52 protein-coding genes and 5 pseudogenes (1 of these 57 cut by a window edge) are annotated in these 57671 nt (G+C 48.8%); 27 read left to right on the top strand and 30 right to left on the bottom strand.

Annotated elements, in window-relative coordinates; genetic code table 11:
* Positions 1 to 635: 635 nt before the first annotated feature.
* From ACIDITHRIX25_RS90180 to ACIDITHRIX25_RS90170, 3 genes are all read right to left on the bottom strand, one after another.
* A complete protein-coding gene (locus tag ACIDITHRIX25_RS90180) occupies positions 636 to 1214 on the bottom strand; it encodes a beta-class carbonic anhydrase (protein WP_201732550.1) in 579 nt (192 codons plus the stop codon).
* 405 nt (positions 1215 to 1619) lie between these two features.
* On the bottom strand, positions 1620 to 2954 hold the full coding sequence (locus tag ACIDITHRIX25_RS90175) for a hypothetical protein (protein ID WP_201732549.1): 1335 nt from the start codon (positions 2952 to 2954) through the stop codon (positions 1620 to 1622).
* Positions 2942 to 3613, bottom strand: a complete 672-nt coding sequence (locus ACIDITHRIX25_RS90170) for an RNA polymerase sigma factor (protein ID WP_201732548.1) — start codon at positions 3611 to 3613, stop codon at positions 2942 to 2944. The genes ACIDITHRIX25_RS90175 and ACIDITHRIX25_RS90170 overlap by 13 nt, the downstream gene beginning before the upstream one ends.
* Positions 3614 to 4671: 1058 nt before the next feature.
* Here ACIDITHRIX25_RS90170 and ACIDITHRIX25_RS90165 point away from each other — a divergent pair.
* Positions 4672 to 5592 carry an HNH endonuclease gene (locus tag ACIDITHRIX25_RS90165; RefSeq protein ID WP_201732547.1) on the top strand — a complete coding sequence of 307 codons (921 nt, stop codon included), beginning with the start codon at positions 4672 to 4674 and terminating at the stop codon, positions 5590 to 5592.
* A gap of 171 nt (positions 5593 to 5763) precedes the next feature.
* Here ACIDITHRIX25_RS90165 and vapC (ACIDITHRIX25_RS90160) read toward each other — a convergent pair whose 3' ends face one another.
* The 5 genes from vapC (ACIDITHRIX25_RS90160) to ACIDITHRIX25_RS90140 form a co-directional block, all read right to left on the bottom strand.
* A complete protein-coding gene (gene vapC, locus ACIDITHRIX25_RS90160; protein ID WP_201732546.1) occupies positions 5764 to 6159 on the bottom strand; it encodes a type II toxin-antitoxin system tRNA(fMet)-specific endonuclease VapC in 396 nt (131 codons plus the stop codon).
* Positions 6156 to 6392: an antitoxin gene (locus ACIDITHRIX25_RS90155; protein WP_201732545.1), complete on the bottom strand. Its 237-nt coding sequence runs from the start codon at positions 6390 to 6392 to the stop codon at positions 6156 to 6158. The genes vapC (ACIDITHRIX25_RS90160) and ACIDITHRIX25_RS90155 overlap by 4 nt, the downstream gene beginning before the upstream one ends.
* Before the next feature lie 646 nt (positions 6393 to 7038).
* Positions 7039 to 7509, bottom strand: a complete 471-nt coding sequence (locus ACIDITHRIX25_RS90150; RefSeq protein WP_201732544.1) for a glutaredoxin domain-containing protein — start codon at positions 7507 to 7509, stop codon at positions 7039 to 7041.
* Positions 7510 to 8209: 700 nt separating this feature from the next.
* Positions 8210 to 8848, bottom strand: coding sequence for a CocE/NonD family hydrolase C-terminal non-catalytic domain-containing protein (locus ACIDITHRIX25_RS90145; protein ID WP_249685641.1), 639 nt, complete (start codon positions 8846 to 8848; stop codon positions 8210 to 8212).
* Positions 8849 to 8874: 26 nt separating this feature from the next.
* A complete protein-coding gene (locus ACIDITHRIX25_RS90140) occupies positions 8875 to 9420 on the bottom strand; it encodes a CocE/NonD family hydrolase (RefSeq protein WP_249685694.1) in 546 nt (181 codons plus the stop codon).
* A 927-nt stretch (positions 9421 to 10347) separates the two neighbouring features.
* Here ACIDITHRIX25_RS90140 and ACIDITHRIX25_RS90135 point away from each other — a divergent pair.
* From ACIDITHRIX25_RS90135 to ACIDITHRIX25_RS90110, 6 genes and pseudogenes are all read left to right on the top strand, one after another.
* Positions 10348 to 11435, top strand: a pseudogene (locus tag ACIDITHRIX25_RS90135) (IS3 family transposase); the annotation flags it as partial.
* Between the two features lie 712 nt (positions 11436 to 12147).
* Positions 12148 to 15288 (top strand): DUF499 family protein, encoded by a 3141-nt coding sequence (locus tag ACIDITHRIX25_RS90130; RefSeq protein ID WP_201732542.1) that lies wholly within the window; start codon positions 12148 to 12150, stop codon positions 15286 to 15288.
* Positions 15285 to 15860 (top strand): anti-phage-associated DUF3780 domain-containing protein, encoded by a 576-nt coding sequence (locus tag ACIDITHRIX25_RS90125; protein WP_201732541.1) that lies wholly within the window; start codon positions 15285 to 15287, stop codon positions 15858 to 15860. The genes ACIDITHRIX25_RS90130 and ACIDITHRIX25_RS90125 overlap by 4 nt, the downstream gene beginning before the upstream one ends.
* Positions 15861 to 15875: 15 nt before the next feature.
* Positions 15876 to 18773: an anti-phage-associated DUF1156 domain-containing protein gene (locus ACIDITHRIX25_RS90120; RefSeq protein WP_201732540.1), complete on the top strand. Its 2898-nt coding sequence runs from the start codon at positions 15876 to 15878 to the stop codon at positions 18771 to 18773.
* A 28-nt stretch (positions 18774 to 18801) separates the two neighbouring features.
* Complete coding sequence (locus ACIDITHRIX25_RS90115) at positions 18802 to 19704, top strand: restriction system modified-DNA reader domain-containing protein (RefSeq protein ID WP_201732539.1); 903 nt, start codon at positions 18802 to 18804, stop codon at positions 19702 to 19704.
* Between the two features lie 11 nt (positions 19705 to 19715).
* Positions 19716 to 22508 (top strand): phospholipase D-like domain-containing anti-phage protein, encoded by a 2793-nt coding sequence (locus ACIDITHRIX25_RS90110; RefSeq protein ID WP_201732538.1) that lies wholly within the window; start codon positions 19716 to 19718, stop codon positions 22506 to 22508.
* Between the two features lie 1434 nt (positions 22509 to 23942).
* Here ACIDITHRIX25_RS90110 and ACIDITHRIX25_RS90105 read toward each other — a convergent pair.
* From ACIDITHRIX25_RS90105 to ACIDITHRIX25_RS90090, 4 genes are all read right to left on the bottom strand, one after another.
* Positions 23943 to 24608 carry a helical backbone metal receptor gene (locus ACIDITHRIX25_RS90105; protein WP_201732537.1) on the bottom strand — a complete coding sequence of 222 codons (666 nt, stop codon included), beginning with the start codon at positions 24606 to 24608 and terminating at the stop codon, positions 23943 to 23945.
* 915 nt (positions 24609 to 25523) lie between these two features.
* Positions 25524 to 25829 (bottom strand): type II toxin-antitoxin system VapC family toxin, encoded by a 306-nt coding sequence (gene vapC / locus ACIDITHRIX25_RS90100; RefSeq protein ID WP_201732536.1) that lies wholly within the window; start codon positions 25827 to 25829, stop codon positions 25524 to 25526.
* A complete protein-coding gene (locus ACIDITHRIX25_RS90095; protein WP_052605258.1) occupies positions 25826 to 26035 on the bottom strand; it encodes a type II toxin-antitoxin system VapB family antitoxin in 210 nt (69 codons plus the stop codon). The genes vapC (ACIDITHRIX25_RS90100) and ACIDITHRIX25_RS90095 overlap by 4 nt, the downstream gene beginning before the upstream one ends.
* A 1270-nt stretch (positions 26036 to 27305) precedes the next feature.
* Positions 27306 to 27620: a PIN domain-containing protein gene (locus ACIDITHRIX25_RS90090; RefSeq protein ID WP_268749148.1), complete on the bottom strand. Its 315-nt coding sequence runs from the start codon at positions 27618 to 27620 to the stop codon at positions 27306 to 27308.
* A gap of 272 nt (positions 27621 to 27892) precedes the next feature.
* Here ACIDITHRIX25_RS90090 and ACIDITHRIX25_RS90085 point away from each other — a divergent pair.
* From ACIDITHRIX25_RS90085 to ACIDITHRIX25_RS90070, 4 genes and pseudogenes are all read left to right on the top strand, one after another.
* Positions 27893 to 28840, top strand: a pseudogene (locus tag ACIDITHRIX25_RS90085) (IS1595 family transposase).
* A 61-nt stretch (positions 28841 to 28901) separates the two neighbouring features.
* The gene (locus tag ACIDITHRIX25_RS90080; RefSeq protein WP_201732949.1) at positions 28902 to 29126 is read left to right on the top strand and encodes a helix-turn-helix domain-containing protein; all 225 of its coding nucleotides are present in this window, start codon (positions 28902 to 28904) and stop codon (positions 29124 to 29126) included.
* Positions 29127 to 29142: 16 nt separating this feature from the next.
* The gene (locus tag ACIDITHRIX25_RS90075; RefSeq protein ID WP_201732534.1) at positions 29143 to 29700 is read left to right on the top strand and encodes a Clp protease N-terminal domain-containing protein; all 558 of its coding nucleotides are present in this window, start codon (positions 29143 to 29145) and stop codon (positions 29698 to 29700) included.
* A 666-nt stretch (positions 29701 to 30366) separates the two neighbouring features.
* Positions 30367 to 31785, top strand: a complete 1419-nt coding sequence (locus ACIDITHRIX25_RS90070; protein ID WP_201732533.1) for an aldehyde dehydrogenase family protein — start codon at positions 30367 to 30369, stop codon at positions 31783 to 31785.
* A gap of 109 nt (positions 31786 to 31894) precedes the next feature.
* On the opposite strand, the gene ACIDITHRIX25_RS90065 is transcribed toward ACIDITHRIX25_RS90070, so the two are convergent.
* From ACIDITHRIX25_RS90065 to ACIDITHRIX25_RS90040, 6 genes are all read right to left on the bottom strand, one after another.
* Entirely contained in the window at positions 31895 to 32089 is a 195-nt protein-coding gene (locus ACIDITHRIX25_RS90065; RefSeq protein ID WP_052605264.1) for a HipA N-terminal domain-containing protein, read from the bottom strand.
* Positions 32090 to 32093: 4 nt separating this feature from the next.
* Positions 32094 to 32225 carry a hypothetical protein gene (locus ACIDITHRIX25_RS90060; protein WP_268749147.1) on the bottom strand — a complete coding sequence of 44 codons (132 nt, stop codon included), beginning with the start codon at positions 32223 to 32225 and terminating at the stop codon, positions 32094 to 32096.
* A 174-nt stretch (positions 32226 to 32399) separates the two neighbouring features.
* Positions 32400 to 32702 (bottom strand): hypothetical protein, encoded by a 303-nt coding sequence (locus ACIDITHRIX25_RS90055; RefSeq protein WP_201732532.1) that lies wholly within the window; start codon positions 32700 to 32702, stop codon positions 32400 to 32402.
* A gap of 242 nt (positions 32703 to 32944) precedes the next feature.
* Positions 32945 to 34219 (bottom strand): BREX system ATP-binding domain-containing protein, encoded by a 1275-nt coding sequence (locus ACIDITHRIX25_RS90050; RefSeq protein ID WP_249685692.1) that lies wholly within the window; start codon positions 34217 to 34219, stop codon positions 32945 to 32947.
* A 2-nt stretch (positions 34220 to 34221) separates the two neighbouring features.
* A complete protein-coding gene (locus ACIDITHRIX25_RS90045) occupies positions 34222 to 35241 on the bottom strand; it encodes a BREX system ATP-binding domain-containing protein (RefSeq protein WP_052605267.1) in 1020 nt (339 codons plus the stop codon).
* Positions 35238 to 36029 carry a hypothetical protein gene (locus ACIDITHRIX25_RS90040; RefSeq protein WP_201732530.1) on the bottom strand — a complete coding sequence of 264 codons (792 nt, stop codon included), beginning with the start codon at positions 36027 to 36029 and terminating at the stop codon, positions 35238 to 35240. Before ACIDITHRIX25_RS90040 ends, ACIDITHRIX25_RS90045 begins: the two co-directional genes overlap by 4 nt.
* Positions 36030 to 37664: 1635 nt before the next feature.
* Between ACIDITHRIX25_RS90040 and ACIDITHRIX25_RS90035 the strand changes: the two genes are divergently transcribed.
* The 4 genes and pseudogenes from ACIDITHRIX25_RS90035 (at position 37665) to ACIDITHRIX25_RS90020 (ending at position 38756) form a co-directional block, all read left to right on the top strand.
* Positions 37665 to 37901, top strand: coding sequence for an IS3 family transposase (locus ACIDITHRIX25_RS90035; protein ID WP_052604395.1), 237 nt, complete (start codon positions 37665 to 37667; stop codon positions 37899 to 37901).
* Positions 37902 to 38185: 284 nt separating this feature from the next.
* Positions 38186 to 38326 (top strand): annotated as a pseudogene (locus ACIDITHRIX25_RS90030) (hypothetical protein); the annotation flags it as partial.
* Positions 38320 to 38451 (top strand): annotated as a pseudogene (locus tag ACIDITHRIX25_RS90025) (hypothetical protein); the annotation flags it as partial. The pseudogenes ACIDITHRIX25_RS90030 and ACIDITHRIX25_RS90025, both read left to right, overlap by 7 nt.
* A 146-nt stretch (positions 38452 to 38597) precedes the next feature.
* Positions 38598 to 38756, top strand: a complete 159-nt coding sequence (locus tag ACIDITHRIX25_RS90020; protein ID WP_082058439.1) for a HepT-like ribonuclease domain-containing protein — start codon at positions 38598 to 38600, stop codon at positions 38754 to 38756.
* 155 nt (positions 38757 to 38911) lie between these two features.
* Here ACIDITHRIX25_RS90020 and ACIDITHRIX25_RS90015 read toward each other — a convergent pair whose 3' ends face one another.
* Positions 38912 to 39220 (bottom strand): hypothetical protein, encoded by a 309-nt coding sequence (locus ACIDITHRIX25_RS90015; RefSeq protein ID WP_152625827.1) that lies wholly within the window; start codon positions 39218 to 39220, stop codon positions 38912 to 38914.
* On the opposite strand from ACIDITHRIX25_RS90015, the gene ACIDITHRIX25_RS90010 reads away from it, so the two are divergent.
* Positions 39219 to 39569, top strand: coding sequence for a hypothetical protein (locus ACIDITHRIX25_RS90010; RefSeq protein ID WP_152625828.1), 351 nt, complete (start codon positions 39219 to 39221; stop codon positions 39567 to 39569). The two genes, ACIDITHRIX25_RS90015 and ACIDITHRIX25_RS90010, sit on opposite strands and share 2 nt — an antisense overlap.
* Positions 39570 to 40187: 618 nt before the next feature.
* Here ACIDITHRIX25_RS90010 and ACIDITHRIX25_RS90005 read toward each other — a convergent pair.
* Entirely contained in the window at positions 40188 to 40406 is a 219-nt protein-coding gene (locus ACIDITHRIX25_RS90005) for a hypothetical protein (protein WP_052604398.1), read from the bottom strand.
* A gap of 103 nt (positions 40407 to 40509) precedes the next feature.
* Here ACIDITHRIX25_RS90005 and ACIDITHRIX25_RS90000 point away from each other — a divergent pair, with 103 nt between their 5' ends.
* The 3 genes from ACIDITHRIX25_RS90000 to ACIDITHRIX25_RS89990 all read left to right on the top strand — a co-directional run bounded on the left by ACIDITHRIX25_RS90000 (position 40510) and on the right by ACIDITHRIX25_RS89990 (position 42557).
* Positions 40510 to 40743 (top strand): hypothetical protein, encoded by a 234-nt coding sequence (locus tag ACIDITHRIX25_RS90000; RefSeq protein ID WP_052604399.1) that lies wholly within the window; start codon positions 40510 to 40512, stop codon positions 40741 to 40743.
* Between the two features lie 290 nt (positions 40744 to 41033).
* Positions 41034 to 41249, top strand: coding sequence for a hypothetical protein (locus tag ACIDITHRIX25_RS89995; RefSeq protein ID WP_052604401.1), 216 nt, complete (start codon positions 41034 to 41036; stop codon positions 41247 to 41249).
* A gap of 429 nt (positions 41250 to 41678) precedes the next feature.
* Complete coding sequence (locus tag ACIDITHRIX25_RS89990) at positions 41679 to 42557, top strand: formate/nitrite transporter family protein (RefSeq protein ID WP_201732529.1); 879 nt, start codon at positions 41679 to 41681, stop codon at positions 42555 to 42557.
* 838 nt (positions 42558 to 43395) lie between these two features.
* On the opposite strand, the gene ACIDITHRIX25_RS89985 is transcribed toward ACIDITHRIX25_RS89990, so the two are convergent.
* Positions 43396 to 44121, bottom strand: a complete 726-nt coding sequence (locus tag ACIDITHRIX25_RS89985) for a CBS domain-containing protein (protein WP_407071669.1) — start codon at positions 44119 to 44121, stop codon at positions 43396 to 43398.
* Positions 44101 to 45441: pseudogene (locus tag ACIDITHRIX25_RS89980) on the bottom strand (chloride channel protein); the annotation flags it as partial. The gene ACIDITHRIX25_RS89985 and the pseudogene ACIDITHRIX25_RS89980, both read right to left, overlap by 21 nt.
* A gap of 315 nt (positions 45442 to 45756) precedes the next feature.
* Here ACIDITHRIX25_RS89980 and ACIDITHRIX25_RS89975 point away from each other — a divergent pair.
* From ACIDITHRIX25_RS89975 to ACIDITHRIX25_RS89965, 3 genes are all read left to right on the top strand, one after another.
* Positions 45757 to 46284 carry a MarR family winged helix-turn-helix transcriptional regulator gene (locus ACIDITHRIX25_RS89975; protein ID WP_200891175.1) on the top strand — a complete coding sequence of 176 codons (528 nt, stop codon included), beginning with the start codon at positions 45757 to 45759 and terminating at the stop codon, positions 46282 to 46284.
* Positions 46285 to 46623: 339 nt separating this feature from the next.
* Positions 46624 to 47082 carry a MaoC/PaaZ C-terminal domain-containing protein gene (locus ACIDITHRIX25_RS89970; protein WP_052604405.1) on the top strand — a complete coding sequence of 153 codons (459 nt, stop codon included), beginning with the start codon at positions 46624 to 46626 and terminating at the stop codon, positions 47080 to 47082.
* Between the two features lie 84 nt (positions 47083 to 47166).
* A complete protein-coding gene (locus ACIDITHRIX25_RS89965) occupies positions 47167 to 47466 on the top strand; it encodes a hypothetical protein (protein WP_052604406.1) in 300 nt (99 codons plus the stop codon).
* A gap of 590 nt (positions 47467 to 48056) precedes the next feature.
* Here the strand turns inward: ACIDITHRIX25_RS89965 and ACIDITHRIX25_RS89960 are convergent.
* Together ACIDITHRIX25_RS89960 and ACIDITHRIX25_RS89955 are read right to left on the bottom strand one after the other, a co-directional pair.
* Positions 48057 to 48254: a hypothetical protein gene (locus ACIDITHRIX25_RS89960; RefSeq protein WP_052604407.1), complete on the bottom strand. Its 198-nt coding sequence runs from the start codon at positions 48252 to 48254 to the stop codon at positions 48057 to 48059.
* Positions 48251 to 48769 carry a hypothetical protein gene (locus ACIDITHRIX25_RS89955; RefSeq protein ID WP_052604408.1) on the bottom strand — a complete coding sequence of 173 codons (519 nt, stop codon included), beginning with the start codon at positions 48767 to 48769 and terminating at the stop codon, positions 48251 to 48253. The genes ACIDITHRIX25_RS89960 and ACIDITHRIX25_RS89955 overlap by 4 nt, the downstream gene beginning before the upstream one ends.
* Positions 48770 to 49500: 731 nt before the next feature.
* Between ACIDITHRIX25_RS89955 and ACIDITHRIX25_RS89950 the strand changes: the two genes are divergently transcribed.
* Positions 49501 to 50607 (top strand): IS1380 family transposase, encoded by a 1107-nt coding sequence (locus ACIDITHRIX25_RS89950; RefSeq protein ID WP_052604409.1) that lies wholly within the window; start codon positions 49501 to 49503, stop codon positions 50605 to 50607.
* Positions 50608 to 50667: 60 nt separating this feature from the next.
* Positions 50668 to 50904, top strand: a complete 237-nt coding sequence (locus ACIDITHRIX25_RS89945) for a hypothetical protein (RefSeq protein WP_052604410.1) — start codon at positions 50668 to 50670, stop codon at positions 50902 to 50904.
* 643 nt (positions 50905 to 51547) lie between these two features.
* Here the strand turns inward: ACIDITHRIX25_RS89945 and ACIDITHRIX25_RS89940 are convergent.
* Together ACIDITHRIX25_RS89940 and ACIDITHRIX25_RS89935 are read right to left on the bottom strand one after the other, a co-directional pair.
* Positions 51548 to 51892 (bottom strand): type II toxin-antitoxin system PemK/MazF family toxin, encoded by a 345-nt coding sequence (locus ACIDITHRIX25_RS89940; protein WP_052604411.1) that lies wholly within the window; start codon positions 51890 to 51892, stop codon positions 51548 to 51550.
* Positions 51886 to 52191, bottom strand: a complete 306-nt coding sequence (locus tag ACIDITHRIX25_RS89935) for a hypothetical protein (RefSeq protein ID WP_152625830.1) — start codon at positions 52189 to 52191, stop codon at positions 51886 to 51888. Before ACIDITHRIX25_RS89935 ends, ACIDITHRIX25_RS89940 begins: the two co-directional genes overlap by 7 nt.
* Positions 52192 to 52339: 148 nt before the next feature.
* On the opposite strand from ACIDITHRIX25_RS89935, the gene ACIDITHRIX25_RS89930 reads away from it, so the two are divergent.
* Positions 52340 to 52537 carry a transposase gene (locus ACIDITHRIX25_RS89930; RefSeq protein WP_082058441.1) on the top strand — a complete coding sequence of 66 codons (198 nt, stop codon included), beginning with the start codon at positions 52340 to 52342 and terminating at the stop codon, positions 52535 to 52537.
* A gap of 162 nt (positions 52538 to 52699) precedes the next feature.
* Here ACIDITHRIX25_RS89930 and ACIDITHRIX25_RS89925 read toward each other — a convergent pair whose 3' ends face one another.
* The 3 genes from ACIDITHRIX25_RS89925 to ACIDITHRIX25_RS89915 all read right to left on the bottom strand — a co-directional run bounded on the left by ACIDITHRIX25_RS89925 (position 52700) and on the right by ACIDITHRIX25_RS89915 (position 55131).
* The gene (locus tag ACIDITHRIX25_RS89925; protein ID WP_052604413.1) at positions 52700 to 53032 is read right to left on the bottom strand and encodes a type II toxin-antitoxin system PemK/MazF family toxin; all 333 of its coding nucleotides are present in this window, start codon (positions 53030 to 53032) and stop codon (positions 52700 to 52702) included.
* Positions 53032 to 53289: an AbrB/MazE/SpoVT family DNA-binding domain-containing protein gene (locus ACIDITHRIX25_RS89920; RefSeq protein WP_052604414.1), complete on the bottom strand. Its 258-nt coding sequence runs from the start codon at positions 53287 to 53289 to the stop codon at positions 53032 to 53034. The genes ACIDITHRIX25_RS89925 and ACIDITHRIX25_RS89920 overlap by 1 nt, the downstream gene beginning before the upstream one ends.
* 378 nt (positions 53290 to 53667) lie before the next feature.
* Positions 53668 to 55131: an AAA family ATPase gene (locus ACIDITHRIX25_RS89915; RefSeq protein WP_052604415.1), complete on the bottom strand. Its 1464-nt coding sequence runs from the start codon at positions 55129 to 55131 to the stop codon at positions 53668 to 53670.
* 135 nt (positions 55132 to 55266) lie between these two features.
* Between ACIDITHRIX25_RS89915 and ACIDITHRIX25_RS89910 the strand changes: the two genes are divergently transcribed.
* Together ACIDITHRIX25_RS89910 and ACIDITHRIX25_RS89905 are read left to right on the top strand one after the other, a co-directional pair.
* Positions 55267 to 55533: a hypothetical protein gene (locus ACIDITHRIX25_RS89910; RefSeq protein ID WP_213333399.1), complete on the top strand. Its 267-nt coding sequence runs from the start codon at positions 55267 to 55269 to the stop codon at positions 55531 to 55533.
* A gap of 33 nt (positions 55534 to 55566) precedes the next feature.
* A complete protein-coding gene (locus ACIDITHRIX25_RS89905; RefSeq protein WP_052604416.1) occupies positions 55567 to 55794 on the top strand; it encodes a type II toxin-antitoxin system RelE family toxin in 228 nt (75 codons plus the stop codon).
* A gap of 492 nt (positions 55795 to 56286) precedes the next feature.
* On the opposite strand, the gene ACIDITHRIX25_RS89900 is transcribed toward ACIDITHRIX25_RS89905, so the two are convergent.
* A protein-coding gene (locus ACIDITHRIX25_RS89900) for an NAD-dependent succinate-semialdehyde dehydrogenase (protein ID WP_201732527.1) crosses the window boundary here: on the bottom strand, positions 56287 to 57671 show its 3' portion. The gene runs 7 nt beyond the window's last position; the window shows 1385 of its 1392 coding nt (coding positions 8-1392); the start codon falls outside the window, past its right edge — the gene reads right to left on this strand; it ends in the stop codon at positions 56287 to 56289.

Here is a 57671-nt window from a genome sequence, read left to right as displayed (position 1 = left end):
TCATCAAAGGTTATTCGTTCGCGGCGGTTGTTTATTGAAACCTGAAGTTCGCTGGCGATTCAAACTGAATTCACGATGTCACAGAGTATAGAGAGGACTCCAGCACTCTATCGTCTCCCGCATAGCTCTATGGAAACGTCTTTGTCGCAACGCCCCTTCCCTCCGAAATGTGCTGCGCAGCACCGTGCATAGACCATCATGGATACACAAAGATCAAGATGCGCGATAATGGACCGATTCATCGTCGGAGTTACCAGTTTGTTAGAACTGTGGTCGTAACACAGTCAGAAGGAACGTAGGCACGGGCACTGGGTATTCTTGGCATTTCCGCGCCGTTGCCATTGGACTAAAGTATCGAAGATTAAATACCAATCCCAGTAGCCATCATTTTACCCCTGCAACGAAGGACGCGAAATGATGGGGCATGGTAGCCATTGAAGGTACCAGTTATCTGCATCGCCAACGAAAATCGCCGATGTATCGCAAATACGGTTGATTTGATCAACACAGGGGACCAACAGCGATCTCCAAATGGAAAATCTCCGAACAAACACAAAAGAGCCCACTACCTTCGAAGACAAATCAGCAGGGTAGTGGGCTCTTTGACAAGATATCTACTCTTGCGAGACGAATCGCTATCGAGATTGACCGACCTTGGTGGCCTCAGGAACTTCAATGAGGCTTCCGGTTGCAACATCGTAGATATATCCATAGACCGGGATCGACGATGGTACCAGCGAATGCGACTTGATTCGAGTGACATCCTCAAGTACTGACGAAGCCTGATCAGGAATCGTCAACCAGTTGATGTACTTTCCTTCACTTGAGCCAGGTCCTTGACCAACATCTTTGAATCCCGCAGCACCAAGTTCAGCGGTCTCAAGGCTCGAAGCCAAAAGGTTACTCATGAGGTCGTTGTTAAAGAACTCCATACCACAATTGGTGTGATGGATGACAAACCACTCTTTGGTTCCCAATAACTTGTATGAGATAACCAATGAACGAATCGCATCGTCGCTAGCTCTTCCTCCGGCGTTTCTAATTACGTGAGCGTCGCCTTCACTTAATCCCGCATACTTTGCTGGATCAAGACGTGCGTCCATACAGGTAAGGATTGCGAAGTGGCGTGCTGGAGGCATCGCAAGGTTGGCCTTGTCTCCAAACTCCTTTGCATAGCCCTTATTTGCCTCTAGTACTTCATTTAGGACTGACATTTTCTAACTCCCTTGGCTTGATTTCACCTTCATTGAAGATTATAAAGCTAAACCTGAGTAAGATTATCAACTTTATTGACTTCAGCACTAGCAAGCTATAGGAGTCGACGAGCAGAGTTACCCAAATGGCGCCCCGAGGAGCTTCATGGTTATGAAGGGAGGACGAAACGACTTGCATTTCGAAATGAATTGACTTACACACGTCAAACCTGTTCAACTAATTGAATTACCGGGGCAGACTCCGCCACTTTCCCTGCTTCGTGGTTTTGTTTACAATTAACCTTTTCAGTGACCAGATTCCCATTGCTCTGCCCCTCGGTAAATCAGTCCTCGCACCTTCAATTCAATTGAGATCCTTGATAGTCGGACCAAAGGTAGTAATTCTCCAGCAGGTACTAATAAAGATCAAGCTGGTTGCGTTAATTTGAATCCACCGTAGCTCGTTTCAGTGGTTGCCATAGTGGCGTGGCCAACCACAGTTGATCCGTCGTAGAAGGTAGCGGTTATTGGCTCGGAGCAGACACCATTGCAAGGGGCTGTTGCTACTCCCATGGGCAAGATAAAGAAGCTCCAGCCGTCGAGCGTGGTGGGAAGTAGGGCAGTTGTTTGATTGCTCGGACCAGAAACACTGACGCTAGTTACCCAACTCGGCACAGTTCCAGAGAGAAAGGTCTCTCCGTTGCTAGCATTGTCCCAATTTACAGTTGCCATTGGTTTTGTGCTTCCGCTAGAGGTCACCACCGCATTGCCATATACAACTTCCATCCATGAGTTACTAGCACTCACTGAAGCTGAAAATACCCATGGCTGGTTCTTGACGGTTCCATATGCCAATTCTGTTCCACCAATTGGAACTTTTGGAGTATTGATGGGAGGCGATGCAATTATCCCTGGAGCACATAGGCCACTATGAATCGGGTTCCCGCCTGGCATGCAATTGTCGAGGGAAGGATTGATTACCAAGGCTGAAGCGATGTCCTGAATCTCTGCTGGGCTTAGGTTGAAGCCAACTATCTGCACCCCAAGTATCGGTGATAGTTGCCACTGCAAAATGGTATTCGGACCTTTATGGTTCGGTTGGGTTGTGCCTTGGCATGGATTCATTAACGGAGAACCAACGGAGTTAGTCGGTATCGCATCGGTACAAGCACCGCTAATAGTCATTGATTGGGTACCGTTTGGTCCCTTTACTGATGTGTATGAAATTTGATTAGAAACTTGCAACAAGAGAGCCTTTTGCCCCTTTACCGTTACTTGATCCATGGTTGCGTTTGCGATACCTCCTGCCGGAGGTGTTACGAAATCAGGATTCACCGTTCCCTGATTGATAGTGATGGTAAATGATTTTCCATTCGTCGTCGAATCATTTTCATAGGTGATCGCCGATGAGTAGTTGGCTGGAGTCGTCGATATGTTTGTTTGCCGATCGGAGATTAGTCTCCAACCGCTAAGTTGAGGGCCAAGGCTAACCTCGCCATTCAGGAGGTGCGGTGGACCAGGGTTGACAAAGGCTGTCACTTGAGCACTCAATAGTGGCGCATTCGAACTAGAGCCCTTATTTAGCTCAAATGTAGTTCCAGAAATTGCGACTCCTAAAACCGCGATGGCCCCAAAGATAAAACTACGGCGACGGCGATCAATTCGCCGGCGGTTAGCTCGCTGGCTAAGTGTAGAAATTGAAGGTGCTTCGGCTAGCGGCACCTCTAGTAGGGACTTCGTAAGTTCGGTCAATCGTGACATTGTGCTCCTTTGGTAATCTGCGCCTTACTTGCTTGTCGCGTTTCATCGGGCGATTGTGTTGACGGGTTCTTTTGCTCGTTTTCGATTTGGAAATCGTCGCGATTTCCTCTGTCTTTATTGCTTTTCGCAATGTCACCCGACTCGGTAAGTGGTTCTGCCAAGTCGGCTGCGAGTCTTTGTCGAGCCGCACCCAAGGTTCGCGAGACTGTACCTCTTGTAATTCCTAGTGAGTCTGCAACTTCAACTTCGGTAAGATCCCCAACATATCGAAGCATTACGACCTCTCTTTGCCGACGCGGAAGTTCGTTGACCAAGAGCCAAATCTCTCCAGCTGGAGCCGAAAGGTCGAAAGGTTTTGTTTGGCGGTTCAAGAAGCGCCTTTCAAAAGTTCGCCTCCTTGCTCGCCGACGAAAGACGTTGTAGGCAACTCGATAGGTCCATCCCTCGGGCCGTTCGCTTTTAGAGATTTTGGGCCAATGCATAAGTGCGCGTACGCAAGCTTCATCGACAACCTCCTTTGCCTCTTCGAGGTCACCAATCACAAGGACCATTGTCGCTAGGAGTTTCGGATAGAACAACTCATACCATCTTGCGAAGCCGTCGTTATCGTTACCGCTTCTATTGCTGGCTGTCGACCCGTCTTCATTGTCTGATGACACAGGATGCAATTTTCGTACGGGCCTTTCATTCAAGGTGCTGCTTCGACTTTCGCCAAATCATTAATTAGTTAAGTCACGACCAAGGTCTTTTGCTGAGTGTGTCGACGATTTTTATTGAGTTACAGCAAAGTCATGGTTGCTACGGGCGTCAATGTGGGTAGGTTCGCAAAATGTCAACCTCCGGTGTGAGCGCTATCTTCGACGTGTTTTGATTGTCGACGTTACTACAGAACCGCGCTTCCTTCGAAACTAATATCACCGGGCTTGCAGGGCAAACCGCGGAGATACTTGGGCTCAATAACGCGCATCTAGTGCTGCGTAATGGTGCCCTTTGAGCCGATCACGACCGGATATCTAACTCTTCGCAAAAGTTCGTCTTCTCGCCCCAGCTATCAAAGAAATGAAGCATTACGCGACAGAATTGATATCTGCATCACACGTCAACTCCACGATCGCACGTATTTGGACTCGACGAGAGGAACCCGCTACCTCCTGCCAGTCTCATGCATGTCGAAGGCACGAAAACTAACGATACGCCATCGGTCTTCACCTACGAGCTGTTGAAAATCCTTGCGTAGACGATAGTGTTTCTCAAGAACATCTAGGTGGCTCCTAGCAACGGCCAGATCTACCATACGAACTGCGCGTTCTTTGGTGGGTAGGTTCCATCCCAGATGTACGTATCTCTGATCTATTCATCCTTGTTGGATCGGTTTTGAGACCTCCAAAAGCTTGGCAGCGTCACCTATGAATAGTGTCATATTTGACTAAGTGTCAAAACTTCAACCTGGCTTGTCCGCAATTTGATTCGATGCCAATGCTTTGGCATTTCCCTTAGAATTAGGGAGAATTGCTTTCGCGTAAAGTGAGTTGTTGCACCTACCGCTCTCATCACTATAAAGTCAAACCAGGCTTATCTCGATTCTCTATTAAGCCATCCAACCGAGTGTCATCACGGATAATGATGGTCGTAATAGTGAGCGTGGCCTGTCTTCCACAGAGAGACAAAATTCGTCAGGAAGTTTAAATGCATCTCAGTTGGGATAACATAATCATCTGTGGTGATAGCAAATAGAACAGAGGATGAACGCGCCTTTAGAGAAGAGGTCTTCCGTCATCTCGACGCACTCGCTAAGTTTTACCCTAGCGGGGTATTGACATCTGTTGAGATCAATTCCTTTGAGTATCGCGGCAGACAAATACGCCTAATTGTCCAATCTGGGATCCGTAAGCTTCAAGGAAGCGAAGCGGCGCTAACGATTCGAACAACATTCACTCCACTTTCGAAGCCACCTCCGTATGTTGATCTCACTGATAATGACGGCATGATCCACTACAAGTATCGTGGTACTGATCCAGGGCACTCCGATAATCGAGCTCTTCGTATGGCGATGGACGAACGGCTACCCCTCGCATACTTCATCGGAATCGGCCGCGGACTTTACCTACCCATGTACCCAATGTATATTTTGCAAGAGATTGCTGTACAACACGAATTTATTATTGGCTTTTCTGAAGCACTTTCACTCTTCAATGCAGATTCAACTTACAAGGAAGAACTTCAACGTAGTTATATAAATCGGATCACTCAAGCACGCCTCCATCAGCCAGTTTTTCGGGCACGCGTTCTTCATGCCTACGAAACTTCGTGTGCAATCTGTCGACTTCGCCATCCCGAGCTACTCGACGCAGCACACATTATCCCCGACGGAAACGTCCGCGGCGACCCGGTAGTTCCCAATGGCTTATCACTCTGCAAAATACACCACGCAGCTTACGACAATAACTTTGTAGGGATAACTCCAGATGGAATCGTCGACGTACAGGAACGATTCATGAAAGAGACTGACGGGCAGATGCTGCTACACGGGATTCAAAAGGTAGCTGGAACTAAAATTCTTCTCCCTAGAGAGCGCGCTGCTAAACCGGATAAAGACCGTCTCGCTGAGCGCTACGAAGAGTTCAAAAGAGCGTCCTAACTAAGTTCATGACTTCGAGGAGGGATCGCGCTTAGTCGGCACTCTCCATTTGGTACAATGACAGACTACTTAGCTACGGGCAACAAACATCTGTAAACAATCTTCAGCGGCTGCGAAAAACTTGTCCCTTTTGCGCGATCTAAGCAATCTCCGATCTCCATCATCGTCGATTCAACTCCAATTTTCGAGCCTTAGCCCTCGAACTCGAGCAAATTCCCTGGTGTTGTTCGTTACTAATGTGGCTTCAAGTGAAATAGCGTGTGCCGCAATCATGGTATCAAGACCGCCAATTGGCTGACCAATTCGTTCAAGTTCGAATCGAATACGTCCATACTCCCATATGGCTTGCTCATCAAAGGGCAGTATGGTTAGGGCGGTCAGGAACATCTCCAACGCCCGTTGATTTTTAGTCGATCCGCTCTTAGCTACACCGTAAGCCAGTCCAGCAGCACTTACGCTCGACAATCCGATGCTGTCCGGATCCTCGAGCTGGAATCTCTCCAAAACATGATGAGGTTTATTGTTGATGATATAAATGCAAATATTTGTATCGAGTAAGTATCTCATCCACCCACGATTTCTGGACGACTTTGTATTTCTGGTTGGTCTCTCGTAATTTTGAATTCCGGCTCAAATTCACCTAACGCAACACTCAAGAGTTCCCATGAATGATTGATAGGTAGCAGTAAGACGCCATTTCCAAAATGTCGAATCGATACCTCGCTTTCAGCGAATCGGTACTCCTTTGGTAATCGAACTGCTTGGCTTCGCCCGGTTTGAAAGACTTTTGCAATGTCCATATTTCAACCCTCCACTGATATATATCAATAATATATATCAATGATGAATCTATCGATCCTTCCCACTTGTCATCCAACACAGTGAGACCGCTTTCAATTGGAGTGGTGCGAAGACACTTTGAATTTCTCCACACAACAGAATTTCAAACAGGACAGTGGGAGAGTGGCGGGATCGATGTTGCCAACGCCATTGCGATTACAACTCCTTAGACGGCACGACCATCCACGGTCGATTGTGCATCCGAATCGCAGGGATTTACGGATTCACAGATGCTCTGTGCTTACTAAATCCCATAATGAACTAGAGGGCTCTAGTCGCCTTGATTAATAGAGATCCAGATGGGGACTTCGAGGTCTTTTATTAGAGACGCGCTGAGAGGTCGATGAATTTTGATGGGTAGCCACATTTCGCGGGCAGATGTTGAACCTTGATTCCAAGATATTTTCCATCGGCTCCCGCAGATGGTGACCGAATCACTTGATCAACGAAGACGATCGACAATGATACGTTATCCGGCAAAGTGCTCTTCAATTTCCGAACAACGAGATCGCTAATCACTTGCCCTGAGGTCGACTTTGACGCAAGGAAGAGCCTATCGAATTCATGATTTTAATTCATCAGGCCCGGTGGGAAAGTGGAGAGCCTTCAGCTACTTGCGTCGCACTTATCTCCCTTGCGCGATCGAAAGGTTCTAAAACTTACCCAAAAGAGAATGTTGACAACGTCAACTCCCCAGCTGTAGGCGGTAAATCCCAACTTCTCAACGTAAAAACTCAATGACACCAGGATCACTATCACTGTCCACTGGAAAATCGCACGGCGACCGTCATTGTCCGGGGTACTATCGCTACCGTTTGTAAGCAGGTCAGGGTATGACCGTCGAATGACCTCAATAACATCTTCAACCGTTGGATTTATAAGGTTCGTATCTCCGATAGCTACGGTAGGGACGGTTTCGTTACCGCTAGCGACCTTGCGAACATATTCGCGGGCTGAAGGGTCGGCCCAGATGTTGTGTTCAAGAGTTTCAATTCCCAACTTGCTAAGACCACGCCGAAGGTACATACAATCAGGGCAACCAGGACGCCAATAAACCTCTATATTTGCATCATTCACATCGTGATCAACCTCACTTCGATATCCAAGATTTCAGCACTTTGCGATTTTAGATATATCGAAACGCGTACATTGAACCACCTAACCACCAAACCGTGAGACAGCCCAATCGCAGCAGTTAGAGACTATTTCGATTATCCAAACGTTGAGAGCGTGCTTCTGTAACCAAATCAAGATCTCGGTGGTAGCCATTCCAAAGTGGATTAAGGACCGTTCCGCCATCGTCACCACAAGGAATCGCACGGTCACAAAGGATCTGAGAATTTCGGTAGCAATGCCATATCCAAGGTTCCTAACTGAAAGTTTCAAACCGGGATCGACGCTATTGAATCATCCAATAAAGGACTTAAATTGACAGGCGGGTGCCGCTATAAATTGCACAACGATGGGCTGCTGAAAGCCTTGCGATCACCAATCGAAGATATCCTCGAGATGCCCCACAAAAGTACGCCAAGGAATCCAACTTCATCAAAAACGAATTAAGCCTCGCATGATCATTCGCTTTTGGGAAATAGCTATTCCGCCAACGTCAAATCACCCGAGCACTGCGAATACATTCAATCAAGGAAAAGCCTTTATCGATCCCACTAACTGGGGATGACAATAGATGGAAAAGTTACCCAGGGCATTGGCAGCTTGCTGAAGCGGCACTTTGCTGTGGCGAGAATCGTTCACGAACGCGCCTTGACGAAGACCGAAATCATCTCGTCGGAATCACTGGAATGACGATATTCGACGGCGAATCGCGAGACCAGGTGACTTTGGCGGTTCCGCTAGTGGTTCTGGCGTAAAGGGCGGGGAAGTGGCCAAAGAATGGATTCCTAGGCTGCTGATATCGTCCAGAGATGTTCAACCGTAGTTGCTCACCTTTATAAATGAAGGTTGAAGAGTTACTAAGCTTGATCGATACTTTGACAATCGCACCATCTTTGATAGGGTGTATTTCAACTAGAGAACTCTCCGCATACCCAAATTCATCACCTGTGTTTGATTCTGAGCGCAGTTGGACACGAAGCATTCCTTGCGACACGCAGTCTCGCGCGTATCCATACGAACACTCAAATAGAACAGGCTTGCCATTTGAAAACTTTTCGACTTCAACAAACACGTAGAGATCGTCCACTTCGTAGAAGGTTAGATAGAGGTTTGCATATATTGGCCCTGATATTTCGGTGTCCTCTTCGAAGCGATACTCGAAGAAGCGGCTTTGATTTCGTAGTCTGAACTGAGTAGACCCAACCCCTACTGAAGATTGCCGCAATGAATCGCTATTTGCAAGATTTAAGGTCGTCCACTTGGTCTCTTTGAGCGGCCAAGCGTCCTCATTTCTAACCTCCATTATGTGATCACGTCGATCACGAACCTCTAACCGTACCTTAGGAAGGGGAGTGGCCTACATCTGGCGGAGATGACGATTGAAAAATGCCACTGATAAGTACGTGCCTCTTCACCGTAGAAGGTAGACCATTTTGGACTCCGATGGGTATAAACGTGGCGCTCAACGGATGATACATCCGTGAAGGCACGCATCGAACCTGTGCTGTGAAGGTTGCTGTCCGAGAAACTTGCGCAAACAAGGATAGGAATCGTTATGTTCGCAAGATCGGGTGTAATCGTATTCCACCAAGAGTCACGAAGCGGGTGCTCGCGACGCTTCTTCGCGATATCGATACCAATTCTCGCAAACCGCTTAGTAAGCGCAACCCAGAGTCGAGATAAGCCCCTCTCGGTTATACCACCGGGTGACAGAAAGTCCCTGAATCCATCGGTAAATCCTTCCCAGGGACAGATCGCTTTGAGTGCCACAGGTCTAGGTCCTGCAGCCACCTTGTATTGAGACATCGCTAGATAAGAGACTCCAAGCATGCCAACGGAACCGTTGGACCAAGGCTGCTTAGAAATCCACTCGATGACGTTAGCGATATCGGAGGCTTCCTGATCAGAAAAGAGATCCCCTACTCCCTCCGACTTTCAACCCCCACGGGTATCTAAATTCACTACCGCATATCCTTGATCCATCCACCAAACAGGATCCGGAGCCTCCCAACTCGTTTAGTCTGAGATCCGAATGGGACTTGGCTGATTCATAATCCGAAATTGAGAACTGAGAGACCACCGATCGCCCTTCCGTTTAGGGAGCGCGTCCTTCCCGTATGGTGACGCCGACAAAATCGTTGGTAGCTTTCCCGCGCCTAATGGGCGAAAGAGGTTCAAGTAGAGGTTGACGCCATCTGGCATAGCGACTGCAACCTCTTCTTTCGTAACATCATTACCCGATTGACATACCTCTATTGGAGGAATGATAAAATTTGAGATTCGAGAGATCGAATACCTGAACCAGTCGGGTCGATGCCACGGATTTTGGAAACAACCATTACTCATTGACAAACTTTATATCGGACCTATCTAACAAGGTCCAAATTCTGGGTGACTTTACTCGTTTGATGAGCCCAGGACTCCTGACATAGTTTCCCGCAAGTTTCTGCAAATTAGCGTATGATCTGGAAGAATAGCTCTCTCTGCCAATAATGTTTCCAAACTCCACCTTCCTAAGACCGAACAGTCGGTTGATACAATTATTTGAAGCATTCAAGAGACTTAAAACTTCAATCAAACGAGAACAATGTTTGCTCCGAGTGAGGGGAAACTACGTAGGGAGCTTTTAGCTTGTGGATTTCGAAATGAATGGGCGGGTGCTTCGATTTGTTTGGATCTCAAATACCGTTGGGATATGTGGTCGAGCTACATTAAATTCGACAATCGAGTGCCATGGAGAATCCTGGATGATCCACCCTTAATGTGAGAATACTGACCAAAATATAAATGGGAGGATTTTTCATGAAGGGTAAGAAGCACACACCTGAACAAGTCATTCAAAAGCTTGCCGAGGGTGACAGATTGTTAAACGCCGGCAGTTCGGTGGCTGAGGTTGCAAGAAGCCTCGGAATAACCGAAACTACATGGCATCGCTGGAAGAACACCTACGGAGGTATGAAAGCCACCGATGCCAAGAGATTGAAAGAACTAGAAGCTGAGAATCGACGACTTAAGACCATTGTTGCCGATCTGACGTTAGATGTATCGATGCTCAAGGAACTATCGGAGGGAAACTTCTAACCCCGAATCGCAGACGTAGCGCTGTAAAGCTGCTGCAGAAGCGATTCGGGGTTTCCGAAAGAAGAGCCTGCAAATTGACTACCCAACCAAGGTCTACCCAAAGAAAGGCCAGCCAGCCGAAGGAAGATTTGGATGAAAAGCTTACAGAAGTGCTCCGTAGCTTTGCACTTTCGAATCCCCGTCAGGGATATCGGAAGGCATATAGGTACGTGCTTGAAATGGGATACAAGGTCAATCTGAAAAAGATTCATCGCCTTTGGCGCGATGCTGGACTGAAAGTTCCCTTCAGGAAGAGGAAGAGTAAAAGGTCCAATCGCGGAGTTGCAATGGGGGCTCATCAGCCAATAGCGCCAAATGTAACCTGGGCAATGGACTTTCAATTCGATGCAACAAGTGATGGAAGAGTATTGAAGTTTCTAAACGTGATCGACGAGTATTCTCGCGAATACCTAGCTACCCTCGTAGATCGTTCAATTGATGCCAAAGCTGTCGTTGCTGTTTTAGACGGGATAGTCGCAAGCAGAGGAACTCCGACCTACATCAGGATGGATAACGGACCAGAGTTCATCTCAAAGGTCATAGAAGAATTCTCATCTGAAATGGGAATTACGCTTTACTTCATCGACCCAGGCTCACCCTGGCAGAACGGAAAGTGTGAGTCGTTCAATGGAAGACTCCGAGACGAGCTTCTGAATGGAGAACTGTTTCTAAGCGTTGACGAAGCTCAAGTCCTAGCCGACAAATATCTCAAGAGATACAACGAAAGCAGGGCCCATAGTTCACTTGGTTATCTAAGTCCACATGAATTTACAGCTCTTGGACTAACCGATCAGCGGGATATCTTACGAGGATCTTCGAAGTGCAGAGAATTTTACGCAACTAGCCACTTTCGGAAGAAGGCCGCAATGGCGACAAGCATATAAGATCGACGATGTCGACTCACATAGGGAGTGGATCACCAATAGGGGGCCGTGCACGAGAATACTTCAACTCGCCGAAAACTACTTGCTAACATAAAACTTGAATGGAAAGTCAAATTGATAGATAGAGCCCAATTCGTGCCTCTCATTCGCCATTTCATAGATGCAAATTGCAAGAGTGACGTAGTTGAGTACACGTCTAGAATCCGACCGGCTACTTTTTTCACTGGAAAATCTCCATGGGCCTTTTAAATCGGCACCTTCAGGGAATGTCTAACGTCGCAATCGATCGGTATCAGACGCGAAAATGCTATCTACCTTCCCTCCGCCAAACAATCGAGATGAAGCATTATGAGATGGCAACTTTGAGTGGGCTCAAATGAAATTTAGGCTACTTCCTTTTGACTTGAAGTCCGAGTGGAAAAATCCACTTACATTGGCTGTAAGGAAAAAGCTACAAATCAATGAGGTTTGGTTTTGATGGACCCAAAAACTGGTAGCTGGTTCAAAAAGGTTTTAGGAAAATTTATCAGTTATAACGTATTTGTTTCAATGCAGATTGGTGCCTGCTTGATAGCCGATCAGGCACCCAGGAGGCCACATGTTACCCACAGTTAGAGACTACTGCGTTTTGAACGAAGGAGCAGAGAACATCCGTATCTCTGACTCAATTGAACGAGTTGACGAAGAGACACTCTCTTTAGAAGACGGCGAACGCTTTTTGTCGCAATCCTACCTCACTGCAGGTATGACCGAACTCGTCCGAGAAGGCTTCAAGCGACTCTCTGGAGCAAGCGGTGGTCGCTCAGTCTTCCGCCTCAAACAAGCGATGGGTGGCGGAAAGACACACCTCATTCGCACAATGGCATTTCTTGCTCGACACCCAAGCCTCCGGACAGAGTTCTTTCCCGAAGCAGCAAATCGCTACCCCTTCGATACCGCCCGAGTGTGCTTCTTCAACGGTCGCGAACAACCCGATGATTTCTTCTGGGGGCGTATCGCTGCCCAGCTTGGGAAGCCTGGCTTCTTTGAAGGCGGAGCTCACGCTCCCGGCGAAGAGAAGTGGCGAGAGCTCTTCGCATCCGTTGGTGGGCCAGTCCTCATCCTTCTCGACGAAATGCCCACGTACTTTGGGTACTACCGAACCCAGTCAGCCGGACAAGGGACGATGGCAGATGTCGCGGGTCGAGCATTTGCCAACCTGCTGTCGTGCACCCAAGGACTCAAGAATATTTGTGTAGTCGTCTCCGAACTTGAAGCCTCCCATGCCGAGGGCACCCACATCATCAACGCCGCACTCGACGATGCTAGAAAGGAGCTCAGCCGAGTCGAGTTCAATATCACTCCCGTTGACCTCTCCGGAGATGAAACCTACGCAATCCTCAAAAAGCGCCTCTTCGCGAAGCTCCCCGACGAGGCACAGATAGGACACATCGCCGAAAGTTTCGCAAAAGCTATCGAAGCTGCCCAACGTTCAAAGACCATTGAGCAGCAAAAGACACCCGAGCAACTTGCCTCTGAGATCATCCAGACTTATCCATTCCACCCTCAAATGAAGCACATCTTTGCTCTTTTCAAGGAGAACAAGGATTTTCAACAAACCCGTGGGCTCATGGAGCTTGCGTCACGCCTTATTCGCTCTGTTTGGAATAGCGCCGCAAACGATGTGCTCCTCATTGGACCCCAGCACTTTGATCTTGCAATTGACGAAGTCCGAGAGAAGATCATCTCAATCTCAAAGCTAGATGAGGCTGTCGCAAAGGATATCTATGCAACCGACGGAAGTGCTCATGCTCAGGTGCTCGATGCGAATAACGGAAACGATGCGGCCTCCCAGCTTGCGAGCCTTCTATTGGTCTCTAGCCTCTCAACTGCTGTTAATCCCGTCAAAGGGCTCACAAAATCAGAAGCGCTGGAGTGCTTAGCAACCCCGAATGCGGATCTCTCGTTTTACCAAGATGCACTCGAAGCAATGCTCGGGAGTTGTTGGTACCTCCATCGCTCTGAAGGTGGGCGGGTATACTTTGACAAATTGGAGAATCTGACGAAGATGCTCAAAGGCCTAGCCGATGATGCACCAGATGTGAAAGTGAAAGACCTAGTTGCTCACCGGCTCCAGGAAATGTTTGCACCCAAGCGCAAAGCTGCGTACCAAAAGGTGCTTGCGTTACCACATATCGATGAAATAGCTGAAGAGGTGAAGGGCTCTCGGGTACTCGCAATTGTCGCCCCAGACTCCTCGTTGCCACCTCAAGAGATCTCTCGCCTTTTTGACTCGATCGTGCGAAAGAATAACCTTTTAGTGCTGACAGGTCAACCCTCTTTTGAAATGCGAAAGCTCTGGGAGGCTGCTCGTAGTGTCTATGCGTCATCACTAGCATTAGCGCAGAACCGAGTCGCCCAGGGCACCACGCAGTTCGAAGAGTTCGAAGAGTTGAAGAATCGATTTGAACACGACCTCACCGGCGTACTTAAGAGCCTCTTTGACAAACTGTTCTACCCAATTCGTGCAATCAGCTCCGGGGGAGAAGCTCAGCTTAGAGAGGCAAAAGGACTAGCCGCGGTTGGCGATACCAATAACGGTGAAGCCCAGATCGAAGAGACACTCAGGAGGGACCCTGTCAAGCTGTACTTGGACTGGGATGAGGGGACCGCGTTTAGCGGTATCTGCACCCGATTAGAACAGCTCATTGGAGGGACCGATGAAATCCCCTGGTCTGCCGTGAAAGAGCGAGTGCAAGAAGATGCTGCGATGTACTTTTTGCCCCCTGGAGATCTTGAGCGTATAAAGGCCAAAGCTATCAACGAAGGGCGCTGGGAGGATCTTAGTAATGGGTGGATCACCAAGAAGCCAAAGCCCAAAGAAGCAACGGTATCCGTCATACAACTTGGAGACATGCGAGACGATGGATCGATCACATTAGAGGTCCAAGTCATAAACGCCAATCCCGAAACGACAACCGTTCACTACGCCGAGGACGGAGAGGTCTCCGTAGCGTCTCCCAAGCTCACCGATACCCAGTTGCTAACGACCGCAATGCGCGTGGCATTTCTTGCGGTTGATCGTTCTGGGAGGCTAGAGTCAGCAGCACCGTACATCTGGTCGAATCAGATCAAGATTCAGCACCGCTTAGATCCGCAGTTCGGAGATAAGCGGGAAGTAACCCTTTTTGCGCTCCCATCAGCTGAAGCGATCCGCTATACCCTCAACGGCGCAGAGCCTCGAGACGGCATCGCTTATACGGGGCCATTCATAGTTGATGGAGATAACTACCGACTCCTCGTCTTTGCAGAAGACAAGGGCATCTCCGCAAAGGAAGACTTTCAGATTCCCAAAGGTGTCTCTGAGACTGGTCCGGGTGGCAGTCCAGGCAAGCCACCTGTAGCGGATCCACCGCCCACGAAACCGGTCATCTTCCCTACCGCTCAGAAAGCCACTATCAACGCCCGAGACAAGGTCTTCGCTGCACTCGATATGGCGATTGCTCGCCAGATGACGTTCTCTTGGGTGGAGGTAAGCGTTGCTGAAGGTCAAGCGAGTGCCCGGATGCAGTTTGATATTGCGGGCTTTAGAGCAGAGCAACTCCGAGCACTCACCGAGAGTCTCTCTGGCACACTCCCGCCAACGGCGTCACTGACGTTCAAATTTGGAGCGATGCACTTCCCAAGCGGGCAGGACCTTTTGGACTTTGCCGCAGCCACGGGTGTGAGTATCGCCAACGCATGGAAGGAGCAGGCATGAGTAACGCCCCCACACCAACCACGAAGCTCATAGGCTTTGGTGCCCCCGCTGAGTACGGCGCACACGTCTTCAAGGTGCAGATTCCCCCCGGTCGCTCTGGGCTTGTCGTCCTCTCTGAAGAGTTCGGGCTTCGAGCTGGGGTTGACGGAACACCGGAACGGATTATTCGGGCACAACTTGATCGATCGCTCTGGACCCCGCTTGCAGATATTTCACGACGTGACTTCAATGCTCGCCTACGAGCAACGAAGTCCTCCCCTGGGACGTGGAAGCCACAAGAGAACGTGTTGGACCGGATGCTTGGCAAAGAACTAGCGATACTCATGTGGGCTGCGGAACCGGCGTCCTCGAAGGAGATCGACACGATCTGTGAGAAGTGGAGCGCACTTCGTCCCGAGGAGCGCTGGTGGCTCTATTCAATGACCAGTGCGGAAGCTGGAGGGGTTGGAGATCGGAACCGTGGCTGGAGGAAGGCGTTGTTCTATGCGCTCTCAGACGGTGAAGGTATGTCAACGACTTCGGTGAAGATACCCGAGGCAGAAACATCAGAGAGGATGAGTCTCTTCCTGTAGGGGCTCAGTGAGATTATGACACAGAACGATACTGAGGCTACGGGGAACAAGATCGTCCCGCTTTCGCTGAAAGATGCTCCAGCGCTGATTGAGAAGCTGTTGCCGGTACAGAAGCTGTCGGTTGAGGCGTACAAGGAGAGCATGGCGGGTGCGAGTAAGACGCTTACTGGACTGGGGTCATACTGGAAAGGCCGAAAGGCTCTCGTCTTGAATAAAGCAGTCATTTTGGGAACATTGCTTCCAGCGACTGCCGATCTTCACAAAGATCTTGCGATATTCGAGATGTTGATGGCAATGGATACAGATTCACTGTGGCGAAGGTTCCCTCGTTCAGAAGCCCTCAATAAAGCGACGAAGAACTTCAAAGCTGAGGGTTGGGATACTAGTTCGCCAGAAGCGAGGGCGGCCAATGCTCGACGGACGCTTGCGCAAACGTCGTTTCGAGACTCCGTTAGTCAAGTAGAACGAGCCGAGTCAGTTGATCAGGAATACCTTTATGGGCCTATCTGGGGCTCGGTCAATGCACATCTCGGGACCAACGCGTTTTCATTTCCAGAGTTGACGGAACAGCTCGGCATCATGCGCTTTGGGCATCGACCAAAGGTTGCAGATACATTCTCCGGGTCCGGTCAGATCCCCTTTGAAGCAGCTCGGCTTGGGTGTGATGTGTACGCCTCGGACTTGAACCCCATCGCAACCATGTTGACCTGGGGTGCGCTCAATATCGTTGGTGCGGATACAAGCGAACGGGCGGAACTTGAAGAATCACAAGAGCGACTCGTCAAGGTTGTCCGAGATCAAATTGATGCCCTTCAGATCGAATCTGACGGCGCGGGTTGGAGGGGGAAGGTTTATCTCTATTGCGTAGAGGTTACTGATCCGGCGACAGGTTGGCGAGTGCCCGTGCTACCGAGCCTGGTAGTCGTGAGACAGACCAGAATCATTGCTCAATTAGTTCCAAATAAGGGATCCAAGAGCTTCGATATTGTGTTGGTCCACGATGCAGCCGACGAGGAGATGGAGGTTGCTTCTAAGGGTACATACGTCCAGGGCGATGTTGTTTATTTTCTTGATGACGCAGAGCATCGCGTAAAACTCTCGACGCTGAGGGGTGACCACAAGCTCCCAGACGGGTCGAACGCCAATCGACTCCGGATGTGGGAGAAGTCGGACTTCATGCCCCGTCCGGGCGACTTTTATCAAGAGCGTCTTTATGCAGTGCTCTGGGTGAAGAACGATACTGTCAGGAAGACCGAATTTCGTTCCGTCACCGAAGACGACCTCAAGCGAGAGCAGATCGTCAACGATTACGTCGGGGCGCATCTAGCGGGGTGGCAAGAGGCCGGTTGGGTGCCGGATATGCGCATTGAGCCGGGCGACAAGACCGACGAGCCAATTCGGACTCGAGGTTGGGCCTACTGGCACCACCTCTTCAATCCGAGACAGTTGCTCACGGCGGCGCTCGTCAACCAACACTCGGATGCGAGATTGAAGTTCGGTTTGGCTCAAGTTCTAAACTTTGGGAGCCGCCTCTCGCGTTGGCAGTCGACTACCGGCTCCGGCAAAATTAACGATGCTTTTTACAATCAAGCACTAAACACTCTCTATGACTATGGAACCCGAGGATTTGACTACGCCTCTCCCTTTCTAGAGATGAACTACAAGTCATACCCCTTAAACCAAGACGTTCGCACAGAAATCAAAGCACTCCCAGCCTCTTCAATCACAACCCCCTTTGACCTGGCTCTTACCGATCCCCCCTACGGGAGTGCGGTACGCTATGAAGAAATCTACGAATTCTTCATCGCCTGGTTGCGGAAGAACCCCCCACCGGAGTTCGCCAATTGGACCTGGGACTCACGGCGAGCACTTGCAATCAAAGGCGAAGATCACAACTTCAAAGCCGAGATGGTCGCCGCATACAAGGCAATGACCAACTGCATGCCTGACAATGGGATGCAAGTCATCATGTTCACCCACCAGAGCGGCTCGATATGGGCGGATATGTCCAACATCGTGTGGGCCTCGGGGCTCCAAGTTTCGGCAGCGTGGTACGTCGTAACCGAGACCGACTCAGCGCTCCGCCAAGGCCAATACATCAAAGGCACCATCCTCCTAGTGCTTCGAAAGCGTCTGGGCAACAAAGCCACCTCAAGAGACGAGCTCGCCTATGAAATTGAAGACGAGGTGAAGGCTCAAGTCGAACTGCTCACCGGGCTGAACCAAGACACGAAGGATCTCTACCGAGACGAGAACCTCTTTGAAGACGCCGATCTGCAGATGGCTGGGTACGCTGCAGCGCTTCGGGTGCTGACGAAGTACACCACCATCGACGGTGTGGATATGACCCAAGAGGCACTGCGTCCGAGGGTCAAGAAGCAGAAGACGCTCGTCGATGAGTTGATCGATTATGCGGTTGCTAAGGCGAATGAGTACTTGGTGCCCACTGGACTTAGCCAAGACGTCTGGGACAAGCTCACCGGCATTGAGCGGTTCTACCTCAAGATGGTGGATATGGAGTCCAAAGACGTCTTCGTGCTGTCGAACTATCAGAACTTTGCGAAGGCGTTCAAAGTGCAAGACTTTAGCCCCCTCATGGCGGACACCAAGGCAAATAACGCCCGGCTCAAAGACGCTGTGGCTCTCAATAAGCGTTACATGGGTGCGGGTGACGAATTCGGCTCCACGCTAGTGCGAACAGTGCTCTATGGGATCTACCAGCTCGCATCGACCTCTGTGGGTGGAGACAGAGTGATTGCAGAAGTGAAGTCCTTGGTAGCGAACTACTACCAGAACCGAGAGCTCCTTATTGCAATTGCGGACTACCTCGCAAAGAAACGAGCGACACTCAACCCAGAAGAATCATATGCGGCGGGTATCCTACGAGATCTTGTCCGGAATGAGCGGATGTAGTGCGTAGAAACTCTGAAAGGACTGTGTTGTGGACATAAACCCACCAGCTGATTCACTACCGTTACGGGTGCTCGTTCCGGAAAATGGCTTGGAGCCAACGATCATTTATGACGAGTCTGCTGCACTTGTCATGGCGGTGATTGATCGTGAAGGAGTAAAGGGGTTGGAAGATACTTGGGACGTGCCAGGCATCTATGTGTTGCTTCACGTTCTTGACGGAGACGGATTTTTCGAAGCATACGTTGGCAAGGCTCCGAACGGACTCAAAACGAGAGTCTCCCAACACGTTACCGGTAAAAACTCCAAAGAGTTCTGGAGTCAGGCCTTACTGGTCTGTCGAGACACAACCCATGGATTCAACTCTACGCAGACGGGGTGGCTTGAGGGCAGAATCTACCAGCTCCTCAAGGAGTCGGTTAACGCACAGGTTTCCAACCAACAGACTCCAACTGACAACACGCTGGCTCCATACGAAAAAACCATGCTCGAAAACTGTGTCGTTCCTATCTCCAGAGTGCTCCGTCTTCTCGGTTTCGATCCCGCGACGGCTGACGGTAACCAAATCCTATCTCCCTCGCCGCAAGCGAAAGCTAAGACAGCAAAATATTACGGCATCGACCTGAAGGTGCTCATGCAGGCTGGCATGCTCCAGGTGGGAGAGCGGCTCATCTCTCTTGTGTCTGCATGGCCCGGAGAGGGTGAGATTGTTGTGCCTATCGGTATCCGTCTTAGGTCTAATGGAATTACCTACGACACACCGTCGGCAGCAGGTGCTGCGATCAAAGGTGGACTCGCAACGAACGGTTGGAGCTTTTGGGGAGTGAAACGTGACGACTCCTGGATTCCGCTGTCAACAATTCGTGAACAGTATCTCGAAAAGCAGATGGCTTCTAAGTCTCTTTTAGATCAAAGTCAACCTAGGCAACAGTGAAGCAGCCAGATATGGATGAGCAAAGAGTAGAGATATCGTCCTCAACTAAGGAAGTATCCCCCAGTTGGCCCTCGTCACCAATCATGCGCTACTCCTCGCTTGAGGGGAGACTCGACCATAGTTTCTTAGCTCAAAAGCTCCAAGGAGCAAAGAGCTATAAGCGCATTGCGGGTTACTTTCGCTCTTCCATCTTTGAGCTCGTTGGAGAAGAGATCGAAAGCATCGAAGAGGTGAAGATTGTCTGCAACTCCGAACTCGATGCATCTGATATCGCAGTCTCTAAAGCCGCTCGTGAGGTCGCACTTAAAGGAGTGTGGAATGGTATTGCTCCTGAAACAGAGGCACTACTACATCGAGAGCGCTACCAGCGACTCTATAAGCTTCTTTGTTCGGGGCGGGTACAGATTAGGGTCGTGCCTAAAGACAAGGTCTTCGTGCATGGTAAAGCCGGCGTCATTGCACAACCAGACGGTTCCAAGATTGCGTTCTTAGGCTCCGTCAACGAGAGCAAAGCGGCATTTGCGCATAACTACGAGATCCTCTGGGAAGATAGCTCCCCTGAAGCAGCGCTCTGGGTAGAAGCAGAGTTCAACAAGCTCTGGGACGAGGCCCATGAGCTTCCAGATGCAATTATCACGGAGATCAAACGGATCTCTCAGCGCATAGAAGTACACTTTGCCGACCTAAGTCCAGCAGAACTACCCGCAGCTGCAATGGTGGAGTCGCCCATCTACCGGGGCGGCGAAGGGCTACAACCCTGGCAACGCTCCTTTGTGTCTACCTTTTTAGAGCATCGCGAGATCTTTGGGAAAGCTCGACTCCTATTAGCTGATGAAGTTGGGTTGGGAAAGACGTTATCAATGGCGACAGCTGCACTGGTTGGGAGTCTGCTCGGCGACGGACCGGTGCTTATTTTGTGTCCCGCAACATTGACCCAACAGTGGCAGACAGAGCTGAAAGACCACTTGGGAATTCCAAGTGCGGTATGGCTTTCCAACAAGAAACAGTGGGTGGACAACCAACAAAGAGTCATCCGAGGAGGAAGCGCTGGCGAAGTTGGGCGTTGTCCGTTGCAGATAGGGATCGTCTCTACAGGTCTCATCACGCACAACTCCGCGGAAGCACAGGTCCTTCGCGAGATACGCTTTGGCACCGTGATCTTAGATGAGGCTCATAAGGCTCGAAAGAAACTTCGCTTTGACAAAGAGGATGGCGAGAGTAACTTGCGTTCCTTTATGGTTGACATCTCCCGCACCTCTCGCCATGTCCTACTTGGAACCGCCACGCCAATTCAAACCGCTGTACGAGAGCTTTGGGATCTCCTAGATGTGATCTCGGTAGATGCGGATTTTGTCTTTGGACAAGGAGGGGCAACTGGATGGCGGGTGGTGGAGCGAACGCTTCCTGTTATCACGGGTGAATCCTCCGTTGGTGACATTAACGAAGCCTGGGAACTCATTCGATCTCCCCTTGCGCCGCGCTCCTTGGCTACAATTGATGCTCGACCTTTACTTGACTCAATCCGAGCAGATCTCGGCCTCTCCGACAACACGTTTTATACCTCTCGGGGGCTATCAGGACTTGGAAGTTTTACTCGCGCGGACCTTGAAGACGCAATGGGGTCAGACTTCTTCCGCCATAACAATCCCTTCGTTCGGCATGTTGTGATACGCCAGCGCGCAACTCTTGAAGCCGAAGGTCTCCTCGCTAGAGTTGGGGTGAACGTCCATCCGGACCCCGATGCTTCACCTGGAACCTATGGAACGTCTTTCGATGGATTGGGGTTGATTACGAACTACTCGTTTGAGCGAGGCTACGAGGCCGCCGAGGAGTTCGGCGGTGCACTCCAGAGCAGGGGAAGTGGAGCAAGCTTATTCCGAGCGATCTTTTTACAACGTATCTGTTCGTCGTTTGCCTCTGGCTTAGCAACAGTAGGACGAATATTGGATAAACAGCTCAATGACGACGACGAAGAAGGAGAAGGGCTTCGGTCCGAGCAGGGTCTTTTAGATACCTTGACGACCAGAGAGATCGGCTACTTGGAACAGATTCGAGCGGAACTCTCACGCCCGGAAGCAGTCGATCCAAAACTCGCTGCCGTAAAGAAATTCTTGGAGTCCCAGTACTCCGAGGGACGGACCTGGGGAGAGTGGGGCTGCATCATATTCTCACAGTATTTTGATACGGTGGACTGGATAGCGAAAAAGTTAGCGGAGGTCTACCCTGATCAAACCATTGCGGTTTACGCCGGTGCATCAAAAAGTGGGCTATACCGAGATAGGCAGTTCGTTGCGGTGTCCCGAGAAGAAATTAAAGGGCTGGTGAAGTCTCGCGAAGTATCTTTGGTGGTCGCAACCGATGCAGCGTGCGAGGGACTCAACTTACAGACGTTGGGGACGCTCATAAACGTTGATCTTCCGTGGAACCCATCTCGGCTTGAACAGCGCCTCGGGCGGATCAAGCGATTTGGTCAAGCTCGCAAGGAGGTGGATATGTTGAACCTGGTGTACAAAGACACTCGGGATGAGAAAGTCTACGAGAAGCTTTCAGAGCGTATGAGAGACCGCTATAACCTCTTTGGCAGCATCCCGGATTGCATAGATGACGAATGGATAGATGATATCGAAGCATTTGCTGAGAAAGCCAAGACGTACCTCCACTTTCGGAATCGATCGGTCAGTATCTTCGAAAAAGCATCAAAGCGAACCGTCATGGGAGTAGATGGCTGGGAAGAGTGCTCAAAGGTACTCTCTCGTCGAGATATTGAATTGACTATGAACAAAGGTTGGACGCGATCCAACTAGACCACACAACGAAGCCTTTTACTATATCTTTTGATCACTTGAAACCCAGGGCATTTCGAGTTCGTCGCTTTGGAGTCCATCCCCTCGTAATTCGATAATTAGTAGATGAGTTCATCAACTCATTATTTTCAGCAGGCCACCGCATGTTTCAAAAACACTGCTGTTCACAAGGTTTTACATTCAATAGTCGCAGGATTTGAAAGTAGTTGAATAAGGAGAGCGAATACGAGTGCTTAAAGCCAGCAGAAGGCTCCTAGCTCGGAAATCTGCCTATTACCATCCCATCTAATTTCTTGAATCTTTACCTACTTGCGGCTAGAAGACAGCGCAACTACTAACCCGAATGCGGAAATAACAGTGTGAATAGTTTTCCATTCTCCTTCGTATTGGGAATGTATACAAGATCCTAAAAGCGTAGCAATTCCGGTTATCAGTAAGATATCTTTAGTTTCCATTTGACCACCTTTCTTTATTAGATATGATACCCATATTCTATTTAAATCTATGATAAACACTTATTTAAAATAATAGTTCATCTTCCTCCACCCTTTGGCGTTAAGCTGTAACAGTGGGATATTCGATACCCTAGGTGTCAGGATGGCTTCTGCTCAAATAATGGATGCATAAATCAATAGGGCGAAAACGTGAGAAATAACAATAATTTATCCGAACGTCAGTGCATCAGCTCAATTTTACATAATATATATTTTCGGCGTTTGTAAACAGGGCAGTTAAGCAACCTGTTGACGCATTACCAATGGCACCGCATCCGTCGTATTGGCCCATTACGGTTGTCTTTAATATCTTCATAGATCAACTTCGAACTCAATTCAACTGCGCAACTGTCGGTTGAACTTTTACTCTCCGGATTAGATCAGTGATTGAAGCAATTGGATACACATAATCTTCATTGACATTGGCGCTAGCTGGCCATTTGGGAACGTTCGAATTTCGTGAGCATTTGGAGTGATCCGAAAATATACAAATCTAAATTAGATCGTCCTACGTTAATGCCATCCCGAAGATATCGCATTTTACCACGCTGCGTGGTATGTGTCCCACATTGCGAACCCTAAAAGAATCTCTACAGCAAGTACTGCACCGAATTGCTGATTGTTTACCCGAAAACCATTTACAGCGAATCCTCCTGAATGAAGTTTGTACTTAGTTGGAAATAAGTACAAACTATCCCAATTGCATGTTTGAGATCGCTTTTATCACCTTAGTGGCCTGCTATCTAGCGAACATCCATCTACCTCTGAATGTCTACCGTTTGAATATTCGCTATCAAGTACTGTAGAACTTCTCGAAACTATCAATTATAAATGACCGCATCCTCCTCTCGACAGAGAAAATGATACCGAATACCGTATCATTTCGTCCCCCCTTGGCATTCACCCCCAGTTATCGGTACTAAAAATCCAATTGGCAGTTCTAGTAAGCCGAAAGCTTCCTAGCAAGTCTTTGGAGTGCCACTTTAGTCCGACTTCCCCACCAAAAGAGATCTTGACCATCTACGAAGATCACTTCAGAGATTGCACCTAGTTCAGGAAGTTGGCGTTTAGTAAATTTATATGGCTCGCTTGGGGCGATGATCAAATCGACTCGTCCTACAAAGTCCTCAAGGTCGATCTTTGAATATGTCGTTTCACCCCCAATAACCTCAAAGCCTAAGTGAGACAGGAGATCACCGCCATAAGTGTCAGGTCCGAGGGCCATATAGGGTCGTCGCCAAATTGGAACAAGAACTTTTATTCGAGAAGGTAACCTTATGAAATCATCGAACTTTGGAAGCTCTAAGTTGATAATCTTTGATAGCTCGGTAAAGTCGCGGTTCATGTCGGAAATTGATGATATTGAAGTTGCAAAAGTATCCATTTTGGCTTGCCGCAGAAGTTCGTAATCTGCAAGTAAATTCTCGTGGCGATCCAAAATTACAAGATCAGGCTCTAAGCTCGCTATCTTTGCCAAGTCAGGATCCTTCGTGCCTCCTATTAATGGTAAGTCGTCGCGATTGCAGTACCTCGTAACGCCGACGACGTTAGCACCTGCTGCGAGAAGCGTTTCAGATATTGATGGCACCAAGGAGACAATTCTCATGGTATTTGAGCCTATTCAATTATTGACTTAGGGAGATTGCTGGATCGCTACGTCTCGCTCAATACTTGGATGTTTGCAGCAAATTTCCTTGCGAATCTATAAGTCCGCCAAAGGCATTTTGACATCGAACATCCTCGGAATCTCGTGTGTCAAATCATATCTAGCGAGCGCCGATGGAAGGCTCCCATTTAATTGATCCGCTACCAATATCAGCTTTGTATCCATAATGTAGATGGAGGAAACTAATGTGAAGTCCAAAAGGCATACCCGTTCTACTCAAGGTAAGCAGGGCGCAGGTGCGCAAGAAGATCGCCGAAGGGGACAAGATGCTAAATGACGGTGCAACCATAAGTGAAGTTGCCGCTTTGCCATAAAAGAACTAAGGCGCTGCAGTTACCGAGACGACCTGGCACCGATGGAAGAGTACCTACGCTGCATTGAAGGGAACCAAAGTAAAGCTTACTCATTGAACTTGAATCTAAAGAACCATCGTCTAAAGAGCATCGTTGCTGACCAGGCTCTTGATATTGCAATGGCCAAGAAGGTGACGATAAGAAACTTCTAACCCTAAAATCTCACTTCTTTGGTAGTTCGCAAACTACAGATACGATTCGGGGTTTCTAAAGAGACGAGCCTGCAAAGTAGCAGGTCAAAATCGTTCTAAGCAGCGTACCGTAGCACCTGAACGCAAAAGTGCAGATCTAGACGAAGAGATCACGCAACTCCTTAGAACGTTTGTCCTAGAACACAAAGCTCAAGGTTACAAAAGAGCATACCTGACACGACGTTGTGGTGTTTGCCTGTTCGAACCTACTTGAAAATTGAAGCATCATCTATGTCAATTTGTGCAATCTTTGCAATTCTGATTAGGTCAGCATCGGAAGTTAGCAATGAAGCTTCGTATCTGCTCGCTACTCAAGCGATCATACAGTCGACCATGCCACGAGGTGTTATGCCTGAGAGGCGACATTTACGGTAAAGTCTCGCGGCACCCTCGAAATCTATGGCTGCATCGAAACCAAGAAGATCAAATCTAAGTAATAGACGGCGTAAGTCAGATTCATGCTGTTGGCTTCTTGCCTCAGCTATTATCTCCATGATTATTGGCTCTGTAACGACTAATGAACCGCTGTTACTTATAAGTTCGGTAATTCGCAAGTCAACCGAGCTTCCCGTAGCACGGTCGAATTCAATCCATGCCGATTTGTCAGCCAAAATCATCGAGGCGTCGGTTCGCCGTCTACTGGAATTTCACCGATAGCATGTGCACCACGCATCGCAAGAGCTTCTTCTCGGGTCATAGGTTGTCCTGCCATCCACCGCAAAGCTAAATTGACCGCTTCGGTTTTAGTGTGGATGCCGTACCGATCCATGATGGCTTCGAGGTAAACGCTCTCAATGTCAATATTGGTTCTGATCTTTGCCATACACCAACTATACACAAAGTATGTATAGTTGGTGTATTTTAAAAACGCTGTTTTTCGGGATCTAGATACAGTTGCTTGATTCGATACTCCCCTACCTAAGGTTAACTGCCATACCTAAAATTGGCTTCAGTGCTATGAACGTTGTTACTTCGCTTGATTTGTGTTTCCAAGAAAGCGAAGACAGAATAGCAATGAATAAGTATCCAGAGGAACTAGAGATAAATGGCAGCGGCTCTCTATGAATTAGACAACGTAAAGCCAGCAAAAGCTGGCGCAATTGCCAAGATTCAAACGATATCACGGCATCAATGTAAACGTTTCTTTACCAGTGGAATTCAGTGGGAAAAGCTGGAGCCACCAGCCCTAAGGAATCGATCAAGAAGATCAGGTACTAAATAGAATTTCGTTAGCGCCGATAACGGGGGTAACCCTTGTGATCATCAAAGAATATTAATAGCTCGCGGTTACCCCTTGATGCAATCGGCGTTAGGCCAGAGTCATCAATTATCATAACGTCTTTGGATCTTAGGTTGGCTAAGAGTGACTTGTGAGAACCGATAACTCTCGCTATGGCTATTCGGTCCAGTAGGTGAGATATTGGAAAGTAACGAATGGGTATGAACAGCCACAATTGCGCCATTGGCGATAGCGCAGACCAGATCCTGTGGCTGGCCCTGCCCCGTTGACGCTAACCTTTCGTGAGACTACTGAAGCAGAACCACCGAGTTGACGGGAAACGGTACTTAATAAGTCGTCACAACCGAATCCCCGGAGGAGTTCATCGCATTGTGAGATAGTGAATGAATCTCTTCGTGTAGCTCAGGTAATCGCGACCGGACCATCTCGAGTCTGATCACGCAGCATGATCTCGGTGGCCATGCGGCAACAGCCAACCTGTTTGGCAAATGTTCGCAGACTCTACCTCGGCTCCGAAGACGCTAGCCAGGGGCGCGCTGTTCGATGGTGAACCTCCGGCAATGGGAACACTTCCGATAATTGAATCGTGCACCATTGAATTCTTCTCGAGCGTTGCAATCACTTGCTGAAGTAAAGCTCCTCGCACCGACTGGGATTGCGTAGCCGGTGACCACTCGAGAAGCCTCGTCCAGATTTCTTGTGTTCTGACACCCAGTGGGAGCCACCGGGCAACGCAATCATCGCTGCGCCACGGGCTACATTCGGACATTTTGCTACGTCGAGTTTTGCAATGGTCTGTATCTCACTGAGTTTGGGGTTCATCGAGACGACTTTTTGGTGTATCAGAGCCATTTCAAACGGGAACTCCTACATAATTCGGGTCAACCTCCTCGGAGGAAAACCCGTCCTTATGGTTAGTGCAGATGATATCCACCTCGGCCGCCAACGCCGCAGCAAGGACGTGCTCGCCATCGGGATCCTTTAATTCGGGATCGTCGAAGACGTAATACTCTGATTCCACGGCGACCATCGACTCAAGGAAGTGCTTCTCCAATAGCCAACGCAGCCGCGTTGCGTCCTTAGATGCGTTCGGGTTCTTGTCTGCGTACTTGCGGGCCAGTTTGGTCTCCAATTCGACCATGATGCTGTCAGACCAGCGAAATTCGATTAGACCAAACTGATGGGTTTAGATCAAGTAGTCGCGGACGGTCCTGCCAAACAGAACGTTGGTGTCCGTCAGGACAACGCGGAACATTAGTCGTCGAATCCAGCCTGTCAACGGCCATTTGAAAACATACTTATCGAGTTTCGTAAGTTTCGCCTCCACCGAGACCAGATTGGAGCTAATCCTTAGTAGAACAGATGTTCTACTAAGGTGGCATGGTGGATATCTCAGGCTTTATGGTACGCTTCGCTTCAAAGTAAGCATGTGAAGATCATTTGATCAAATTGCTATTGCTATGAGGGATTTAGATGTCCAAAGTGTAACTTCGATCAATTTACTTTAGTAAGGCCAAATCATTTCAAGAAATGCAGCATCTCGAGCTCCACTTTTTCAATGTAAATCTTGTCACCGCCAAACTAGCGTTACCTCCGGAACCATCTTCCATCGAAGCCATATCTCTTTTTCCTAGTGGTTTTCTGCTATCTATCTATTGTCCAACGACAAGCGTGGTCTTTCAGCTACTACCCCCTAGCCATTAGAGCCCTTGCTAAATTCGTTCAAGTATCTTATTCGACTGGATGGTTGATGTTAAATAAGCTACCTAAGGCAATGGCTGAGCGCAATGGCTGAGCGCAATGGCTGAGCGTACCGGCTGACCGAGATGGTTTATACAAACTTGGAGAAAACGCCTGAGTAGATGAGTTCTTTTTAGGTGGTGAGAGCCATGGTGAAGACTAAAGAGGAAAAGCAACGACCCAAACCAATCTCCTAATTTGAATATCGATTAGCAATGGTGCTCCTACTCATTGCTTCATGGAAGTAATCAAAGATACCACTGCTAAATCACCCAAAGATGTTTTTGTGAGACGTTGAGATTCTAATACCAAGCTGATAAGTGATGGTAACCCAAGTTACGGGGTATGTGCTGAAAGACCTTGGACTAGCGCACGGGTTCACTCTATCCAAAGACGAACAATCACATGTAACATTCAAATGGCTCAAGATCCTCAATTGTAAACTCCAAGAAATTTATCGACAGAACCTACCACGGACTCACCAAGAACATAAGCAACTTATGCCTCGAGGAATTCGCATACCGATTCAACGCAAGGCACTTTGAAATGTCCTTGGTAGAGCGACTTCTCAATACATGTGTGTTTGCGTCTCCACATCCGCTACTCCGCGAATCTGATTCCAAAATGGCTCTTGCTTACGAAACTTGATAAGTATGATTCAAAATGACAATCTGCCTTGACAACTTTGCTCCGACAAGATAGATTGACAATCGTGACGCATCCTGACCTAGCGGAAAGCGCGGGAAGTGACGATCCTACAGTTGGGCTTCGAGCCGTTGCTTCCCTTCGACGGCTAGCCGAACAGTTGGAGTACTTGCACGTTGACAGAGCCCGCGACCTTGGTTGGTCGTGGTCCCAGATCGCCTCAGAGCTCGGTGTATCCAAGCAGGCTGTAAACCAAAAGCATGGATTCCACGCTGACCCAAGCACTTAGAAAAGGAGCTGAGCAAATGTCGATATTCGCGGAGTCATCCAAAGCGGTCTTTTTCCGAGCACAGGATCTCGCCATAGAGCTGGGCTCTCGCTACTTGAGTGTGGGCCATCTTCTTTACGGCTGCGCCGAAGTCCGGGATGAGACTGCGGGTGGGCCCCTACGAGAGTGCGGTATCACGGCAGTGGCTATTCGACGAATTCTCCCACGTACGGCTGAACAGCCAGCAGAGCAGGCCGATCCTGAAGTGATGAGCTCTATCGGGATCGACTACGGGGGCGTCCGAGCAGCGGTCGATGGAACCTTTGGGGCGGGCGCACTCGAAAGCGCCCCTGATCGGCGCGTATCGATCACTCGGACCTGCCCGCCAACCTTTACTCCCAACGCAAAGCGGACACTAGAGCTATCGCTTCGAACTGCTCAGGAACTGCACCACCATCACATCCTCCCTGGCCATTTGTTGCTAGGACTGCTTCGCCTCGACGATGAGCTCGTGTCGAACATCATCGAGCAGTCTTGCACGACCGTGGCTGCCCTCTCGGCCGCGGTGCTAACCAGCCTTGCAGTCGTTGTTTAGTCAACGCAATGTCAATTGCGAAGGTTTTTGGGATACTTACCTGACTCTTCGTTGAGGTCGTGTAGTAGGAGTCCGAACAGGTCTCTGGTGGTTCGAAGTTCGAATAAGGACAACGCACCTCCACCAAGTTCTAGTATCGTCCCTGAAGGTTCTCCAATTAACTGCTAAAACAACAATTGAATAGGTCTGACTACACCATCCTAAGCATCCACTCAATGATGATTGTAACGAGCGAATTGCCCGACTTATGGAGAGACCTAGCTGTTAGATACCCTAGGTGTCTGGATGGTTGGCATCTGCTCAAGTGGATTATGAATAACTCGACAGGACGAGAACTTGAGGAATGTTGATAATTTATCCACAGGATCGAAAAGAATCCCAATTTGCAATATAAACAAAGCAAATCATGATCGATCCTTTCCTCAAAATTGCATCAATCGATTGAGAGATTAGGGAAGTTTTTTGTGAACTCGTCTCCTTAGAACCGTCAAACAAATTGCCACGTTGTGTCATTATTCGGCGACTCAATTTCGCTGGCACTACTATAACGAGCGTAGCAATTCGCTAAGTGCTACGATTAGAAGTAGCTTGCCCCGCTCAAAAGTTGGCGAAGGGCAGCTCCGAATTCAGTCTTTCAATTTCACTATTACTTACAGGGAGCCCTTCATGATAGTTAGAGATTCTATATACGTAGATGGATCGTGGATTAAGTCCAATGCAACCTCGACTATTGACGTCATCAATTCCACCACCGAAGAGGTTATGGCAACGGTCCCTGCCGGCACTGCTGCCGACGTAGAAAAGGCGGTAGATGCAGCAAAGAGGGCATTCAAGACTTGGTCAAAGGTATCAGTAGATGAGCGCTCAAAGTATTGCACAAGAATTGCCGAGGGGCTTCAAGCTCGCCTAGACGAAATCTCCACAATCGTTACTCAAGAGGTCGGCATGGTAAAAAACCTAAGCTCCCTCATCCAAGTAGGTTTACCTATAAATTCATTCAACACCGCAGCATCGATAGCATCAAGCTTTGATTTTGAAGAGCGCTCTGGGAACTCGACCATTGTTCGAGAGCCAATTGGTGTTGTTGGATGTATCACCCCATGGAACTACCCTCTCCATCAGATAGCCGCAAAGGTAGCCTATGCAATTGCTGCGGGTTGCACAGTTGTCCTAAAGCCGTCAGAGGTCGCACCATTGAACGCATTCCTTCTAGCCGAGATAGTGGACGAAGTTGGTTTACCTGCCGGAGTCTTCAACCTAGTTTGCGGGGTCGGTCCAATCGTCGGTGAGGCTATAGCTTCACATCCAGACGTCGACATGGTCTCTTTTACAGGATCTACTCGAGCAGGGAGCCGAATCGCTGAAATTTGCGGATCACGCATCGCAAAGGCTACTCTTGAACTAGGTGGAAAGAGTGCAAATATCATTCTCGAAGATGCTGACCTTGAACGCGCAGTCGCAGATGGAGTATCAAAGGCATTTCTCAATTCAGGACAGACCTGCTCTGCTTTGACGAGAATGCTCGTTCCGAGAAACAAAATTACGGAAGTAGAGCAGATCGCAGCGCAAACTGCTGAAAAGATGACTGTTGGCGATCCTTTTGCTAGGAATTCCCGCCTCGGTCCCCTAGTTTCGAAGTCTCAATGGGATAGGGTGCAACACTATATCTCAATAGGTATCGACGAGGGCGCGACTCTAGTAACCGGCGGCCTTGGCAAACCCGATGGCCTTGATACTGGATTCTTTGTCAAACCAACGATCTTTTCAAATGTCTCTTCTGATATGACAATTGCTCAAGAGGAGATATTCGGCCCAGTGCTCGTCATAATACCCTTTGACACAGAAGAAGAGGCAATTGCAATTGCAAACGACTCTAATTACGGTCTTGCAGGCGGAGTGTGGGCATCGACTCAAGAACGAGCTCTATCAATTGCACGTCAGATACGAACTGGACAAGTAGAGATCAACGGAGGGGCGTTCAACCCCAATGCTCCATTTGGAGGATACAAAAAATCAGGAATCGGTAGAGAATTTGGTCGCTTCGGCTTGGATGAGTTCCTCTTGGTTAAATCAATTCAAGAGTAGTGCCAAAAGGAGTGAAGGTCGAGGTGCTTGTCTTGCCTTTAGACCATGGTGGGTTCGGCAACTAAATTATTGCGGTATTGAAGTCGTAAGCCAAGATTCGACGCGCTTCTCACTCTGGAAGCAACCCTCGAAGAAATGCGCGTACCTTTTTATCTCCATAGGGTTTTGAACTTACGGCCATTGCTACTGATACAAGAGGTGCTCCAATCGGACGTGCTCCATCTGTATAACGAAGTTGCATTCGCTTTCGCTTTTCGCTAATTAGTGCGATACACTCACCATTTCGCCAAATTTCTAAGTCCATACCTCTATGAAACTTCGCTACGGGGTCGAACGATGATCTCTAGGTTCAGAGCATTAAATGCATCTACCAAATATTTGACTGCATTTGTAGTCGAACCAGTTTCGAGCTCTGCGATGTAGCCCGGATTTTCTTGCAAGCTCTACTTGAGTCACACCTACGATGTTGCGAAATTCTCTAATCGCTAGTCCAAATGACTGAGGTACAATGATTATGAATTCACTATCTGTCTCTCTGGGCATAGTGAATTCATAGTCACTCTAAAGGCTCATTGTCTGATTATACAGACAATGACTGATCTTGTAAAGTTATCTCATTTTACCGACAATATGTCGATCTCCGAAAGTTCATCAAGAATCAACGGGTTGGCTCCTTGAGTACAAACCATCCCGGCTAATACTCTCTTCGAACATGGAGTTATCGCGCAAATCGATTCATCTGCCCATGAGAGTGAAGAGTCAATTCTGCTACGACAGCAAGCAAATGAGATAAAGTCTAAAAAGGATTTAACTCGAAGTTCTTGGCGGTCTATCAGTTCGATATTTCCAAGAGTGTCAACGTTTCCGGTTGCCTTAATAATTCCGCGAACAGTTACCCAAATGGATTTACAAAGCAATAATTTTTAGCATATGGAGATATTAGAATTACTTGAACCGTTGGTAACGATTTACACCACAAATCAATACAACATCGCACCTTTCTACCTATCGAAGGAACCGATCGTCAAATTCGACGATCGGTTACCATCCATGGGCTAAAGATCACTTGAAGAATCAAGTAAATCCATCCAGAAGTCAAAGGTCTATGCCTTCGAGAAACCATGGTTTCAAAAAGAAAAGAAGAATCTTATCGCTTTGCCTAAGAGTTATCAACCGACTCGAATAACGGGGACTGAGTCAAATCACCGTCTTCCCCATAGTCAATCTCAACCTTGGTTACGGTAGTCTGCGGTATGAAGGTAGGGTCAAGACGGATCAAATCCCACTCATTGATCCACGCTCGCACATACTGACGCATTCTATTTGAGCCCAACCTCTCTAGCCCACCCACATGTGGTGGGTCCCAGTTATAGGCAGCGCCGTGAATTCTTCGAATTGCCTCATAGGTTACGTTCAATTCATTATCATTTGGAGACTGAAGCTCTGATTGACGACTGCCCAATATCTTCATCCCAGCTATAGCGTCGATTGAAAGCATTGCCTCTTCGAGTCGGTCTTTGGCAGCTAAGCGTTGGGGAATCTTGTTATAGTCACCCTTACCGATTAGGACTTCTCCTTCAAAGTCGTCCACACTGGTTAGAACCGAGATAATTGGCGAAGGTGGGTATTTCTTAGAACCCTCCACCCAGCGACGAATCTCCGCATAGGACTTTGCCCGTTGCATCAGGGAGTAACGTCCGATCAATTCAACTTCGTCGATCAAAAGCACCCATCCAGAAAAACCCGCCGCATGAATCAAGCGGGATACAAATGCAAATCTATCCAAGGAGAGATCCATTGCCTTGGTGGAACGAAGAGAATAACCTCCCAACCAACCAGCTTCGCGAAGGCGTTTTCTCATCTCTGCTATAGAAAAGGGCTCTCCGGCCCAAAACTGAGTAAGCTTCTCGGCAAACTCCTCATCACCCTGAAAGCTCTCAAATAGCCGCAGTGACGCACTAAGGCGCTGGTCTAGCTTACACTCGGGCTGATGGAGCCAAGAATAGAGCGCGGCATATCGAGGTGAATCAAATTTCAATGCAGCTGCAATCTCATCGATAGCCGATCCAGATCGTTCTGGTACTTTAGCTGAAGCTATCGCCGCGCGAAACATTGCAGTAGGATTGTGAAGCGGAGTCTCTTTGGAGATGACAATCTTTGAGACCACAAAACGTTTGGCCAATGCGACTTCGCCTAGATATTCAAGCAGGTGACTCTTTCCTGATCCAAAACCACCCTTGATGACCATGCCAAAGGAAGATCGATCGCTGGTAGCATCGGAGGTCTCGGTAAGCAAACCTTCAAATCGATCCACAATCGAACGCTGCGTTGTTCCAAGTGCCTTGACACTCTCGCCATTAGGAACTCCAGATCGAAGTGCCTCTATCGCTCGCCGGGCGATCTGTCGTACATCTTCTAAGCTCTCTTGATCCACGTTCAATGCGACACCTCCTTCAAAGTTGCCAAGTTACCATCTAAGAGATCTTGGGAGAGCTCCTCCGCGGTTGAAGAGGAGAGAGAAATAAGAGAAGAGTATGGGTTGTCACGGTTTTTATCTCTCACCTCGTCATAAATCCGCAGCTTAAGGGCTTGATAGGCTGACAGGCCTCGCGAGTCGTCACTCAAAAACTCAGGTGAGATAACGACGATCGTGGCAAAATTAGAAAATTCGTCCGCATTGTCGATGAGTTGGCGTAATGATTCATAGGCATCCATTACTGCATTGCGACTATAAATTATTCCGGGCGACTCAATGTCTGGTTCTTTTCTCAATTTCTGAAATTGACGGATATCGAGCGTCAATAGAAATCCCTCATAGCCATTCGCCACTATCCATCGAGAGAGAGAAAAGAGCATTGCCCTCGCATTCGAACGAGAGATCTTACGAAAGATTAGAGCACTCTTCAATAGAGAGATCTGCCTTAGGGATCCCTCCAGCCAAGCAATTATTGAATCACGCTCTAGTTCTGTAACCTGTCCGCTCTTGAGTTCGTACTGGCAAAGTCGCATCATTGCTATGCGAAACTCTCCAACCATAGAGTAATCTTTGAAGATCCTTTGCTGAAGAACGATATTGATATCGCGTTTAACTTCACGTTCATCAGCCCCATAAGAAAAAGCCAACATCGCTAGAGAAAGATCCTGATCGTCGTTGGGAACTGGATATCCTGCACTATGGGCTGCAATTCTGGTAAAGCTATTTGCTAGCTTTTGCCAATCGATCTGCCTTGCGATACCAAAAAAAATCTGCTCGATCATCTGCACCTTGGAGGTCGCTGAATCAATTCGTGCCACTAAATGTCCACTCGACTGTGCTTGCGAACAGATAGCATCAACAAAGTTAGCCTCTTCACCGGAAGGTGGTAAGACAAACTTTGTCGTAGTACCTCCCCTGGGTATATAGCTCGTTAGATATTCTTGAGAGAAAAACTCGAGATACTTATCGCTATCTATCATTGCGTCACCTCGAAGGAGATTCCTGCGTATAGCTTGATCTGACCACCTTTAGCAACTGTCTCCATCGTGCCGGAACTTCGAGTCATTGCACTTGCTGGCAACTTCAAGACACGGCCACCTCTGGTGGTATCAATTCCACTTTGATCGAGCAGATAGATATCTCGCACAAACTCCGATTTCGTGTAACTCTTAGCAGCTGGAAGAATCGTCAAAACTCTATAGAGATCCACAAGTTTGACAACTGTACCTGCTGGGAACTCCTTTTCGGCAACTACTAGGTCATAAGCAGTTGCGATCATCTCAATAAATGTTTCTGGCTTTAATCCAAATTGGCGCTTTGAGAGGCCTTTCAATTGAGCAACCAAAAAACTAGGGCGAATCCCCCGCTGTTTCTTCTTTTCAATGATCACTGTTGCATCTGAGGGAGAAAGCGAGATTATTGTCGGATAGGAGAGGAATTTTCCATCGGATTCAATAATCCTTATATCTTCCTCCTCGCAAAGAGAAAATAGTTCCTCCTTGTAAGAGCCCGACTCCATTATCTTTGAGACATCTACTTCAGCAAGGGAACTAAGTTCATCCACCACCGAGCCAATCCCCTCAACCAATGTTTTCAATTCAGTCACAGCAAGGATGTAATCTCGAACTGAGCCAGTTTGAGAGGCCTTCTTAGCCTTTTTCCCCCGAGCGCTGATGGAATTTACAATACGAACCAACTCATCAACCGTTGCTTCGGCCATCTCAAAGTGTCGCTCTAGAGAACTATCCTGCTTCAAATTGGGATTCAAACAATCATCCTTTCGATCGCATATGAAAGCGGCTACACATCTAAAAACACGAAAAGTGCAAATGCAAGTTAGTACTACTTTAATGTATCATCCCAGCTAGTCGCCTTGGTCAAATATCAACCACCACCTCTAATTAGCGACCGGAAGTCTTAAACCTTCTCACGATACGCGACACGACTCTCCCTAATTCGAAGGAGAATGCAGAGCCTTCAATTGCATCCAAAAGAGGTAACGCCTCGTAGAGGAGTTTGACTCAGATTTAAAAGGTACGCAGTCAAACTTGCGGAGATCCAAATATCGTTCCATTGGACAGGTAGTAGAAGAGTTGGGTATCTCAGAGGCGACGTTCAACAACTGGGTCTACAACGCTCGGAGAGCAAAGAAGGCTAGCAGCGGTGAAAGATCGGATGTGTTGTGGCCGACGAGATCAACCGTCTCCGCAAGGAGATAAGAGCAAGCCCGTAAATGGAAAAGGAGTGAGCGACTTGAGTTTTCGCACCTTCTGGATAAGGGAAAGTCCAACGAAACTAGGGTGCTTCTATCATCGATGTCCAGAAGGCCGACTTTCCGATCAGTTTGCCCTGCAGAGTCTTAGCTGTATCGCGTTCTGCCTATTATCGTTGGGCGGTGAGGAGAAAGTAACTCGAAGAGCTAAATAGCGCTCGTGAGGAACTGAAGACGAGGCTACTTGAAGCCTTCTCAGCTAACCGTAGGATCTACAGGGCACCGAGGCTTACCCATAAACCTAGAGCCATGGGTGTTGGTATCTCTAGAGCGACCGCTAGTCGCCTGATGGCCGAGTTATCCATTACTGGGGCTTGTGGAAGAGCTAAAACAATCACCACTAGGCCAGATTGACATGCCAGAAAGAGTTCTGATTTGGTTCAGCGTAACTTTTCCGTCGATGCACCCGACAAGTTATGAGTTAGCGACCTTACCTACATCGGCACCAGGGAGGGCTGGTTGTAGGAAGGTTACTCTGCATCATGGACGCGATTCAAGTAAGGATCCTTGGATACTCGATAGCGAGGTAATGGACACCCAGATGTTTATAGATTGCCTCGATAAAGCCAGATCTACCAGGGGAAAGGTACTGATGTCAGATACCATTTTTCACTCTGATTATGCCGAGGTTTTCATTAAGCCGAGGAATCTAAATTTTCCCTGGACGTGAGAGGTTTGTTGACTAATTCCTCGGCTTAATGTTCCTGCTGATTATCGTTATATTCAGTCTCGCCTATATGTTTTTGCGAAAGGGAAGAATGTAGATGCTAAGGCCGCGCGAATCGACATTACGCCGTTAGGGACCGAGTGCACCTCGAAGATGAAGACTTCAGCAACGATATCCCCGCCGAGAACATCCTCACCAAGGATGGACTTCTGGTTCCACGTAGCCCGCGTTGACACCGAAATATTAAGCCGAGAAATTGTCCAGCTATCCACGTCTACGCTGGCATAACATTAATTCCTCGGCTTAATGAAAACCTCGGCACAATCGGAGTTAAGCCGAATTCGGCTTAACTCCGACCACGGATCTCAATATACGAGTATCGAGGTCAGAGAGATGCTACGACTCGCTCAATTCTTGTAAGTCGATGGGGAGCGTTGGAGATTCACCGTTGACCGGCTAATCGTATGACAACGCTATGGCCGAGGCGCTTTTGTGCCTCGTTGAAGAAGGAGCTCGTGTATCGAACAGTCTTCGATACTAGAGAGGAGGCAAGAATAGAGATCTTCGTCTGGATCCAATGGTACAACCGAGAGCGGAGACATTTACGTATTGGTGATATTTCACCAACTGAGCTCCCTCAAGTCAGCTATGTTGAAAGTTGCATAGATAAGCTACAGTTCCGTGTCGCGTTTGGTGAGTAATTCCAAGTTGAGAACAAAAAGCCCTAGTAGAGGTTAGATGCGACCTATGGCGCCAGATGAGAGAACTTCCTTCTCGAAGAATATGACCGCAAGTTCGCAGGTGCGCGGTGGGCACTACTAAAGAACCCCGGAGATTTGACTGACTGCCAGGGTGAAACCCTACTTCGAATCAAGCGTACCGGTGGAAAACTCTAGCGGGCATACGAGATGAAGGAGTCCCTAAGAGCTGTATTTGCTGGAGATCTCTCTAACGATGAGGTAAGTGAACTCCCTTAGAGCGATGGTGTTCCCGAGCTTCTCGGTCCCGGATTGAAACCTTCGTCCGATTGTCAAAGACAATTCGGACCCATAAGGCGGGCATCATGGCCGCAATTGATCCCTTTGCTTTGACAAGGGCGTATCAAATGGTCGAGTTGAAGGTTTGAGCACCAAGATCCGCTCGATCATTGCTAGATGTTATGGACTACATTCTGCTGAGGCAACTCTAGCTTTGGTCATGCTTTCTTGTGGAACTATTGATCTCAAACTTTCGTACGATAGGGCGAGTTGATCCACATGAAGGTCAATAGAGCCAAAAATATTGTCCGAAGCTCTCCCATTGGAGTCAGCGCGGTCGACATGGCGTCGAACGCGTCGCTGACATATTAGTAGCGACTCCCAGGATCGTTCGTTGGCGGGCGAGTAACGAGAGCGAGGATGAGTGTATCGATCTGCGGTGATGCCCAAATCGGAGTTATTGGCGAAGCCGTCAACGGATTAAGTGATGAGTTCAGGAGCGAACGACCAGAGATTCCATGGCGAAGTATTATCGGGATGTGTAATATTCTTACTCACCAATACTGGGATACCTCCTAGGCACTAATCGAGCAGATCCTAGACGAAGATTATCGACAATGATCTGAAGCGTTTGGAACGTTCGATGGTTGGCCTTGATACACCCCCCAACCTTTAGAGTCTGATCTGAAAATGGAAGATAGCTCTGCTCGATCGTTAGCAAATGGCATTCATCGCTAGGCAAGTTCCTGCCACATAAGCCAATGACCGGATCGATCGAGGGCGTACAGTTCTAGGGAAAGTCCTGGATCGCAGGCCGCTACCGTTGCAGTTGCAACATTGCATACCACGACCAAGGCGCTGTCCTTTACTATCTTTGCAAAGCAACCTGAATAAGCGCTAAGAGACGTCGACTTGGTGATCTGAAGCTGCACATGTTCTGCACTCGTAGCTGACATGACTGGATTTTGCGTAGGCCCTAGCGAGACCTGGGTCCATAGTGCCCTATCCGACAAGATAAGTCGCGAAGGTATTGAAGAAGCCATGAGCCACTCTCGAGTCGTCTGGATCAAGGAGTTCCTCAACTGTCCAGCGGGATTTGAACCATCAACCACTCCAAGAGGATTGGGGCACGATGAATATTTGGAGGCGCCGATAGGAGCAGGATATAGAGATTTATTCGACTTTAATTTCGTCTCAGTAGCAGATAAGCTCAAGGTTGCTGCCACGGTCGTGGTAGTTGAATTAGGAACAGCAAGCGTGGTACTGGTAGTACTAGATTGGGGCGGCAAAGTAGTGTTTGAGGTCACGGCCGAAGTACCGCAATCAGAGATCAGTATCGTGGATAACACTAAAAATAGGCTTCGGGACAGTCGCTTTCGAACCTGCCAGTGAGAGTTTCGAGGTGATTTCAACACGACAATGCACCGCTTTGGCTAATTCTGTCGACGCGCATGACCCCGCTCCTTTCCGACCTCACCTTAATGATTTTATCGCAACTCCAGCATTAGCTCACCATCTTCAGTTCTACGACGGCTTTTACAATTCCGTACTCTTGATTAGCGGCAGTCTCCTTTCCTCAGATAATTTGGTGTCTAACGCTTTACATTATCGTGAAATAGTTGACCGATTAATCGAGAGTATTGATGCTTTTGCGAGACACCTTTGTAGTGCGACGCATCGGCAATGATTAGGTAGTTATAAACGCCTACCAGTTCCAAGAGGAACGGAGTGCGCCAATAATCGAGCCGTGGTATCTGATTTGGCAAGGTCCGACCTTGTCTATTTCGAATTCGGCAGGATGCCAAATATTTGAGGCTTTCCTGACATAGATACGGGTCCCAGGTACCACTAAAGCAAGCGACAATCCCAGTAAACACCTATCTTTCGGATCTGAGGTAGCCCTTTAAGAAATTTTACAGGATCCAAGTCCCTCAATTTTTAGTTGAGAAACACTCAAAAAGGTAGACCGGACCTGATATAGCTACCAATTTAGCTAATTCGATCCTTGGATTAAAACGTGTCGTTATAAGTGAAGTTTCTCTTATAAAAGGAGAGGTAGCTGTAAAGCTCAAGTTCACCCGCTTCAAGCTTGGATGTCGTAATTCCAATTACAGTACGAACTTCCCCTACAATACCAGAACCATCAACTCCAGCTTCAGACATGTGGATATTGGAGTGCGCCAAACTTAGTCCTGCTGTCAACTTGGACGAACGAAGTATCCAAGCCATGGCGTAATGATCAAATCAGTTCCATTTGCACGATCAGTAGTATATTCACGCTTTGAACAAGTTTTTTAGCACCTGGTTGCCTGGTCAACCTACAAGGTGGATAATGCCACCGTTACCAAAGTCAGCCGCATTTTCGTTCAGAACAGTAGGTTCGATCTGCGAGCGGGTAGTCGCTGAAGTGCTCGATCCCAATCGCTTGGAGAACCTCTTTTTAGTAGCGGCGGATGAGATCTCCTATAGAAAGCATCCCAATTATCTGACTCGAGTTACCAACTACGAAACCGGCCTCACCGCTTATGTGCACTCCGGTTGGTTACCTTTGCGGACCTTAGAATAAGTCGCTAGGACGCTAAGTCCCTTCTTGGTCATAGTGATGGAGACCAACCCTTCGATCGTACGAACGTGGACGACGAGCTTACCCCTTCAGTTGATAGAAATGAAGCTGAAGTATGGATATTCGAGTCTGCTTCCATTCGATGTTCCCGTGGAGTAGCGGTAGAAAATTACAACGAGATTTGTTTCGGACTAAGGTCAGACAAGGTGGCACTTTCACCAGTGCATCCGATATCTTTTGAAAGCACAAGCATCTGCGGTAATCGGTAATTTTAAAGGAACCAACTTCGAGCGATGTTCTCGCCCTATTGTTTGGTTCATGCCTTACTTGAACAGATGCCAAACGCATTGACGCCTCGGGCAGTAGAGCACAGCGAGTTCCCCAGTGGATATCGCAGCTTCAAGACCTACTATTTATCTGCTGCAGATGGACTGCTTGTTTTGTCTTGCGCTAATCGACTTTCCTTTGACGTCACGCTCATCATCGACGGTAGCGCGTTGGATAAATAGTGAGTAAAACCTCGGTGCACTTTTTGCGTGCGAAATTGGCTACTGTTGGAAGAGCTTTGAGTTCCGTCAGATCCAAATCCAAGCTGCATGAGCGATATTTGTAGGTAACAACTATCTTGGCAGTTGCTATTTCTTAGCGCGTTCCAACTTCCTCACTTACCAAGAAGCTACTGCGAGTTCATAGCGAGCAGCGTGGTTACGGGCGTCATGGCTGTTTTCAGTCGACGGATAGCACAACAATTTTGATCCTTGCCAGATGTTCTCACTCGTCCCAATTGAGACGACACGACGAGAAGGCGAAGCGATAGGACTAGCCTTAACAAACAAGACCTAGGTAATACCTCGCCGTACGGTGGATCGTCCATTTGGAATCTTCAAGAGAAACCTACCACTGCGCATAGAGAAAACTCCTAATCAAAGGAGTAAAATATGTCTGATGAAAAGCTAGCAGCCGGGGAAAAGGCTGACAAGCGAGCACGACCAGCCGTTGGGTCCGACCCCGCCCTAGATGATTCTGTCGCTGAGGTAGAAGTAGAAGATACCTTCATTCGTGCGGTTGACGAAGGGCGTCGTCGAATTTTCCGCCGAATGGTGCCATTGCTGGCTACCGGATTTGTAGGGGGGATTGATGTAGGTACTGGTGTCTTGGCTCTATTGCTCGTTGAATACACCACTCACTCAAAGCTGCTAGCTGGTCTTGCATTTTCGGTAGGGTTTATCGCCTTGGCATTGGCTCGTAGCGAACTATTCACCGAAGACTTTCTAATACCGGTCTCTACTGTTATTGCTCGCCAAGCTCAATTTCGGGGTCTGATACGACTCTGGATCGGGACACTCGTCGGAAACCTCGCTGGAGGATGGATTTTTTCTTGGCTCATAATTGCCGGTTTTCCATCGCTGAGGTCACAGGCAATTGTATCGGGTTCCTACTACGTCGATCTTGGTCTTGGAATTAGGGCAATGGTCCTCGCGATTATTGGTGGAACCGTTATAACTCTCATGACCTGGATGCAGCACGGGACAGAGCAAACATCTGGGAAGATAGTTGCCGCTGTAACTGGAGCCTTCTTGCTCGGTGCCGCTGGCCTCAACCACGCGATAGTGAATTCCCTCCTGATGTTTGCCGCATTGAATACCGGGCATGCTCCATTTGGCTATCTCCAATGGGCAGAGACGGCAGGATGGGCTGCTATTGGCAACATTATTGGTGGTGTTGGCCTGGTAACGCTCTTGCGCATCGTCCAAGTCCCTCATACCTTGAAGGCGGAACGAGAGCATCCAGCCCCGGGTGTTCCCTTCCACGAGTAAGAGCCTCGCGATAGGTTCTCTATAGCGTCGATATAAGGCGACACCAGGGTCGCCTTCGGTCAATCTGATTTTATCGATTCGCAAGTGCCATATATAATTAACAAGCCGAATGCAAACGCGATCAGAGCACAATGGAGTCTTTGAGCTTTGATTCTGCGTTAGTGTCGTATGGTAGTTCACAAACTACAGATACGATTCGGGGTTTCTAAAGAGACGAGCCTGCAAAGTAGCAGGTCAAAATCGTTCTACGCAGCGTACCGTAGCACCTGAACGCAAAAGTGCAGATCTAGACGAAGAGATCACGCAACTCCTTAGAACGTTTGTCCTAGAACACAAAGCTCAAGGTTACAAAAGAGCATATCGCTACGTCATAGACAAGGGATACTGAGCCTACCAAAAGAAAGTGGTCACCCAGTTCTCCTACGTACGAGGTTGATTAAAGGGATGTTGATGCAGCAATCGACAGGAGGCAGTTGACGCTAAAATTCAATCTTTTGGTTGTTCTGATAATCGGTTCCAGGAAGGCAATACAGTTAGATACTTTCTAATTGAGCTCATTTTAAATGTGAGACGGTACGGTGTCATGGACCTTTGCTCGTGATTGTTTAGTACATTGCAAATATAGAGTACGGAGTTCTCCGGTGGCGAGGACTCCGTACTACACCCGAAACTATGGCGGTCCAGAAAATCCCATTTGACTGTTGTCTCGTCGCTAACTTTGATTTCCTTAGATTGGGGAAATCCAGCGCAGCATTGGATTTAGCATGGAATTCATCAAACAGCTACCAATTCAGGAAGCCCTGTGGCGCTCGGGTTATTCTTGCCAGCTAGCCTGATCCTATAAGGACCTTTTTTTCGAATTAGGCGCATTGTCTTCGCCGTGCAACCGTTGGAGCAGTGCAACTGCTTCCTCAGCCGCCACTATTGCAATCACAATGTCGCCTTCAGAGATCTCAGTCGACCCTGATGCGTAACTTCGAACACCTTTGTGCTGCACTGATACCACCACACAGCCAGGAGGGAGACCGGCATCACGTATTATGTGGCCTATAACCGGTGCCCCTTTGCTAACACGTTCTTCAACAGCAAGGACACGAGTCGTGAGGTCATAAGCGTAACCGACCTTGGAATTTAGAACTTCGTGGTAGCCAGTGACGAGATCGCTAGCGGAGATAATACCCACAATGCGCTGATCCTCGCCTGTGACCGGCAACCATCCCAATCCTGATTGAAGAAGCAGCTCAAGGCCTGTATCGAGTTTGGCCGACAGAGGTATGGTAGGGCTGGCAAAGTCGATCGACCCTTCGATCTCGGCTTCGGGAGCCGCAGAAGAAATCTCTTCGAGACGCTCGGTCCTCACTGTACCCAAGTATTTCTCGTCACCATTTACAACAGGAGCACCTGGCAAGCCAGCTTCGCGAAGTACCCTGAGAGCCTCAACAACGCGCTGGTTGTTTTGGAATTTAACAACTGTTGGATGAACTAGATCGGCTACCTTGAGGGAAGTTAATAATGGTAGCCCGAAGGTCGGCGTCCTTGCTGGCGAGTCGGCCCTGGTACTCAACTGCGAACGGTAAATACTATCATCGGAACGCCCTACGATGAACCAGGCGATGGCAACAGCAATCATGGCAGGCGCTAGAAGGCTAATATTGCCCGTCATTTCACCCACCATTAGCATCACGGCAATAGGAGCACGTGAAATTCCTCCAAAGACTGCCATCATTCCAACCACTACAAAAGCGGCGGGATCGTGGCCAATGCCGGGAGCCCAGGGTTGTAGCAGATGCCAGATGGCAAGCCCGGTAAATCCTCCTATAACCATACCGGGGCCGAAGACTCCACCGGATCCCCCACTTCCTATGGAGAAGGCTGTTGCTGCAATACGGGCGATAGGAAGCAAAATGATGATGTAAAGGGGCACGTGAAGAAGGTCAGAAGAGAGACCCTTTTGGATCCATCCGTAACCTGTTCCCAAGACTTCGGGCAACCATAGCGCAATCAACCCGGTTAGGAGAGCTCCAAGCGCTGGTCGTAGCTTCTTGCTGAATGGAAGCTTGCTCGCTAGTTTGACGATACCATAGAAGGACCGGGAATACAGAAGGCCAACGCCACCAGAAACCAACCCAAGGACCGCAAACCAGACCAGTTGGACTGGCTGAGTAAAATTGTATCCGCCTGGGATACTGAACAAGGGTTGATAGCCATAAACCGCCCCGAAAATCGCATATGCGATGATAGACGCCAGCATACCGGGCAACAAGGCTTCGAATTCGAAGTCATCCTTATAAACAATATCCGCGGCGAGTACCGCTCCTCCAAGCGGGGCGCTAAATATTGCACCAATACCCGAACCGATCCCAACAGATACCGCTATTCGGCCGTCCTCCGGCGATAGGTCAAGCACGCGGGCCAAAAAGGACCCGAAGCCGGCGCTTATCTGAGCTGTTGGGCCTTCACGACCTCCGGAACCTCCCGAACCAATAGTGACGGCTGACGCGATAATCTTGACAACGACTGCGCGTAGGCGAATTCCACGGGGGTTTCGGTTAATGGCGTCAATCGCCGCATCCGTACCATGGCCTTCTGCTTCTGGAGCCCAGGTAAAGACGATGAACCCGGAGATCAATCCTCCAAGTACCACGACCAACGGAATAGCCCAGGCCCTGAGATAGTGTCCCGAACCCGAAACGTTCCCTTCGCCGGCTGGGGTCGGAACTTTGTAACTAGCAAGGTATCCCAGAAAGAAGTGCGTTGCGAGCGTAAGCGCTTCGAAGAACAGTACGGCACCCAATCCGGCAATAATCCCGATAACTGAAGCCAATATCAGCCATTTGGGCAAATACGACATCGCTTTGATCCGGCTCGAAAGATAGCTTTTCATGCCTTGCCACCTCGGATTCTAGGGTCGGGAGATCTCGATAAATGCGAACACAACGCGCTGACGACGAGGCCGTCATTGTTTTTCGCCTTAGCGCCTCTTTGACGCGGCGATTGATGTGCGACGGAGGTCGTTGGGAAGAGATTTCTTAAGCCATCAACGTTCAAAGCAATGTGAGATACTTCAGGCGTCTCCCTAGTTACCTTCTTCATTTTCTTATCCTCAATCTCTTCTTCTTGGGTGCGAAACGAATACCAGACCGTTCTCTGAGGAAATTTACTTGCATATGGCAAGTATAGCCATATACAATGAATGCTAATGACAAATATTGCTAACCAGGAATCGTTAGATGCTGGAGAGGAACTGGTCGACGCGGTCTTGGCGGCCAGCCGTGCCCTAGTCGCAGTGGCTGCACGCTCGCTTGCCACCGTTGACGAAGAGGTAACCCTGGTCCAATATAGGGTCCTCGTCGAATTGGCTGCCCGTGGGCCTCAGAATCTGGCAGAGCTTGCTACAGCGCTCGGAGTGAGCCCTTCGACCGCGACAAGAATGTGTGATCGGCTCGTGCGAAAGGGTTTGATCGAACGTCGCAGGACTAACACTGACCGAAGGATAGTCCGAGTTTCACTTGCCTCGCCGGGACGCAAGATCGTTACTGAGGTAACTAGAAAACGCCGCACAGAACTGGAAGTGATCCTGGCACGTTTACCCTTAGTGGACCGCCAAACTGTGTTAGTTGCTCTGCGGGCATTCGCTGATGCTGCCGGTACCGTTGCGGAGAAGAAGTGGCCGCTCGGGTGGAATGTCGAGCGTGATTTGCTGGTTGCTGACCCCACCGAAGAGTAAGAACTATCCTTGCCAATGTTACTAGCTTCAACCGACCTTCATCTCGATGCAATCATTTTCGACCAATACGTAGGGCGCAGAGGGTACTCTCAGCTTGAGCATCGGGTTCGCGTGCCGCTAAGTGAGCCGCCATCCAGAGCGGTTGTGGCCTGCACCCAGAAATGCTACGAGATATTACCCAACCAATATTTGCCGCCGTGTAACTGTCGAAATGGAGCAAGGAATGCACTGCACTGCAGCGCAAGTCACATTATTTGCGAAAATTCTAGCGATCGGACAGGCCCTACCAAGGTGCTACAAGCCAAGGCAAATTAAAGTTAAACAAGAAGGAGAAAACCAATGGCAATATATTTTGATGATTTTGAGGTGGGCCAAACTTTCGTTGGTGGCGGTCGGACCTTTACTGAAGCTGAAATAATCACTTTTGCCCATTCATATGATCCACAGGCGATGCATATTGATCGCGTATATGCTGAAGATGGGTCTTTCAAAGGTCTCATTGCGTCCGGATTTCATACGCTCAGCATCGCCTGGTGGCTATTTCTCAAGCTGGGCTTAGTGGAAGGTTCTATGAAGATTGGGATTGGCGTCGATGAGGTTCGGTGGAAACGACCAGTGCGACCTGGAGATACCGTTGCGCTCACCGTAGAGATTATTGAAAAAAGTTTGACTTCGGCCAATGATAGCGGACGGGTGCATTTTTCACACACTCTCAAGAATCAGGCAAACGAAGTGGTTTTGACATATAACAGCTTGCATTTAATCTGGTTAAAAGGGTACGGTAAGAGTGAGAGCTGACCGCCATGTGTAAGTGGAAGGCTCCTCATTGCTTGATCCATTGGAACCATGGTTACTATAGATAAGTAGCTTCCAAGTTTCGCCATGCCGGTAACCGGGATTGACAACTTTGACACCCACCGCGTAGAAATTGCAAAGGCCGATATGTGCACGGTCTACCACCCCGCCATGCTCGGTGCCAATGCCTGTATGGCAGAGACAGTGGAAGATCGAAACCATTTGGTGGCCTCGACACCGAAGGCGAGCAAACGCGCCACTGCGTTTCGAAGTACCCTATTGCCAGCAACAGCCTCGCGCCTTTACTCAAAGTCTCTTTACAAGACCGACGTCACTACTACCGTGCACTTCGCGCTGCTGCATGACATCCGGCATTCTTACCTTTAGATTTTTGCCTCGGCGAACTTCGGTTTCTTGGGTTTCCTTACGGAAAAGCTACAAGACTAATTCGTGAGTTCAATACGAAATCTCCTACCCTGCCACTGCTGCACCCCTACTTTGCCCTTATACGCCTTACTCGCTCATGCCGCCTTAACAAGAGACCCGTCTGGCCTGAAACGACCGACCAGCCAGAGTAATCAAAAGGCATTTATTCTGCCTTGGTTGTGATGTCATCCATAGGGATTTCGATGCGTCATCGCATCGTTGGCTTTTACTCATCTTCGTAGAACTTACCGAAGGAAGTATCTCCGTCCCCTAAAAGAAACGCTCATCATCTTGGCTCAATAACAACGCGGCTCGTGCCGGTTTGATATCTCTTTGTCGTAAGTTGATATCGAAAGAGCCAGCGAGCTAGAGGCATTTCTCCTCATCTTTCATATTGCATTGCTTGACTGGGAAGCTCAAAAGGTCGACCTATGGTTAGCATTCATAGCACACGGTTCCCTGATCAGATTAGGCTTGAACTTTCTTGACCTGAAGGAAGTGACGAGAACTCTTGTTTATCTAGGGTATCTAAGATCTCTTGACACTGGAAATTAATATAGTTTAAAGCTGGGTTTAGCCCTAGTGGCAAAGGGACGCTTGTCATAGGTTAGGCTACCTTCTGATTTCCATCTCTGAAAGCTACGCAGTGACAGTCCGAGTTCCTTGACCGCTAGTTTAAGCCTAGCTCCGCCGTTATGAGCTTCCTCAATAAGTTCTACTGCAAGTAGGCGATCTGAGGGAAAGGTCATTCGACCTCTTTGTCCCCCCATATCGCCTGGACTTTTTCCCGCAGCACCAGCAGCGCTGTCTTTTCTGCGAGTGCCTTCTCTTTCCTATTTAGCTCTGACTCCAGCTTCTTAGTTTTTATTTTCACGCTAGCTAATTCGGATCTGTATTTAGCTATAGCTTCACCGGTTTTATCATTCGCCTTTGAACAGGTAATACGCCAGTCGTTTAGCTCTTCTTTCAAAATTCCCTTAGTGCGAAGGTATTCTTCAAGTTGCAACTCAGACATGGCAGCAGTCTCGAGTACGGCCCGAAACTTATCCTCTGAGCTCCATAAACTGGCTGGAGTTCGCTTAGTTGGATCTTGGCGATCTATCTGGTCCTTTAATTCACGATTCCAGATGTAGATAGTTGTCTTTGGTATCTGGACTTGTTTAGCCAAATCGGCGATTGCACCTCTGGGTGCATTGGGATCTGACAACAGCTCCCTCAGCCTCTTGACAACAGCTTCTTTTTGATCCTTTGGATAAGGCTTCATCGTGTTCGATCAAAGTTCTCGCCCTGCATGGTTGGTATTCTATTCGAATAAATGCCAACTATCTTGACACCTAGGGATCCTTACTCTACGGGGAGATGGTCATGAGTGCAATTATTACAAGGTAATTACCGATGTTAGTAGTATGTTGGGAGTTGCGATGGACAACTTTTTGCGACCTGATGATTCTCGAGAGTCGGTAAAAGTAAATGGATTACGGGATATGCGATTTTGGTGGGCCATAGTTTTATTTGGTGGCAATGGTTTACTTTGATGCATAAGTCCAGGAATTGTTACTACTAGGAATGGCCATTGCGCCTTCCGGTTACGAATCTATGTTATTCCTATTGGCGACACCCTGTATGGCAAATTTCTAACAACCCTTGAGTTATGCAGCCTACATATTATATACTTTCCTCGCGCTGGAAGTGAATCTCGAACTCGTGCAGTCCTGGCTCGATGATCTCGATCATAATTATTATGAACAAGTTGTCGCTGCTTGCTCTGTGACCGAGGCCCACAGTTGCGGCGCCCGTTGGTAGATACAGGGAAGACATCACGTCACAAAAAAATGAAGGAGTTGCGTCCAGGCTCTAAAGGGTATTCCGAGTTAACCTGGATCCACCGAAAATTTAGCCGATCGACTTTGATTTAGACATAGAAAAGGTGCTCTGACCTGGTAGAATGATGTTTGAAGACACTTCAAATCCATCAGTTCAAGGAGCACCTTTTAGATGCAAGCATCTACTAGTGCTTTAGAGTGTTTGATAGTCACCTTTGACGATTCGAACGCAGTTTCCAACAGTGGGTTAATACTCCCTATCACCCTTGCTGAGAGACTTGGCCTTAGGGATCTCTTTGATTTACACATTGACCTAGAGGATCGTCCTGGACGAGCAAATGTTGGCAGAAAAGCTATGGCTATCGTCGCATCTATCTTGGCCGGTGGTGATTGCATTGATGACACTGCAATCCTTGAAAGCCCAAAAGCGCAAGTTATCCTTGGTCAGATAATGCCAGCACCATCTAGGTTTGGTGTCTTCTTGCGTAGTTTTGAGACCAGTGACATCGCAGATGTTGAACGAGTTGCAGCTTTGTTGCTAAAACGAGCCTGGCTAGCTGGAGCAGGTCCAGGTGATGAGTCACTCACCATTGATGTTGATTCCACGATATGTCAGGTATATGGAAACAAAAAAGAAGGAGCTGGATTTGGTTATACCAAAGTAAGGGGGTATCACCCACACCTAGCAGCTGTTGGTAAAACAGGTGACATTCTTGGAATAGTGACACGTGAAGGCAATGCCAATACCGCCCGTGGTGCCGGAGAGTTTGTAACTCAGGTAATCAACAATGCGAGAGCCGCTGGAGCAACTGGTGAAATAACCATGCGTTTTGACTCTGGGTTCTACTCAAGAGCCGTTAGAGACGCAGCTAGTGCGGGTGATGTGCGCATTTGCATTACAACACGGATGTCAAAACGATTGAAGCAGGTTATTGCAGCCATACCAGAAGAAACATGGACTTCAATTCCTTATTGGCTTGAAGGTGGAGCTGATGTAGCAGAAGTGAAATATCGCGCATTTGCAAGAGATAGACAAGACGTTCGTCTTATCGTACGAAGGGTCAAGCCTACTCCAGGGTCTCAGCTGGCACTATTTAGTGACTATGACTATCACGCATTTATTACCGATCGACAAGGCGAAACGCTTTTCCTTGAGGCTGATCACCGAGCACATGCCCAGATCGAACTAGTCATCAAGGATCTCAAAGGAGGTTCTAGGCGGAATCATGTTCCATCCAGATACATGAACGCTAATGCCGTTTGGTTGGCTCTGGTCTAATTAGCCATTGGTGCAATTGCACACAACCTGGCACGGTGCAATTGCACACAACCTGGCACGGTGCAATTGCACACAACCTGGCACGGTGCAATTGCACACAACCTGGCACGAATAGGTGCTATTACAGAAACTGTAATAACCACACCAAAGCTTCGACGGTGTTACTTTCAGATCGCAGGACATATCACTCGTTCAGCTAGAAAAGTAATACTGCATCTTGAAGAACACTGGCACTATAAGGATAAGTTCTTAGAGGCTCTTGATCGGATCAGAAAGTTTGAGATCGCCATCACCTGAACATCTGGTTACCTAACACACTGAATATTACTTGAAGGAACTGCTCTAGAAGACAAGGGATTAGGTCACTATACCCAAAATGAGATTTCACAATCTCAAAAATGACCAAACAGGCTCAACCACAAAGGGATTAGGTCATATTTGGCACTCTGAAACCAGATTTAAGCCATAGACCCTCCGTCAAACCTAAATCAGTTCCTAAAAACCGACTTGAAGTCACACCGAAGGGCTCAAGCTGGTCCATTTCTGTGGATTCAGGTTAAGTTGCGCTAGTCCCAAAACTGCAGGCCGATACGCACAATCTTCTGGTCGAACCGCGAACCCACAACGGGATCTATGTTGTTAGCCACGAATTCAAACGTGAGAGGACGTCATTGGACGTTGGTGGACATTGCACTTCGTCCGGCGAGCAGATTTCGAGGCTGATGGACGTCCCTGGACGTTCTGGAAACACTCTCAAGGTGCCAGATCGAACTCCGGGCGGCCCACTATAAGGCTCTGAACGTTCACGCTTGTGGCGCCCAACGATTGCCGTGTTCAAGATCGAAAATCGAAGAAATTTGAAATTACCTCCACCAAGTGGACGAACTCGTCATGAAGCTCACTTTGGGAGTGGCAAACGTTTCCTGACACCAATTAACACTCAAAGCCCAAGGACCTCCCGTAGGCCATGATCGATGCGTTCGAGAGTGAGTGGTCGCACACGGCCAGTACGGCGTCCGAGCTCGGACTTGTCCAATGTGACAAGGGCCGTCACGTTAGCCACCGATGCGCGCGTCATCCCCGCCTCGCCCTCGGCGATGTGCACGTTACCCGGCATATCACCGAGGTGGAGTGTGCTGGTGAAGGTTACAGCCACCACGGTGGCCAACTTGCTCGAGTTATAAAGGTCATCAGACACGATCAAAACGGGTCGACGCTTCGCGGGTCGCGACCCTTGTGGTTCTCCTAAGTCCACCCAGTACACCTCCCCTCGCTGAATCACCACCTCGTGCCGTCGTCCTTTGCCAACAGACGGTGAGCCGCGGTTGTCGAGAATTCATTCGTGTCGTCATTGACGGCGTCGACCACTGCGTTAATGCGGTCAATCACGCCAGCCGATGAGTTAGCCGCTTCTAGTTCCTTCTCTACTGCACCGGCAAAGAACGCCGAACGACTGGTACCCAGTTCCTTAGCGCGGCGCGTCGCACGGGCATACACCTCAACAGGAACCGAGATAGTTGTCTTGACGTATTGATTGGACTTTGTCATATTCAACGTGTAACTGGTAACACTCAGGTCTCGCAACCTTCGCTGTCAACTCCCCGAAATTGAATAGTGGCTTTACCTTGGAACGAACTCAGGTCTAACCAATTGTCTAGCTGGAAGGCTCCCACTTTATCAATCCACCACTAACGCGATTTTTGTATCCATGACGTAGCTGGAGGCAAATTTCATGAAGTCCAAGAGACATACCCCAGAACAGGTGTTGAAAAAGATCGCCGAAGGGGACAAAATGCTCAATGAAGGTGCAACTGCAAGCGAGGTTGCCTGGAGCTTTGGTGTTGCCGAGGCGACCTGGCACCGATGGAAGAGCACTTACGGCGGAAATAAAGGCAACGACGTAAAGCGTCTCAAGGAACTCAAACATTGAGAACTCCTCTCTAAAAAGAATCGTAGTTGACCAGACCCTTGATATTGCGATACTCAAGGAGGTTACTCAGGCAAACTTCTAACCCCGAATCGACGCCGCAACCTTAAACATTTTCAACGAGCCACTGTTTCAATGGCAAACTTAGAAGGTCTGCTGTTTCTCTCATTCAAATATCGGAGCAAGCTTCGCCAGCACTTCGTCGAGAACTGATCCTGGAACCTTTTCCAACCAACGGGCATTAGCGGCTCCTAAATCAATAGCACACGGCTGATCACACCTGACTATTCCGTTGGTACTCGTTCCTGCATCCTGGAGTGACACAGCAAAACCCGCCGTCCTGGAGAAGTTACCTCCTGTTGTAATGGGCAAGACTATAGGGACCCTAACGACTCGATTAAATGCAGTAGCTGATACCACCAATACGGGACGTGTGCCTCTTTGTTCATGTTCCAAAGTTGGGTCAAGCGACACAAGGTAGATATCGCCACGTTCCACTAAAGTAGCTCGTTCCCTACGGGCTCTGAATCAAGCCAAACCCGGTCTTCTTGAGATAGTTCCACTGATCCATCACATTGAGCTAGCAATTCTTCCAAGGTGTATCGTGCTCGCGGAGCTTTTGTAATTACTAGCCGATCGTTATCTATTTCAATTCCGACAGTCTCACCTGAATGTAGGTGTAATAGATCGAGGAGAGCAGGGGGAACGGCAAGCATGACTGACCCTCCGACCTTACGAAGATTCGTTGTATACACTACGCTCCTTTTTCAAATTAGTTATATGAAAGTATAATACATGGTAAACCTAAAGAACCTACTAAACTCAACCGTTATGGTCTTTACTGGGAATAATGCATGAAATTGCGCCGGAAAGTCCCGTCCGTAAGGGCGGGGAGTATTTCACCATACAACTCCTCGAATCGGAGAGGTTACGAATAACGAGACCCAAAGTACCTATCTCACGGGCTTCATTTATCGTTCAAGGAATACGTGGGAACCGTTAGGTGTCAAGATGGGAGGATAAAGCGGCGAACTGCAAAATCAAAAGCGCATCGGATTCAAGGCGTTGGCAACAATATCGACCTTATTGGTTTATTTACGCTAAAACTGCTTGCCGAGAGTTCAAAGCCCACATCACTCAAGCAAAAGTGCCACAATTGGCGCAGGAATTGCCCATGCCGGATGAGAAGTGTCCAATATTGTACGTGTAGCCACAACTCCCAACGAAAAATAACCCTCGATTGACCTTGCCTCGGCTCGCCAACCAGTCGACACCCACTTCGATTCCATTGGAACGCTTTGCTTGACACCAGAGGGACTTGGAATTGGAACCTTTGAAAAGTCGATCTCCTTGCCACTTCCAGTCCGAAGATAGCCAATTGCATCGTCGGATTCCCAACGTCCCGTTTGCAAATCATCGACTGCCCTAGCTACCGAAACCGCAAGCGCCGCTTCAGTGAGACGAGTAAAGTCTGGCGAAGGAATCCCAGACCTCAGACGAGGACCAATCCACGAGAGCAGTGGATCAGCCAGATACATCTTGGACTGCGAACCTCTTTTGCGATTCCCATCCACATCGATCTGGTGACACCAAAGCGCCGCATAGGCGTGTGTAAGTCGATTCAAACGAACATCGAATCCGTTGCCATCGGCGTAACCCAACTCCTCCGCCAAAGTCTTCCTAGAAAGAGGGGAACTGCAATGTTGTTCGATCGTCGAAAGCAGCCGTGGAACCGAGTCATCGTGGGCATCGGGATCAACATCGCGGTGCAACCACGACGCAAGATCTTCTAGAAACGAGTCGCTCACCGCCCCCGTGTTATGGTTCTCGGCTACAGCTCGTGGAAACCCGCCCGACGTTAAATAAGACTGCCACGCGAGATCGAGTTCGTCTACGAATGGTTCGAGTGTTTCTACGATACGAAGTGCGTCCGGGGATTGCAACTCCCACGGACGTACTTTTTCAAAGGATGGATTCAGGCGATTCGTAGCGATCAGTACATCACGTAGCGACATCGGATGAAGTATACGTGAACGCCGATTGGAACGTTCCCCCGATCGACCCGCCATTAGATCTCTCTTGACATTTGAGCTATCATCCCACGATGACCCCGTACACACAACGGTGTCGTTACCAAACGGAGTATTGTCGCGTTGATATTTGAGCTCCGCCGTCCAGCCTTTAACCGCGGTCACCTCGTCGAGGAGCCAAATTCGCCGACGCTCTCCCATTGAACGTGTGAGTTCACGACCGAGACGGACCACTCGGCGCAGGTCGGCTAGCGTCATACCATCGAGTGCAACGTAGATGAGTTGGCGCGGATCGATGTCACTTCGTCCGCAAAGTGTCAATGCCGTGTCTTTTAGAAGGACAGACTTTCCGACACGACGAGGACCTCGAAGAACGATAAGTTTATCATCCACGTCTCCGTTGGCGACATCGTGAAGGAGGTTGGATCGATATCCCAAATCAAAGGACTTTCGCGACACAAGAGAGCGATCGTCCAACGCCCACCCATCAGGATCTCGCCCGGCTGCGGCCGCTTGCCACCATGGGTTGTTCTCACGAAGTCGAGTACGAATTTCATCGTCGCGCATGATTCTACGCTAATACCACCCCCCCTGTTTTAATGTTGTATCACATTAAAACCCCCCCTGTTTTGATGCGATGTCGCATTAAAACCCCCTGTTTTGATGCGATGTCACCCATCCGATTTAGATTCAATCCAAATTTTGAATACTTCTAAATACTCTGTAGTGAACACTGCAATAACACAACCGGATAGAGTCCCATTGCAGTCTTGGGAATTACTGCCACGCCATCCGCCAGGGCTTCGACTCCCCGGAGCCTTCGCTGCGAGCCTTGTCCCCCACGCCGGTCGATTCGGACTACGCCGCAACGATGGTCTCTCTTCTTCGTTGGCTGCTCGACCTCGTCGGCGACAAGGAGGCGGCAAAATGGATGCAAGAGGCGCGGGACACACCGTTCGAAGCTGCTAGCGCTAAATTAGCCTCACGAAACAGGCGCACAACATGAGTGAACGAAAGCGAACCTACTCTAGTCCGGGGGCCTTCTGTCGGGCGCTCACCGACAAACTCAAGACGGATCCACGCGGAAGCAACTTCGAACCCTTAAAGGCTTTCTTGGGATCTGGCGATTACGCGTTGGCGACTACCGAGCTATATGCAATCGACGACGACCAACTTATCGTCTTAGTGGTGGAAATCGGTATCCGAAGTGAAGTGTATCGAAACTTCTAACAAATATCCGCACAATACTCCTCTTTGCATAAAGCGCCACCAGATGACCAGGATTCGTGCACGTTTTCGCACTGGAACCGATGAATCAAGGAAGTGCTCTTAGGCATTGCTATGGCTAACTTCACGGTTCCGGGGTGAACGCTACCCAGCCAAGTAGCTACCAAATAGCTAACTAAATGATCGAGGTGCAAATGGTGCGCTTCATTCCACCGCAGGATCGCGCACCATGGTTTCGGGTTATCTCGCCAATAAAATCAGATGACCACACTTTGGACTTCCAATTTAGAAAACTAATTGGCAATCACGAATAACATTTAGCTTCCGAGATCGAAGACGGGTAACAGAATCATCTCGATATCGTCAACCACGCACGCATGATGACAGGCCAACAACTGCCAGTCTCGGCTATCTCACGACAGCGACGTAAAGAAAAAACGGCGTAACTCCATCGACGCAACTGCAATAAAATACCGAGACCAGCTCCTATATCACCTAGAAGGGTGCGTCGATATCAACGACGCCGACCACCTTATTAGTGACGAATTCGCGGATGCCGAATTCGGTGAGTTCGGTTCCGAAGCCAGAGTTCTTCACACCTCCAAATGGGATGTCGGCTCTAACTACAGTTGGGTGATTAACAAAGACCATGCCTGTCTCTATTCGCCGGGCGACACGCTCTCCACGGACCACGTCACGAGTGAACACCGACCCGCCCAATCCATAGATGGAGGCATTCGCAACGGAGATCGCTTCGTCTTCGTCGGCGACACGGAAGACCAAGCTCACCGGACCAAAGAACTCGGTCTGATACGCCGGGTTATCCGGCTTCACATCGGTGAGGATGGTCGGTTGGAAGAACGCTCCCTGCTTAGGGACTGCTTCGCCTAGCCTCTCTGCGGTCGCACCACTGTCGATAGCCGTCTTCACCTGCTCGGCGAGCATATCGACTGCACTTTGCGTGCTCAGCGGAGCAAGTTGCGTGACTGGATCATGCGGATCACCAGCGCGCAGTGCCGCCACTGAAGAACGGTACTTGTCCATGAACTCGTCGTATACTGCATCCACAATTATCAGCCGCTTTGACCCACAGCACACCTGCCCGGCGTTCCAGTGCCGCCCCATTACCGCCCATTTAACGGTCTTGTCGATATCGGCGTCCTCGAGAACGATGAATGCATCCGAACCACCGAGCTCCATCGTGACCTTCTTCAGGTTCTTACCAGCAGCGGCGCCCACGATCGTGCCGGCGCGCTCACTGCCAGTTAGCGCAACTCCTCGCACCAGTGGATCTGCCAGAATGTGATCGGTAGAGGCAATCGATATGAATAGGTTGGTAAAGACGCCATCGGGAAGCCCAGCATCATTGAAGAGTTTCTGCATTGCCTGTGCCGCAGCCGGCACGTTCTTCGCATGCTTTAGTAAGACAGTATTTCCGGCGAGGATCTGTGGAGCAGCAACGCGCACAACCTGGTAGTAAGGAAAGTTCCACGGCTCAATGCAATAGATAACTCCGAGCGGTTCGAATACAATCGTCACAGTACCCTCTTTAGCGCCCTTGACCTCAAGGGGCTTATCCTTAAGGAAACTTTCGCCGTGCTCGGCGAAGTAGTCGAAGATGTCGGCACAAAGTTCTACTTCAAGCTCTGCCTCAGCGGATATCTTTCCCATCTCTAACGTCAGCACATCCGCGAACATACGCTTATCAGCTCGAAGTATTTCTGCTGCTCGCGTCATGACCTTCGATCGATCTGCGAACCCGGTGGTACGCCAATTCAAGAACGCCTCGTGAGATTTCAGGATTGCGGCGTCGATCTCAGCATCTGACGCGTATGGAAAGCTCTGCACTAGCTTATTTGTATATGGATTTACCGTCTGAT

It is taken from the genome of Acidithrix sp. C25 (genome assembly GCF_904848545.2).
The sequence above is the reverse complement of the archived record's forward strand: the minus strand, read 5'-3'. Positions and strand labels throughout refer to the sequence as shown.

Bases quoted from the DNA above. Each gene is read 5' to 3' on its own strand.
- ACIDITHRIX25_RS89955 (WP_052604408.1), bottom strand. From the start codon at position 48,769: ATGAAGCCTTATCCAAAGGATCAAAAAGAAGCTGTTGTCAAGAGGCTG.
- vapC (WP_201732546.1), bottom strand. From the start codon at position 6,159: ATGAGATACTTACTCGATACAAATATTTGCATTTATATCATCAACAAT.
- ACIDITHRIX25_RS90145 (WP_249685641.1), bottom strand. From the start codon at position 8,848: ATGGAGGTTAGAAATGAGGACGCTTGGCCGCTCAAAGAGACCAAGTGG.
- ACIDITHRIX25_RS90000 (WP_052604399.1), top strand. From the start codon at position 40,510: ATGCCACCGTTACCAAAGTCAGCCGCATTTTCGTTCAGAACAGTAGGT.
- ACIDITHRIX25_RS89970 (WP_052604405.1), top strand. From the start codon at position 46,624: ATGGCAATATATTTTGATGATTTTGAGGTGGGCCAAACTTTCGTTGGT.
- ACIDITHRIX25_RS90175 (WP_201732549.1), bottom strand. From the start codon at position 2,954: ATGTCACGATTGACCGAACTTACGAAGTCCCTACTAGAGGTGCCGCTA.
- ACIDITHRIX25_RS89990 (WP_201732529.1), top strand. From the start codon at position 41,679: ATGTCTGATGAAAAGCTAGCAGCCGGGGAAAAGGCTGACAAGCGAGCA.
- ACIDITHRIX25_RS90070 (WP_201732533.1), top strand. From the start codon at position 30,367: ATGATAGTTAGAGATTCTATATACGTAGATGGATCGTGGATTAAGTCC.
- ACIDITHRIX25_RS90155 (WP_201732545.1), bottom strand. From the start codon at position 6,392: ATGGACATTGCAAAAGTCTTTCAAACCGGGCGAAGCCAAGCAGTTCGA.
- ACIDITHRIX25_RS90020 (WP_082058439.1), top strand. From the start codon at position 38,598: ATGAGTGTATCGATCTGCGGTGATGCCCAAATCGGAGTTATTGGCGAA.
- ACIDITHRIX25_RS90130 (WP_201732542.1), top strand. From the start codon at position 12,148: ATGTTACCCACAGTTAGAGACTACTGCGTTTTGAACGAAGGAGCAGAG.
- ACIDITHRIX25_RS90035 (WP_052604395.1), top strand. From the start codon at position 37,665: ATGACAACGCTATGGCCGAGGCGCTTTTGTGCCTCGTTGAAGAAGGAG.
- ACIDITHRIX25_RS90005 (WP_052604398.1), bottom strand. From the start codon at position 40,406: ATGGCTTGGATACTTCGTTCGTCCAAGTTGACAGCAGGACTAAGTTTG.
- ACIDITHRIX25_RS89960 (WP_052604407.1), bottom strand. From the start codon at position 48,254: ATGACCTTTCCCTCAGATCGCCTACTTGCAGTAGAACTTATTGAGGAA.
- vapC (WP_201732536.1), bottom strand. From the start codon at position 25,829: ATGATTTTGGCTGACAAATCGGCATGGATTGAATTCGACCGTGCTACG.
- ACIDITHRIX25_RS89965 (WP_052604406.1), top strand. From the start codon at position 47,167: ATGCCGGTAACCGGGATTGACAACTTTGACACCCACCGCGTAGAAATT.
- ACIDITHRIX25_RS89995 (WP_052604401.1), top strand. From the start codon at position 41,034: ATGTTCTCGCCCTATTGTTTGGTTCATGCCTTACTTGAACAGATGCCA.
- ACIDITHRIX25_RS90015 (WP_152625827.1), bottom strand. From the start codon at position 39,220: ATGGCTTCTTCAATACCTTCGCGACTTATCTTGTCGGATAGGGCACTA.
- ACIDITHRIX25_RS90180 (WP_201732550.1), bottom strand. From the start codon at position 1,214: ATGTCAGTCCTAAATGAAGTACTAGAGGCAAATAAGGGCTATGCAAAG.
- ACIDITHRIX25_RS90065 (WP_052605264.1), bottom strand. From the start codon at position 32,089: ATGGACTTAGAAATTTGGCGAAATGGTGAGTGTATCGCACTAATTAGC.
- ACIDITHRIX25_RS90045 (WP_052605267.1), bottom strand. From the start codon at position 35,241: ATGATAGATAGCGATAAGTATCTCGAGTTTTTCTCTCAAGAATATCTA.
- ACIDITHRIX25_RS89975 (WP_200891175.1), top strand. From the start codon at position 45,757: ATGACAAATATTGCTAACCAGGAATCGTTAGATGCTGGAGAGGAACTG.
- ACIDITHRIX25_RS90125 (WP_201732541.1), top strand. From the start codon at position 15,285: ATGAGTAACGCCCCCACACCAACCACGAAGCTCATAGGCTTTGGTGCC.
- ACIDITHRIX25_RS89930 (WP_082058441.1), top strand. From the start codon at position 52,340: ATGAAGTCCAAGAGACATACCCCAGAACAGGTGTTGAAAAAGATCGCC.
- ACIDITHRIX25_RS89915 (WP_052604415.1), bottom strand. From the start codon at position 55,131: ATGCGCGACGATGAAATTCGTACTCGACTTCGTGAGAACAACCCATGG.
- ACIDITHRIX25_RS90075 (WP_201732534.1), top strand. From the start codon at position 29,143: ATGTCGATATTCGCGGAGTCATCCAAAGCGGTCTTTTTCCGAGCACAG.
- ACIDITHRIX25_RS90105 (WP_201732537.1), bottom strand. From the start codon at position 24,608: ATGAGAATTGTCTCCTTGGTGCCATCAATATCTGAAACGCTTCTCGCA.
- ACIDITHRIX25_RS90010 (WP_152625828.1), top strand. From the start codon at position 39,219: ATGAGCCACTCTCGAGTCGTCTGGATCAAGGAGTTCCTCAACTGTCCA.
- ACIDITHRIX25_RS90120 (WP_201732540.1), top strand. From the start codon at position 15,876: ATGACACAGAACGATACTGAGGCTACGGGGAACAAGATCGTCCCGCTT.
- ACIDITHRIX25_RS90095 (WP_052605258.1), bottom strand. From the start codon at position 26,035: ATGGCAAAGATCAGAACCAATATTGACATTGAGAGCGTTTACCTCGAA.
- ACIDITHRIX25_RS89950 (WP_052604409.1), top strand. From the start codon at position 49,501: ATGCAAGCATCTACTAGTGCTTTAGAGTGTTTGATAGTCACCTTTGAC.
- ACIDITHRIX25_RS90110 (WP_201732538.1), top strand. From the start codon at position 19,716: ATGGATGAGCAAAGAGTAGAGATATCGTCCTCAACTAAGGAAGTATCC.
- ACIDITHRIX25_RS89905 (WP_052604416.1), top strand. From the start codon at position 55,567: ATGAGTGAACGAAAGCGAACCTACTCTAGTCCGGGGGCCTTCTGTCGG.